Source organism: Enterococcus sp. 2G9_DIV0600 (genome assembly GCF_002140615.1).
GTDB lineage: Bacteria > Bacillota > Bacilli > Lactobacillales > Enterococcaceae > Enterococcus_D > Enterococcus_D innesii.
The window spans coordinates 1,693,312-1,750,140 of record NZ_NGLL01000001.1 but is presented as its reverse complement, the minus strand read 5'-3'; the positions used below and the strand labels follow the sequence as shown (position 1 = coordinate 1,750,140).

65 protein-coding genes and 1 pseudogene (1 of these 66 only partly in view) are annotated in these 56,829 nt (G+C 39.3%); 32 read left to right on the top strand and 34 right to left on the bottom strand.

The genetic code is table 11. The annotated features are described in order from the left end of the window. From aroA to A5870_RS17325, 14 genes are all read left to right on the top strand, one after another. Positions 1-879, top strand: partial view of a 3-phosphoshikimate 1-carboxyvinyltransferase gene (gene aroA, locus A5870_RS08340; RefSeq protein ID WP_086292392.1) — the 3' portion only. 411 nt of this gene lie to the left of the window's left edge; 879 of the gene's 1,290 nt are visible here — the last part of the coding sequence; its start codon lies beyond the left edge, outside the window; its stop codon occupies positions 877-879. Further along, a complete protein-coding gene (locus A5870_RS08335; RefSeq protein WP_086292391.1) occupies positions 876-1,382 on the top strand; it encodes a shikimate kinase in 507 nt (168 codons plus the stop codon). The genes aroA and A5870_RS08335 overlap by 4 nt, the downstream gene beginning before the upstream one ends. A 1-nt stretch (position 1,383) precedes the next feature. Further along, positions 1,384-2,265 (top strand): prephenate dehydratase, encoded by an 882-nt coding sequence (gene pheA, locus A5870_RS08330; protein ID WP_086292390.1) that lies wholly within the window; start codon positions 1,384-1,386, stop codon positions 2,263-2,265. Continuing rightward, positions 2,240-2,710 (top strand): GNAT family N-acetyltransferase, encoded by a 471-nt coding sequence (locus A5870_RS08325; protein ID WP_086292389.1) that lies wholly within the window; start codon positions 2,240-2,242, stop codon positions 2,708-2,710. The genes pheA and A5870_RS08325 overlap by 26 nt, the downstream gene beginning before the upstream one ends. A 117-nt stretch (positions 2,711-2,827) precedes the next feature. Next, positions 2,828-4,102 carry an LCP family protein gene (locus A5870_RS08320; protein ID WP_086292388.1) on the top strand — a complete coding sequence of 425 codons (1,275 nt, stop codon included), beginning with the start codon at positions 2,828-2,830 and terminating at the stop codon, positions 4,100-4,102. Positions 4,103-4,195: 93 nt separating this feature from the next. After that, entirely contained in the window at positions 4,196-5,044 is an 849-nt protein-coding gene (locus A5870_RS08315; RefSeq protein WP_077453370.1) for a DegV family protein, read from the top strand. Positions 5,045-5,224: 180 nt separating this feature from the next. Then, positions 5,225-5,764 (top strand): GNAT family N-acetyltransferase, encoded by a 540-nt coding sequence (locus A5870_RS08310; RefSeq protein WP_170924091.1) that lies wholly within the window; start codon positions 5,225-5,227, stop codon positions 5,762-5,764. After that, positions 5,761-6,021 carry a TfoX/Sxy family DNA transformation protein gene (locus A5870_RS08305; protein WP_086292386.1) on the top strand — a complete coding sequence of 87 codons (261 nt, stop codon included), beginning with the start codon at positions 5,761-5,763 and terminating at the stop codon, positions 6,019-6,021. Before A5870_RS08310 ends, A5870_RS08305 begins: the two co-directional genes overlap by 4 nt. A 197-nt stretch (positions 6,022-6,218) precedes the next feature. Beyond that, positions 6,219-6,698: a DUF6530 family protein gene (locus tag A5870_RS08300; RefSeq protein ID WP_005235941.1), complete on the top strand. Its 480-nt coding sequence runs from the start codon at positions 6,219-6,221 to the stop codon at positions 6,696-6,698. Positions 6,699-6,716: 18 nt separating this feature from the next. Next, a complete protein-coding gene (locus A5870_RS08295) occupies positions 6,717-8,984 on the top strand; it encodes an AAA family ATPase (RefSeq protein WP_086292385.1) in 2,268 nt (755 codons plus the stop codon). Positions 8,985-9,110: 126 nt separating this feature from the next. Further along, positions 9,111-9,746 (top strand): hypothetical protein, encoded by a 636-nt coding sequence (locus tag A5870_RS08290; RefSeq protein WP_086292384.1) that lies wholly within the window; start codon positions 9,111-9,113, stop codon positions 9,744-9,746. An 84-nt stretch (positions 9,747-9,830) separates the two neighbouring features. Next, positions 9,831-10,499, top strand: a complete 669-nt coding sequence (locus tag A5870_RS08285) for a hypothetical protein (protein ID WP_086292383.1) — start codon at positions 9,831-9,833, stop codon at positions 10,497-10,499. A 15-nt stretch (positions 10,500-10,514) separates the two neighbouring features. Further along, a complete protein-coding gene (locus tag A5870_RS08280) occupies positions 10,515-11,363 on the top strand; it encodes a sce7725 family protein (RefSeq protein WP_086292382.1) in 849 nt (282 codons plus the stop codon). 131 nt (positions 11,364-11,494) lie between these two features. After that, positions 11,495-11,647: a hypothetical protein gene (locus tag A5870_RS17325; protein ID WP_170924092.1), complete on the top strand. Its 153-nt coding sequence runs from the start codon at positions 11,495-11,497 to the stop codon at positions 11,645-11,647. A gap of 1,408 nt (positions 11,648-13,055) precedes the next feature. Here the strand turns inward: A5870_RS17325 and A5870_RS08270 are convergent. Beyond that, complete coding sequence (locus A5870_RS08270) at positions 13,056-13,427, bottom strand: hypothetical protein (RefSeq protein WP_086292381.1); 372 nt, start codon at positions 13,425-13,427, stop codon at positions 13,056-13,058. 208 nt (positions 13,428-13,635) lie between these two features. Between A5870_RS08270 and A5870_RS08265 the strand changes: the two genes are divergently transcribed. From A5870_RS08265 to A5870_RS08250, 3 genes are all read left to right on the top strand, one after another. Continuing rightward, the gene (locus tag A5870_RS08265) at positions 13,636-14,004 is read left to right on the top strand and encodes a hypothetical protein (RefSeq protein ID WP_016611785.1); all 369 of its coding nucleotides are present in this window, start codon (positions 13,636-13,638) and stop codon (positions 14,002-14,004) included. Positions 14,005-14,041: 37 nt separating this feature from the next. Beyond that, positions 14,042-14,320 (top strand): hypothetical protein, encoded by a 279-nt coding sequence (locus tag A5870_RS08260; RefSeq protein WP_086292380.1) that lies wholly within the window; start codon positions 14,042-14,044, stop codon positions 14,318-14,320. A gap of 380 nt (positions 14,321-14,700) precedes the next feature. Continuing rightward, positions 14,701-15,054, top strand: coding sequence for a DUF2200 domain-containing protein (locus A5870_RS08250; RefSeq protein WP_086292379.1), 354 nt, complete (start codon positions 14,701-14,703; stop codon positions 15,052-15,054). A 318-nt stretch (positions 15,055-15,372) separates the two neighbouring features. Here the strand turns inward: A5870_RS08250 and rsgA are convergent, their stop codons facing one another. Together rsgA and mgtE are read right to left on the bottom strand one after the other, a co-directional pair. Then, complete coding sequence (gene rsgA / locus A5870_RS08245; RefSeq protein WP_086292378.1) at positions 15,373-16,314, bottom strand: ribosome small subunit-dependent GTPase A; 942 nt, start codon at positions 16,312-16,314, stop codon at positions 15,373-15,375. Between the two features lie 152 nt (positions 16,315-16,466). Beyond that, positions 16,467-17,831, bottom strand: a complete 1,365-nt coding sequence (gene mgtE, locus A5870_RS08240) for a magnesium transporter (RefSeq protein ID WP_086292377.1) — start codon at positions 17,829-17,831, stop codon at positions 16,467-16,469. 407 nt (positions 17,832-18,238) lie between these two features. On the opposite strand from mgtE, the gene A5870_RS08235 reads away from it, so the two are divergent. Beyond that, positions 18,239-19,234 (top strand): DNA/RNA non-specific endonuclease, encoded by a 996-nt coding sequence (locus A5870_RS08235; RefSeq protein WP_086292376.1) that lies wholly within the window; start codon positions 18,239-18,241, stop codon positions 19,232-19,234. Positions 19,235-19,267: 33 nt separating this feature from the next. On the opposite strand, the gene A5870_RS08230 is transcribed toward A5870_RS08235, so the two are convergent. Next, on the bottom strand, positions 19,268-19,522 hold the full coding sequence (locus A5870_RS08230) for a LexA family protein (protein WP_086292375.1): 255 nt from the start codon (positions 19,520-19,522) through the stop codon (positions 19,268-19,270). Between the two features lie 341 nt (positions 19,523-19,863). Here A5870_RS08230 and A5870_RS08225 point away from each other — a divergent pair, with 341 nt between their 5' ends. From A5870_RS08225 to A5870_RS17320, 5 genes are all read left to right on the top strand, one after another. Continuing rightward, complete coding sequence (locus tag A5870_RS08225; protein ID WP_086292374.1) at positions 19,864-20,349, top strand: AmiS/UreI family transporter; 486 nt, start codon at positions 19,864-19,866, stop codon at positions 20,347-20,349. 291 nt (positions 20,350-20,640) lie between these two features. Further along, positions 20,641-21,033, top strand: a complete 393-nt coding sequence (locus tag A5870_RS08215; RefSeq protein ID WP_086292373.1) for a hypothetical protein — start codon at positions 20,641-20,643, stop codon at positions 21,031-21,033. Positions 21,034-21,104: 71 nt separating this feature from the next. Further along, positions 21,105-21,635, top strand: coding sequence for a sigma-70 family RNA polymerase sigma factor (locus A5870_RS08210; protein WP_086292372.1), 531 nt, complete (start codon positions 21,105-21,107; stop codon positions 21,633-21,635). Beyond that, entirely contained in the window at positions 21,625-22,419 is a 795-nt protein-coding gene (locus tag A5870_RS08205) for a hypothetical protein (protein ID WP_086292371.1), read from the top strand. Before A5870_RS08210 ends, A5870_RS08205 begins: the two co-directional genes overlap by 11 nt. 306 nt (positions 22,420-22,725) lie before the next feature. Further along, positions 22,726-22,893: a hypothetical protein gene (locus A5870_RS17320; protein WP_170920176.1), complete on the top strand. Its 168-nt coding sequence runs from the start codon at positions 22,726-22,728 to the stop codon at positions 22,891-22,893. 244 nt (positions 22,894-23,137) lie between these two features. On the opposite strand, the gene A5870_RS08195 is transcribed toward A5870_RS17320, so the two are convergent. Then, positions 23,138-24,463 carry a dihydrolipoyl dehydrogenase family protein gene (locus A5870_RS08195; RefSeq protein ID WP_086292370.1) on the bottom strand — a complete coding sequence of 442 codons (1,326 nt, stop codon included), beginning with the start codon at positions 24,461-24,463 and terminating at the stop codon, positions 23,138-23,140. A 182-nt stretch (positions 24,464-24,645) separates the two neighbouring features. Here A5870_RS08195 and A5870_RS08190 point away from each other — a divergent pair, with 182 nt between their 5' ends. Then, positions 24,646-24,834 (top strand): hypothetical protein, encoded by a 189-nt coding sequence (locus A5870_RS08190; protein WP_005226063.1) that lies wholly within the window; start codon positions 24,646-24,648, stop codon positions 24,832-24,834. Between the two features lie 62 nt (positions 24,835-24,896). Here A5870_RS08190 and A5870_RS08185 read toward each other — a convergent pair whose 3' ends face one another. The 3 genes from A5870_RS08185 to A5870_RS08175 all read right to left on the bottom strand — a co-directional run bounded on the left by A5870_RS08185 (position 24,897) and on the right by A5870_RS08175 (position 27,436). Continuing rightward, a complete protein-coding gene (locus tag A5870_RS08185; RefSeq protein ID WP_086292369.1) occupies positions 24,897-25,874 on the bottom strand; it encodes a Gfo/Idh/MocA family protein in 978 nt (325 codons plus the stop codon). Between the two features lie 23 nt (positions 25,875-25,897). Beyond that, positions 25,898-26,296, bottom strand: a complete 399-nt coding sequence (locus A5870_RS08180) for a heme-binding protein (protein WP_077453334.1) — start codon at positions 26,294-26,296, stop codon at positions 25,898-25,900. A 114-nt stretch (positions 26,297-26,410) separates the two neighbouring features. Beyond that, a complete protein-coding gene (locus A5870_RS08175; protein WP_086292368.1) occupies positions 26,411-27,436 on the bottom strand; it encodes a Gfo/Idh/MocA family oxidoreductase in 1,026 nt (341 codons plus the stop codon). 204 nt (positions 27,437-27,640) lie between these two features. Between A5870_RS08175 and A5870_RS08170 the strand changes: the two genes are divergently transcribed. From A5870_RS08170 to A5870_RS08155, 4 genes are all read left to right on the top strand, one after another. Further along, the gene (locus tag A5870_RS08170; protein ID WP_086292367.1) at positions 27,641-28,534 is read left to right on the top strand and encodes a MurR/RpiR family transcriptional regulator; all 894 of its coding nucleotides are present in this window, start codon (positions 27,641-27,643) and stop codon (positions 28,532-28,534) included. Next, complete coding sequence (locus A5870_RS08165) at positions 28,531-29,496, top strand: Gfo/Idh/MocA family protein (protein WP_086292366.1); 966 nt, start codon at positions 28,531-28,533, stop codon at positions 29,494-29,496. The genes A5870_RS08170 and A5870_RS08165 overlap by 4 nt, the downstream gene beginning before the upstream one ends. Before the next feature lie 160 nt (positions 29,497-29,656). After that, positions 29,657-29,881 (top strand): hypothetical protein, encoded by a 225-nt coding sequence (locus A5870_RS08160; protein ID WP_077453327.1) that lies wholly within the window; start codon positions 29,657-29,659, stop codon positions 29,879-29,881. 177 nt (positions 29,882-30,058) lie between these two features. Then, positions 30,059-30,535, top strand: coding sequence for a GNAT family N-acetyltransferase (locus A5870_RS08155; protein ID WP_086292365.1), 477 nt, complete (start codon positions 30,059-30,061; stop codon positions 30,533-30,535). A 71-nt stretch (positions 30,536-30,606) separates the two neighbouring features. On the opposite strand, the gene A5870_RS08150 is transcribed toward A5870_RS08155, so the two are convergent. After that, complete coding sequence (locus A5870_RS08150) at positions 30,607-31,650, bottom strand: AI-2E family transporter (RefSeq protein ID WP_086292364.1); 1,044 nt, start codon at positions 31,648-31,650, stop codon at positions 30,607-30,609. A gap of 174 nt (positions 31,651-31,824) precedes the next feature. Beyond that, positions 31,825-32,163 (bottom strand): triphosphoribosyl-dephospho-CoA synthase, encoded by a 339-nt coding sequence (locus tag A5870_RS08145; protein ID WP_254907616.1) that lies wholly within the window; start codon positions 32,161-32,163, stop codon positions 31,825-31,827. Here A5870_RS08145 and A5870_RS17795 point away from each other — a divergent pair. After that, positions 32,153-32,332 (top strand): annotated as a pseudogene (locus A5870_RS17795) (LysR family transcriptional regulator); the annotation flags it as partial. The gene A5870_RS08145 and the pseudogene A5870_RS17795 overlap by 11 nt on opposite strands. A 63-nt stretch (positions 32,333-32,395) precedes the next feature. On the opposite strand, the gene A5870_RS08135 reads toward A5870_RS17795, so the two are convergent. From A5870_RS08135 to A5870_RS08080, 12 genes are all read right to left on the bottom strand, one after another. Further along, on the bottom strand, positions 32,396-33,145 hold the full coding sequence (locus A5870_RS08135; RefSeq protein WP_086292363.1) for an SDR family oxidoreductase: 750 nt from the start codon (positions 33,143-33,145) through the stop codon (positions 32,396-32,398). Between the two features lie 14 nt (positions 33,146-33,159). Next, on the bottom strand, positions 33,160-33,579 hold the full coding sequence (locus A5870_RS08130; RefSeq protein ID WP_086292362.1) for a cupin domain-containing protein: 420 nt from the start codon (positions 33,577-33,579) through the stop codon (positions 33,160-33,162). Next, positions 33,580-33,924, bottom strand: a complete 345-nt coding sequence (locus A5870_RS08125) for a carboxymuconolactone decarboxylase family protein (protein WP_086292361.1) — start codon at positions 33,922-33,924, stop codon at positions 33,580-33,582. Next, positions 33,893-34,459, bottom strand: coding sequence for a flavodoxin (locus A5870_RS08120; protein ID WP_077453315.1), 567 nt, complete (start codon positions 34,457-34,459; stop codon positions 33,893-33,895). The genes A5870_RS08125 and A5870_RS08120 overlap by 32 nt, the downstream gene beginning before the upstream one ends. A 164-nt stretch (positions 34,460-34,623) precedes the next feature. Continuing rightward, complete coding sequence (locus tag A5870_RS08115; RefSeq protein ID WP_170924093.1) at positions 34,624-35,505, bottom strand: LysR family transcriptional regulator; 882 nt, start codon at positions 35,503-35,505, stop codon at positions 34,624-34,626. A 266-nt stretch (positions 35,506-35,771) separates the two neighbouring features. Further along, positions 35,772-39,095 (bottom strand): polysaccharide lyase family 8 super-sandwich domain-containing protein, encoded by a 3,324-nt coding sequence (locus A5870_RS08110; protein WP_086292359.1) that lies wholly within the window; start codon positions 39,093-39,095, stop codon positions 35,772-35,774. 127 nt (positions 39,096-39,222) lie between these two features. Further along, entirely contained in the window at positions 39,223-40,035 is an 813-nt protein-coding gene (locus A5870_RS08105) for a PTS system mannose/fructose/sorbose family transporter subunit IID (protein WP_086292358.1), read from the bottom strand. Then, positions 40,025-40,819 (bottom strand): PTS mannose/fructose/sorbose/N-acetylgalactosamine transporter subunit IIC, encoded by a 795-nt coding sequence (locus tag A5870_RS08100; RefSeq protein WP_086292357.1) that lies wholly within the window; start codon positions 40,817-40,819, stop codon positions 40,025-40,027. Before A5870_RS08100 ends, A5870_RS08105 begins: the two co-directional genes overlap by 11 nt. A gap of 11 nt (positions 40,820-40,830) precedes the next feature. Continuing rightward, positions 40,831-41,328: a PTS sugar transporter subunit IIB gene (locus A5870_RS08095; RefSeq protein ID WP_086292356.1), complete on the bottom strand. Its 498-nt coding sequence runs from the start codon at positions 41,326-41,328 to the stop codon at positions 40,831-40,833. Between the two features lie 22 nt (positions 41,329-41,350). Then, complete coding sequence (locus tag A5870_RS08090) at positions 41,351-42,538, bottom strand: glycoside hydrolase family 88 protein (RefSeq protein ID WP_086292355.1); 1,188 nt, start codon at positions 42,536-42,538, stop codon at positions 41,351-41,353. A 158-nt stretch (positions 42,539-42,696) separates the two neighbouring features. Continuing rightward, a complete protein-coding gene (locus A5870_RS08085) occupies positions 42,697-43,458 on the bottom strand; it encodes a GntR family transcriptional regulator (RefSeq protein WP_086292354.1) in 762 nt (253 codons plus the stop codon). A 288-nt stretch (positions 43,459-43,746) separates the two neighbouring features. Beyond that, on the bottom strand, positions 43,747-44,451 hold the full coding sequence (locus A5870_RS08080) for a flavodoxin (RefSeq protein ID WP_170924094.1): 705 nt from the start codon (positions 44,449-44,451) through the stop codon (positions 43,747-43,749). Positions 44,452-44,797: 346 nt separating this feature from the next. Here A5870_RS08080 and A5870_RS08075 point away from each other — a divergent pair, with 346 nt between their 5' ends. Further along, positions 44,798-45,334 carry a GNAT family N-acetyltransferase gene (locus A5870_RS08075; protein WP_086292352.1) on the top strand — a complete coding sequence of 179 codons (537 nt, stop codon included), beginning with the start codon at positions 44,798-44,800 and terminating at the stop codon, positions 45,332-45,334. Between the two features lie 108 nt (positions 45,335-45,442). On the opposite strand, the gene A5870_RS08070 is transcribed toward A5870_RS08075, so the two are convergent. The 11 genes from A5870_RS08070 to A5870_RS08020 all read right to left on the bottom strand — a co-directional run bounded on the left by A5870_RS08070 (position 45,443) and on the right by A5870_RS08020 (position 54,909). Next, on the bottom strand, positions 45,443-45,880 hold the full coding sequence (locus A5870_RS08070; RefSeq protein ID WP_242595924.1) for an ATP-binding cassette domain-containing protein: 438 nt from the start codon (positions 45,878-45,880) through the stop codon (positions 45,443-45,445). Between the two features lie 181 nt (positions 45,881-46,061). Then, positions 46,062-47,096 carry an amidase family protein gene (locus A5870_RS08065; RefSeq protein ID WP_086292351.1) on the bottom strand — a complete coding sequence of 345 codons (1,035 nt, stop codon included), beginning with the start codon at positions 47,094-47,096 and terminating at the stop codon, positions 46,062-46,064. 60 nt (positions 47,097-47,156) lie between these two features. Further along, positions 47,157-48,371: a phosphopentomutase gene (locus A5870_RS08060; RefSeq protein WP_086292350.1), complete on the bottom strand. Its 1,215-nt coding sequence runs from the start codon at positions 48,369-48,371 to the stop codon at positions 47,157-47,159. A 4-nt stretch (positions 48,372-48,375) separates the two neighbouring features. Further along, the gene (locus A5870_RS08055) at positions 48,376-49,530 is read right to left on the bottom strand and encodes a YhfX family PLP-dependent enzyme (protein ID WP_086292349.1); all 1,155 of its coding nucleotides are present in this window, start codon (positions 49,528-49,530) and stop codon (positions 48,376-48,378) included. 1 nt (position 49,531) lies between these two features. Further along, positions 49,532-49,885 carry a PRD domain-containing protein gene (locus tag A5870_RS08050; protein ID WP_010748297.1) on the bottom strand — a complete coding sequence of 118 codons (354 nt, stop codon included), beginning with the start codon at positions 49,883-49,885 and terminating at the stop codon, positions 49,532-49,534. Positions 49,886-49,990: 105 nt separating this feature from the next. Continuing rightward, positions 49,991-50,914, bottom strand: coding sequence for a GntR family transcriptional regulator YhfZ (gene yhfZ / locus A5870_RS08045; protein ID WP_086292348.1), 924 nt, complete (start codon positions 50,912-50,914; stop codon positions 49,991-49,993). A 4-nt stretch (positions 50,915-50,918) separates the two neighbouring features. After that, entirely contained in the window at positions 50,919-52,022 is a 1,104-nt protein-coding gene (locus tag A5870_RS08040; RefSeq protein ID WP_086292347.1) for an aminotransferase class V-fold PLP-dependent enzyme, read from the bottom strand. Positions 52,023-52,032: 10 nt separating this feature from the next. Continuing rightward, on the bottom strand, positions 52,033-52,905 hold the full coding sequence (locus tag A5870_RS08035; RefSeq protein ID WP_074535918.1) for a phosphotriesterase family protein: 873 nt from the start codon (positions 52,903-52,905) through the stop codon (positions 52,033-52,035). 13 nt (positions 52,906-52,918) lie between these two features. Next, positions 52,919-54,235, bottom strand: a complete 1,317-nt coding sequence (locus A5870_RS08030; RefSeq protein ID WP_086292346.1) for a YhfT family protein — start codon at positions 54,233-54,235, stop codon at positions 52,919-52,921. A 24-nt stretch (positions 54,236-54,259) separates the two neighbouring features. Next, positions 54,260-54,622, bottom strand: coding sequence for a DUF2620 domain-containing protein (locus tag A5870_RS08025; RefSeq protein ID WP_074535920.1), 363 nt, complete (start codon positions 54,620-54,622; stop codon positions 54,260-54,262). Between the two features lie 56 nt (positions 54,623-54,678). Continuing rightward, positions 54,679-54,909: a hypothetical protein gene (locus A5870_RS08020; RefSeq protein ID WP_086292345.1), complete on the bottom strand. Its 231-nt coding sequence runs from the start codon at positions 54,907-54,909 to the stop codon at positions 54,679-54,681. A gap of 398 nt (positions 54,910-55,307) precedes the next feature. Here A5870_RS08020 and A5870_RS08015 point away from each other — a divergent pair, with 398 nt between their 5' ends. Together A5870_RS08015 and A5870_RS17315 are read left to right on the top strand one after the other, a co-directional pair. Continuing rightward, positions 55,308-55,709, top strand: coding sequence for a hypothetical protein (locus tag A5870_RS08015; RefSeq protein ID WP_086292344.1), 402 nt, complete (start codon positions 55,308-55,310; stop codon positions 55,707-55,709). Continuing rightward, entirely contained in the window at positions 55,706-55,861 is a 156-nt protein-coding gene (locus tag A5870_RS17315) for a hypothetical protein (protein ID WP_170924095.1), read from the top strand. The genes A5870_RS08015 and A5870_RS17315 overlap by 4 nt, the downstream gene beginning before the upstream one ends. A gap of 519 nt (positions 55,862-56,380) precedes the next feature. Here A5870_RS17315 and A5870_RS08005 read toward each other — a convergent pair. Then, positions 56,381-56,632: a hypothetical protein gene (locus A5870_RS08005; protein WP_015509648.1), complete on the bottom strand. Its 252-nt coding sequence runs from the start codon at positions 56,630-56,632 to the stop codon at positions 56,381-56,383. Between the last annotated feature and the right edge of the window lie 197 nt (positions 56,633-56,829).

The following is a 56,829-nucleotide window of genomic DNA, read 5'->3' as shown; positions in this document are numbered from 1 at the left end:
CATGAACAGACGGAATTCCCACCGATCACCGTTAATGGTACTGCTTCTTTACAGCCCATCAATTATCAGATGCCCGTTGCAAGTGCCCAAGTAAAATCGGCGCTGATTTTTGCGGCATTGCAAGCACAAGGTACCTCGACGATCATTGAAAAAGAGGCGAGCCGTAACCATACTGAAGAAATGATCCGTCAATTCGGTGGTGTGATCACCACCCAAGGCAAAACGATTACCGTAACCGGCCCACAAACACTGTACGGCCAAGAAGTAGTCGTTCCGGGAGATATTTCTTCCGCTGCCTTCTTCCTAACCGCAGGTACGGTTATGCCCGATAGTGAGATCATTTTAGAAAATGTCGGAATCAACCCGACACGTACAGGGATCCTTGATGTGTTAGAAGAAATGGGGGCATCGATTGCTTTTTCTAATCAAGATGATCAAAATCAATCGGCTGACCTCACTGTTCAAAGTTCTACCTTGCAGGCAGTAACCATCGCCGGCGACATTATTCCGCGTCTGATTGATGAATTACCGATCATTGCCTTATTGGCTACACAAGCTCATGGTAAAACGGTCATCAAAGATGCAGAGGAGTTAAAAGTAAAAGAAACCAATAGAATTGATGCAACTGCCGAAGAGCTGAGAAAACTAGGGGCTGATATCACTCCTACCGAGGACGGCTTGATCATCAACGGACCTACTCCTTTGCATGGCGGAAAGGTCTCAAGTCGGGGAGATCATCGTATCGGTATGATGTTGCAGATTGCCGCCTTATTGACAGATGAAGAGGTAGAATTAGAAAAAGCCGAAGCCGTAGCAGTTTCTTATCCTGATTTTTTTGAGGATGTCGCGCGTTTGGCCAAAGGAGGAGACAGCGAGTGAAAAAAATGATATTAATTGGCTTTATGGGTGCCGGAAAGACCACGATTGGTCGTCTTTTGGCTGAAGAAACGAAACAGTCCCATGTGGATTTTGATGACTTGATCGTTGCTGAGATCGGCATGACCATTCAAGAATTTTTTGACCAACACGGTGAGGAAGCCTTTCGCAAAATCGAAACGGATATTTTAGCAAAAACCCTGGCAAAGGAACAAATTATTTCCACAGGTGGGGGCATTGTATTAAAAGAAGAAAATCGTCAACTTTTAAAAGAGATGCCCTTAGTCGTGTATTTAAAAACAGATCCCGAGGAACTGATCCACCGTTTAAAGGCGGATACTGGTAGTATTCGTCCCTTGGTTGTCTCGAAAACACCCGAAGAAATATTGGCTGTTTACCGACCTCGGATCCCTCTTTATGAAGAAACTGCTTCATTGATCGTTGAAACGACAAACAAAGCACCTCAAGAAATCGTTCAGGAAATTTTAACTAAAGCGGGTGCCTAAAATGAAGATTGGTTATTTAGGACCTGAAAGCTCTTTTACGTATTTAGCTGCGCAAGAAGCGTATCCTGAAAATACATTTATGCCCTATGGATCGATTCCACTTTGTATTCAAGCACTAGCTAACGGCGTAATCGATCGAGCGGTCGTTCCCAATGAGAATGCATTAGAAGGGTCTGTTCATGCCACGATTGATACGCTGTTTCGTCAAAATCAGTTGAGCATTGAACAGGAAATTATTTTACCGATCAATCATCAATTGTTAGTTTCTCAGCAAACAGCAAAAGACAACCGTCCCATCACTAAGATAATTTCTCATCCGCAAGCATTGGCGCAATGTGCCGACTTTATCGAAGCCCGATTTGCTGGCGCTACTGTTGAGGCGGTTGCTTCCACAACGACTGCAGCAGCCTACGTAGCAAAACATCCAGAAGAAGCAGTTGCGGCGATTGCTTCCAAAGAAGCAGCTTTCGCTTATCAAGTAACGATCAAAGAAACCAATATCCAAGATGTTGCCTTTAATCAAACCCGCTTTTGGGTTTTGACAAAGAAAACAGCCAACACCGAAGTACCAGAACAAACAGCCGAAAAAGCAACCATTTTTGTGACATTGCCAGCAAATCGTCCGGGGATCTTGCACAAAATCTTAGCAACTTTTGGCTGGCGGGAAATTGATTTAAGCAAAATTGAATCGCGTCCGTCGAAAACTACCTTAGGTGAATACTTTTTTGTCATTGATCTGGTGATGGACAAACCGTGGCAACTGATTATAAATGCCTTTGAAGAGATTCAGTTGTTGGGTGGACACGTCCATCTTCTCGGCGTGTATGCGGTAAATGTTGTTGAGGAAGTGACAAAAAATGACTCAAGTCAAAATAAAAATTAGCCAAGATGAAAAGCTTTTAGCAACGTTTCATAAAGAGATCCAAGCACAGCACCATCAATGGTACCCAACGATTTTTAAGTCCTTTGATCAGTCAAGATTTGAACAAGCAATCACACAACAGCTACAAGAGCCAAGCCACCACTTTTTTATCGCTTGGTTAGCGGAACAGCCTTGTGGCTTTGTGCATCTTCAAGAGGTCTGTTTGCCACAAAATGCGATGATGCATGAACGAAAGTGGCTGGAAATTGCGGCGATTGCCGTTGACACTCGGTACCAAGGGATGCATATTGGAAAACAATTGTTGGCATTTGCTGAAAACATTGCGTTGGAAAAAGGCTTCGATGATCTTTCACTAAATTTTTGGTCGGCAAATCCAGTGAAATCATTTTATGAGCAAGCAGGATTTGTGAGCACACGACAAGGTGCATCAAAGCATCTAAGGTAATAAAATGAAGAAATTTCCTAGAAAAAGGTTAAAATTTCAGAAAATAGCTTTCTTTCTATAAGGTCTAGGGTATCCTTATAGACAGAGAGCTATTTTTTAGTTGGAGGATCAGAAGCAATGAGCAGGATGGAAAAAAATAAAAAACTGCATGAGCGGCTAGAAAAGGAATCCAGTCAGGCAGCCAAAGAAAGTATCTTTGCCCGCAGAGAAGCCAAAAGAAGAAACCAGCGCGTCAGACCGAGCGATTCTACTCCGTTTGCTGATGAGGAAGTAGGAGATATTTCTTATCAAAACACCCAGCAGTCTAGGGCAAGCGACCCTCGTGTGGCCCAAAGTTTCCGAGAACAGACACAAGTAGGATCAAAAAAAACTGAGGGACGAAAAAGCGCAATTCCCCCGCTATCTGCTCAGGGGCCTGCGATACATCAAAGTCAGGAACAAAGCAAAAAAAAAGCGCAAAAGCTTAAGAAGAGCAAGCCACCCAAACAAAAGAAAAAGCGGAAGCACCCAGTTCTGCGTATTGTGATCCGGGTACTATTGGTGCTTTTTGCCTATTCATTGATTGCATTTCTTGTCGGTCAGCAAGTCGCAAGAAGTGACTCTGCTTTTGCTACAACTGATGAGGAGACTTTTAATGGTACGGCAGCTGCAAATGGTGCTCGTAATATATTGCTCATTGGTAGTGATAGTCGTGAAGGAGAAGCTGGACGAGCAGACACCATTATGGTTTTGCAATTAGATGGTCCTAGCAAAAAACCGAAGCTCATTTCCTTTATGCGTGATACCTTGGTGACCATTCCTGGTTATGGCGAAAACAAGATCAATGCGGCGTACGCCTTTGGTGGTGCTGATTTAGTCAGACAAACGTTAGCAGAGAACTTCGGTCTAGAAACCAATTATTATGCAAAAGTTGACTTTCGTTCCTTTGAAAAAGTGATCGACACACTGTTTCCCTCTGGCGTTGCTATCAACGCGGAAAAAGATATGAGTAAAAATCTTGAAGTTGCCATCAAACAAGGGCAACAACAAATGAATGGGCTTGAGCTGTTGCAATACGCACGTTTTCGGATGGACGAAGAAGGTGACTTCGGTCGCGTAAGACGACAGCAGCAAGTAATGGATGCGATCTTTAGCGAAATGAAAAATCCTTTAGCTATTTTAAAATTGCCTTATGCAGCAGGAAAAGTCTTAGGCTATGCTTCCACCAACCTGCCAATGTCTTTCCTATTAAAAAATACCTTCTCGATTGCTCGTGGGGCAGGGGGGATCGACAGCTTGACTGTCCCAGTCGCTGACTCTTGGCAATACGGTTCAAGTGCGAGTGCTGGAAGTGTGTTAGTCGTTAATCTTGAAACCAATCAACAAGCAATCAGGAATTTTCTTAATGAGTAAGCAGAATGAAAAGTTCTGAAAACCATTTGAAAGTAAGTAAATTTATGCTATATTATTAATGACGTTTGAAATTTGTTGAAACGAGGAAAAAGAATGAAATTAGCCGTTGTTACTGACAGTACAGCTTATCTGCCGGAACGGATCAAAAACCATGAAGATTTGTTTATCATACCGATCCCTGTTATTTTAGATGGAAAAGTCTACAATGAGGGCATCGACATTGAAGCTGATGAGTATTACGCTTTGCTGAAAAACAGCAAAGAATTCCCAACCACTTCTCAACCGGTACTAGGTGAAGTGTTAGCCTTATATGAGTCATTGAAAGATCGCGGTTACGACACGATCATTAGTATCCACTTATCAAGCGGTATTTCTGGATTTATCGGAACGCTTTATGGAATCACCGATGAAATCGAAGGCGTTCAAATCATTCCTTACGATTCGAAAATCACAAGTATGCCGATGGGCCACATGGTAGAAACCGCTCTTGATCTGTCAAGTCAAGGCAAAACCGTAGAAGAGATCATTTCCCATCTGGACACTATCAGAGATAATACCTATGCCTATCTGATCGTGGACGACTTGAATAACTTGGTTCGTGGCGGTCGCTTAACCAATGGAGCAGCCTTAATTGGCGGATTATTAAAAATCAAACCGATTTTGACTTTTGATCAAGGAAAAATTGTGCTTTACGAGCGCATTCGTTCCAGTAAAAAAGCATTCAATCGCGCGGAAGATATCATTGGTCAACGGGAGCAAGAAATCGCATTGCCTGTTAAATTTTATGTAATCCATGCCAATAATTTAGAAGTAGCCAAAGAAGAAAAAGCAAAACTACAAGCGAAATACCCAAATGCAGAAATTGAGATTGGTCACTTCGGACCAGTTATCGGCTCGCATTTAGGAGAAAAAGCCATTGGCATCGCTATTTCAGCGCAATAATTTTTATTTATCTGTGTTTACAAAAGCAATTATCTTTATGGAGACAGTAAAGGAAAGAACCAGTTAGACGTTTGTCTAGCTGGTTTTTTTCAACAATCTTTTTTTGAGATTTGCTTGTAAAAAAACACACAAACTCGTACAATAGGATCAAAATGAAGCACTGGCAAAGGAGGCGTTGAAATGAAGTGTTCCTTAAGAAGGTGGCAGATGAGTGATGCAAATGATCTGGCTCGAGCTCTAAATAACCAGACAATTCATGGCAATTTACGAGATGGACTCCCCTTTCCTTACACTGTTGCAGATGCACAAGCCTATATTCAATCTGTCGCAAAGGCAGAATTCGCCTTTGCGATCACTGTGGATGATCGAGCTGTGGGGAGTATTAGCGCCCTTCGCAAAGAAAACATCCATTTTAGAACAGCTGAGATAGGCTATTACATCGCAGAAGAATATTGGGGAAAAGGCTTGATGACCAAAGCTGTTCAGCAACTATGTGACTATGTATTTACTACGTCAAATATTGTTCGTATTTTTGCTGAGCCTTTTGCTAAGAATCATTCCTCTTGTCGCGTGTTGGAAAAAGCAGGCTTTGAGTTGGAAGGAATTTTACGAAAAAATGCGCAAAAAAATCACCAGCTGTTAGATATGAAGCTCTATTCGTTGATTCGTCGAGAGGAAGATGCGCAGGATGACAATAATCAAAAAGGAGATACCCTATGAATGAACTGCAAAAGTTACCAAATGTTGGACAGGTTTTAGCGGAACATTTCGTTAGGATCGGTATCAATACCCCGGAGCAATTACGCGCCAAAAAAGCCGAAGCGGTTTTTCTAACGATCCGCCAACAATGCGATGCAGGTGCTTGCCTGCACATGCTCTATGGCATTGAGGGGGCGATCCAAGGCATTCCCAAAGCCCAGCTCACAAGTCAGAGAAAGCAAGAATTGCGCCTTTTTTTCAATCAATTGAGTGAATAAATCAAGGCGACATAGCAAAGCACTTTTTTAAGAGGCTTCTTTTTTAGAAGCTCCTTATCAAGGTGCTTTTTCTATAGACTTCTGTTTATGTTGTCTATGTATAGTAGAAAAGACCTTTTGCTTGTTCCAGAACCGCTTCCTTATTATACTTACTCTATCTAGTAAATTACTAATTTACTAAACAAGGAGTGAAAATAATGAAAATACCAGAAAACTTGAAGCATAAACCTGTCATTAAAGTAGAAGACTATGATACTGTTGACGGAAAAAATGCGTTACATACAGATGCAAAAGGCCTTTCCCTCGGATTGGCGCAATGGAATGATCGCGGGAAAGTCGATATCTCCGGCAAAGTCTGGCGCCATACTGGTGAAAAGTGGTCTCGACAATCCGAAGAATTGCCGCTTACGAGAATTTTGGATCTAGCGATCTTAGTGGCTCAATCCAGTTTGTATTTTCAAGAGGCCTATCGCCATGAAAAATTTTACGATCCTGAAAATCCTTTGATTGAAATCATTGGCCTACAAGGAAATCGCATGACCGTCGAAGTAGACACCGAAAATCCTAAAATCGATGAAGACATTCTGCTTTTCTATGATTCCTTGCAAAAAGATGGTGAGCTATACGGCGAACGCTTCAAAATCCTGAAACGACTTCTAGATGAGCTAGGTTATTAAGAAAAGGAGCAGATTGCCATGACACAACATCAACCATCTTTTGTCGTAACGAAAGGACGCGCTTTTAGTAAATTAGAACAAACAATGATTTGGAAAAAACCACAAAGTCATCAGACCAGTGATGAGGAACTACGAATTGCATCAGAGATCGCGCTGAATTGGACGGATCCAGAAATGAAAATTTTCAATGTGTTGCTGGAAGGCGATTCTGGGTCTGGTAAAACTCAGTTGGCAAAGGCACTTTCTGCCGACCTGCAACTGCCCTACACCAAAATCACCTGCTTTGCGGATATGGATAAGTCAGATGTGTTTGGTGCTTTATTACCAGTGATCAACACCGACCAAGAAGAAGATAAGGACTTGCTGGATGCGATTTATCAAAGTAATTGTTTTGAAGATGTCTTGGCGTTGATCCAGCGGCATTTTTCCCTGACTCGTGAGCGGGCACGGGCGAAATTTGCGGAACTGATCGAGCGGATCGAAACCAGCGATCAGCAACCAACGATTCAATACAAGTTTTATCCCTCGGAAATCGTACGGGCGCTGGAAAAAGGTTATTTGCTTGAGATTCAAGAGCCAACGGTCATTCGTGATGCTTCGGTACTAGTGGCCTTAAACTCTGCTCTTGAACAAAATGGAATGCTGAATATTCCCACTGGCTTTGTTCGTCGGCACCCTGATTGTGTCGTAGTCATCACCACGAATCGGAATTACCAAGGCAACCGCCCCTTGAACGAATCCTTGCGAGATCGGATGCAGCATGCTGAAAAAATGGATTTACCTGAGCTGGCAGTCATGGTGCAGCGAGGCATTGCCAAAACCAATTATCCAGATAAAGCAACAGCCGAGAAAATGGCTGAGATCATTCGCTTATTGGATGTGACCGCTAAAGCCAATGCCATCAAAGGGGTGGCGGGCATGCGTTCCTATTTTTATTGGCTAAATGCAGTCAAACAAGGACAAGATCCCTTTACAGCAATTGATAGCAAAGTGCTCTACAAAATCACCACCGATCCAAATGAGCTTGCTCTTTTACAACAGGCGCTAGAAGCTTCAGGGTTATTGGCGCAATTGCGGCTTTTGTTTTCTGGACAACCGTTAAATGCCTTTAAAGAACAAATCAAAGGACGCCGAATCAGCAGCGAAGAGGCGGACCAGCGTAATGTAGTGGAAGAAGGCACGACCGTCCTAAAAAATGAACAAGTCCTAGAGACCCCCAATCAAGAAACTGAGGCGGAAACGATGGAAACCAGTGATTCTGACAAACAAGAAGCGAAAGACGCAGCAACTGAGGCGACGTTTTCAGAAGAACTAGAACGCAATAGTCACGATGGCCAAGCAAAAGCTGGGAGTGAGACACAAGAGACCGCTCCTACTGCTCATTCTTTGTCGATCGAAGCGTATGAAACCCAGGAAAAAGAAAAGAAAACCACGGCATCAAAGGCGGCTCGACAAGCATTAAAAGAATCGATCCATGCCAAAGAAGGGCTGATCGTTCATCGACCACCCGTCGATTTAGAAAAAGCGGCTGAAGCCCAGCAGCGTTTGCAGCCGTTGTTGCCGATCGTAGAGTCATTGATCAAGCAAACCCAAGAAGTTTTGGAAAACGAACAAGCTTCGGCATACAGTAAAGGTAAGTACAGTGGCACACGCTTTGATGCCAGTAAGGTCGCGTATCAAGATTTTCGGACCTTTGACAAGAAGAATCCACCTCACGAACAGCCTTCCTTAGCTCTCGCTTTGCGCATTGATGAATCAGGTTCGATGATTAGAGATGATCGGATACAGTATGCGCAACAGGCGGTCTTAGCGGTGAATGCGTTCGCGGAGCGTTTATCTTTGCCATTGATGATTTATGGCGATACAGCAGATGTGACCGCTCGTGAAAAGACCTCGCTTTTTGCTTACAAAGAATTTAACGAAGGTTTTGAATTTGTGCCAGAGAAACTCATGACAATGAAGCCTCGGCAAAATAACCGTGATGGGGCAGTCTTGCGCGTACTAGCTGAAAAGCTCGCTCATCAGCCGGCAACTACTAAATTACTCTTGAATATCAGTGATGGCCAGCCAAAAGCTCTTCCTGATTATACAGGGGTAAAAGCCAAAGAAGATATTCAGCAGGTGATCGCTGACTACGAACGACAAGGGGTGCTGTTTCTGGCAGCTGCCATTGGCCAAGACAAAGAAGTGATCAAAGCGATTTATGGGGAAGAACGCTTCATTGATCTTTCCAATCTAACAGAATTTCCGCAGCGTTTGTTGCAGCTACTGACTAGGTATTTGTAATAGACAAAAAAGAGTGTAGGCCGAGTGCTGCATTCTTTTTTTGTCTATAATTATATTATGTAAACAAGATGGTGTTTGTCTAAATTCGGAAAATTCTGTAAAATAGATGCCAAAAGGAGGAGTACTATGGACAAATGGCGTTATTTCTATCCTTACCAGTTTGGCTGGCACGCAGCTTTTCGCAGGCGCAGTTTACTAATGAGTGGTTTATTGACTGTTTTCTTGCTGATTCTTACCATCTTTGCAGAAAATTGGCTGTTGTTTTTTCATGACTGGTTGCAGTATGAATCAAATAACAGCGAAATCCAGACGGATCTCACCTATGCCAGTTGGATTTTCTTCTTGCAATTGTTGCGCGTTGCGTTAGGAATGTTAACATTGGGCTTGATCAGTGCTTTTTTGTGGCAGTGTAACCACATGTATCATTATCACTTAATCGGTGAGGAAGAGCAATCCCTGCATATACGTTTATTATTAGGACAAACACCTTTACTGGTCACGTTGGAAGAACTTGTCTTTATCACCATACAAAGCACTGTCATTCATTTAATAGGATTTGTCAGTGGTTTGTGGCTTTGTAAAAAAGCACTGCATGATTTTTTCGGGTTCTTTCATCTTCCCGCAGGCTTTACATTTGAGCTTCCTTTTAAACGTCTATTCCTAGTTCAACTTAGTGTGCTCTTGTTGCTTTTCGTGTTACGATTCCGCGGTACAAAGAGGACGGTTGAAGAGATTCTCGTTAACGGATGCCCGAATGGGTGAGGGAATAGGCTACCTTAATTTCCCTCTTTCAAAATGCGAACATATGTTTTATAATAGGTGAAACAAGACAAAGGTCGTGAAATTGTGAAGACATCCTTAACTTTAGAAATGGAAGAGGCACTTTATTATTATTGTCGTGAAAACAGTGATATTGTGGTAGAAGAGGTAGTCATGCCCGACGATCACGGCATCGTGGATACCTTAAGTTGTCGCTTGACGGCAGAAAACACCTTTGAATGGCGTTGCTATGAACTAAAAGTCAGTTTGGCAGATTTTCGCTCAAAAGCAAAACTATCTTTTATTGGGAATTATAATTATTTTGTCTTACCCAAGGCATTGTATGAAAAAGTCAAAGATCAGATTGCTCCTACAATTGGTGTCTTGGTCTATCATGCGTTTCTTGAAAAAGAAACGGGCAGCAAAGGGTATTTCAGTGTCGAAAAGAAACCCCAACGGCAAGAGCTGCAGGTTCCAGAAAATGCCTTATTGTTTCGGTTGATTTCGGCACAAGCAAGAGAAGTCGGCAAAGCAAAACAGACTGCTCGAGGATTGCGGGTATTTTCAACAGAACGTTTGTACCAAGAACTGAAGAAACGTCAGCCTGAGTATGACTTGTTCGGTGGTGGAGTGAATTACTACGATCGATTTATCGAAGACACTCAGCTACAAGCGATCGAAGCGTTGAAGGAAGAATTGGACGCTACCAGAGCAGCCTATGAAGCGCTGGAAAAACGTTTTTTATCAGGCGAGTAAGAAGGAGAGAAGCAGATGTACTTCCCATATATTCGTGGCAAACAATTTGATTTGTTGGCATTAAAAGCTTTATTGGAACAAGATCGCTTATCAGAAGCGATCCAGCCGATCATTGAACCAGTCAAGCAATCAAAAACGTTCTGGACAACCATCGAATTATTTCAAAAGAAACAACATCCTTTTTATTTGATTCGCAATCCCCAGGCAGGGGCTTTTCTGACGGCAGAAGGGTTATCAGAGTTACAAAATGTTGCTGCCCCTAAAGCAATGATCGTGGATCGTCCCATTGAAACAGTGGAAGAAAAGCCTGACCTTTGGATTGTTCATCAAGCGGATCAAGCACTCGCTAGTGATTGGCGGGAAAATACGCTGCCGGTGTTGGTAGGTAAAGAATTTCGATTGTTAAATAAAATCAACGGTCCCAAGCTACTGATGGAAGATCCTTTCACACGTTTACCCAAAAATAGTTTCTATACAGAATGTTTGGACGAAGGATTTTCAAATGCCCATCACAGTTATCAAAAATTGGGCTATGCGGGTTTTAGTGATTTTTCTGTCGATAGCAAAATTTATTATGAGCACAGTTATCCTTCAAAGCGGTTGGTTTTGCATTGGATTTATCCAACAACTGAGCAAGTATTGCGTATCGTTCACTTATTTTCTGAGGAAGAATTACCAAACCAGAAAGAAAAGTTTTTCCAAGTCATGGAGGCATTATTGCAGCACGAAGAGCAACATCCTACCCAAACCGCTGGACTGCAACTGTTAGTTGCTGCTTATCAGCAAGGCTCATTTCCAGGCATGGGGGTTATCCGAAAAGCTGCCGTTATGAATCACTTGGAGCTCGTCAGTCGTCTTATTTAGTCGCTATACGCAGACGACTGTGGGTCTTCAATCAATAAGATCCTGCCACTTTAGTCAATCGTACAAATTGCCTTGATTGCACCATATGATTTTAGAATAGCGATAAAATCAGGGAAAAGGAGTTGGCACTTATGGGAACAAAAGATAGAGAATATTATCGAAACGAAGTAAAAAAATCTGAAAAAAACAAGAAAAACCTGCTTATTCAACGCTTAAATCAACTAACGTTTGTTTTGGTCGTTTCGATCATTGTTCTTTTGGCGATCCTGTATTACATAGTTTGAAACTTTTCGTAGCTGTCATTACATTATCGGCGGCAATAGGAAGAAATTGTACTTAAATAACTGTGATCCCTTGATTCGGACTCGCTATGGGAATCTGATTCGTTTAGGTGAAAACTAAAAGCAGCGAAACGTTTCTTGTTTATCGTTGCTGGTTTATCTGTGATCAAGATTCCCATTAGGCTATTTAGTTAGAACAAATTTGCTGGGTTATGTACGAATCATTACGAGTCATTACTGATAAGATCGTTAACAACGATTCATTGAATGATCCATTGAGATTGGCCAGCAGCTGCAAACAAAGTTTGAATTCGAAGATTCAAGGATCAACAAGATTAAATATAAACGTTTCATTTCGTTTCACTCGTAGAAGAAACAAAAATCAAAAAAACTATCGCTCAAATGAGCATTTATTTTTATTATGCTGCCAATTAGCTGAATTTGAAGGAAATACTCATGAATAAGAGGGAGGAGAGTCGTAAAATTACTAGCTAAATACGGTGTTCGAAAAATTTTCTATTTTAGTTTACATAATATATATTATACAAAGATGTATTCGAAAAAGAGTTCGTGCCATTCTAGACAGTTCATATCAATTCTGCATCATTTTACCTCCCTCCGAATGACTTTTATCAGTAAATTGTCATTAATTCACCTAATATTCAACTAAAACCAAGAATTTCTTATTATACAAGTTTTTTAGATTCTTTTTTGATTTGCTGATCAACAGATTGTTAACTGTCTTGTAGCAAGTTACTTGCGGATTCGTCTTTTTTATCTCAGCAAATACAGATTCAAGCTATCAGCCTTGATTCACGAACCAATCGGTTTGATTGTATGCTATAATCATTTTGAAAATCTTTAAGTTTTTTTCTATAACTTTATTCATATATAGCCAATCCGTTTCAAAGTTCTTATACAGGTGCTTAGACGTTGCAACTGCTAACAAATATCCGTTACATGATTCTATAAACAAACTTAAAATCGCGCAGATAACTTAGGGCATTTCGTTATTTCATATAATTGTAATGTTCATAGGTCATCATAAAAGCCCATATTTTGCTAAAGAGCCTGAATAAAGCGCCGTTGATCATTCCTTGGAAAAATAGAATCATTTGCCAATAAGATCAAACCTGCTGCTGTCCACTAGCTTTTCGACGGCTAGTGAATGGATTTTGCTTTAAAGTGCCGCTAGTTAGGATAAAATACATAAGGTTCGGATTGATCCAAAAGCAATTATTCTAACGATTCAACGCCCCTTCTCCTTTCTAAACCTCTTTATCAGCTGATACAAATTCAAAATTAAAAACAGAAAACCAATTGTTGCTGCCCATTAGCTGCAACAAGTACGGAACAGAATGTATCCTATTACGTATTGAATTTGCTTTGTGTTTGATTGACCAATTGATAGCTAATACAATGGACGTAGCTGTAGATTTTCCCAATACGGGTTGTGAAACCCTATCAAATAGTGCAGAGCTAAATACCCGAAAATCATAAAGCCAAATGACAAAGTCACGATCCGTCCCCACCGTGGGATTTCTTTGATAAATAATCCTAGCATACATATCAATAAGGGGAACGAATAATTAAGCAGTAAATTGCTGCTGATATTTTGGTTCCGAGGATCCTTCATTATTTTGTCATTTAAGCCCCAACTTATGCCGACGATCACAAACATAAGCGCCAGAATAGTCAATCGCTTGCGATCAAAAAGCCACTGTTCTTTATCCTGTCTACTTGCAAGGTATATTGTAAGTATGACCACCACTAATCCAGACATCATATTCCCTTCTCCCCAGCTGCTTTTCTTAAAAGTTGATTGTTGCATTCGAGTGAATTATAGCAGATATAGTATAAAAACGACCTACCTTTACTTCCTTATCTGCTGGGCTTTGCAAGGGTTCCATAGAAGAATTGGAAATTTAAAAATCTGTTCGCTTTACAAAAGAGAACGTATGTTTGTATTATATAGATAAGAGGTGATTGCTATGGGTATGCTGCAACCATATGAAGATCGAAAAAAGCTAAAGTGGCAAGGATTCTTTTTATCTGAGCATACAACTGAAATTGAAGAGGAACCGACACGTAAGTTTGATTGTCCACCTAAGCCGTCACTCACAACGGAAGAAATCAATCAGTGTTTATTTGAAGCCATGAAAAAGAACCTAACTGTGGCGATCCAACGAGAAGAAGTCAATGAAGAAGGCGGCTATCCTCCAGATATTATCGGGAAAATCAGTGGTTATGATCCATTAGGTATTTACTTGACGGGAGAAACAACAGAAAAAATCCATTATGATGAGATTCGTCATGTTGCTTTTTATGAAGAGAAAAAATGGTTTGATCTCAACGAATGATGCCGCTTTTTACTACTTACTAAAGGAGGAACACCTGATGCAAACACAAAAAGGCACTGTCTCAAAAATAAGGATCGTTTCCTTTGCCCCCTCCCCTTTGGTCCGCTTTACACTAGGTACCACCAACTGTTTGATTGCGAAACACAGTTTGAACTTTTTAGGGGATGTTGATGACGGCATGTTTCTAACCGTGGGCGGCTATTGGAATAAGCGCCGTCAATTCGTGGTGCAAAAGTATATGGTGTACGGCAAAACAAAAATCATGTTGGATATCGATGCCTATCGACAAAAAACAGTAAAGGCGGGTTCATTATGAGAGCAAGAGACCTCTTGACAGCACTGACAACGTCATCGAGTGCAGCGGATTACCAAGGAATTTATTTAACGTACAAATAAAACCTGATTCCTTTTACGACGATCGCTCAAGATAGCCATAACCAATTGATTTTATTTTTCGAACCCAAAAAGCCTGCTCTGACGCTGAAAGAATTATATACACAGCTAATGCTGCATAAGAATTTGGACTTGCTCTATTGGGATGGCGAGTCACGTCAAAAAGTACTAGGGTTTCGTGAACAAGAAGAAAAGATCATTCTTTAGTCCCCTGGCCTATTTTTGGCACACAACAAGTGTCGAAAATCTCGGCAAAACGAAGAAAATAAAGTATACTTTGTGTAAAGACTAAAGGAGCGTATCATGAAAAATCAAAAGATCACCCAAATGAGTTTCGCGAAAGTCTATCCCCTATATATTGCCAAAGCAGAGCGGAAAAATCGAACAAAAGAAGAAGTGGATCAGATTATTACGTGGCTAACTGGTTATGACCAAGAAACGCTGCAACAGATGAATGAGGAGCTTTCTTTTGAAACCTTTTTTAGTCAAGCCCCACAGCTCAATCCAGCGCGAAAACAGATCACTGGTGTCATTTGTGGGATTCGGGTAGAAGAGATCGAAGAGCCAATGGTTCAAGAAATTCGTTATCTAGATAAACTAATTGATGAACTGGCGAAAGGAAAAGCCATGACGAAAATTTTGCGCTCTGTCGAATGACCCCCTCTTTTTTCAAGTTGTCATTTGCAGATCAACCCTTTATACTGGAAAGTACCTTGGCAGGGGCAAATCATTGCTCAGAACACAGTGGGAAATCACCCCACTGTGTTTTTTATGCTGCGCTTCTTGACGACAGCTTGTAACCAGCTAGGTAATCTTAGCTTAGTTCAACCACTTAGCATGTAGTGCCCCCTTTGGAATTGGCCGACTTTTTCGTGAAAAGATAAGGACATTGTCTATGGCTCTCCTCTTCTCCACTTAACCAGACTCTTTGGAAACGCACAAAAAAGCACTCCTAAATGAAAGGAGTGCTCATTGTTACTTTTTCAATTCTTTGATCTGTTCTTTTCGCTTCAAATACGCCAGCTCTTTTTCCATTTTACGATAGCGGGCGAAGGCGTCTTCTGAAAGCTCACCGGCAGCAATGGCTGCTTTGACCGCACACTTCGGTTCTGTTTCATGACGACAGTCTCGGAAGAAACAACCTTCAGCATACTGGCTGATCGCTTCAAAGGATTGGTCGATCGAAGCTGACCGGACGGTACTGATGCCAACTTCCCGCATACCAGGAGTATCGATGATCATTGCGCCAGAGGGCATAGTGAATAACTGACGACTCGTCGTCGTGTGTCGTCCTCGACTATCCTCTCGTATGTCATTGGTTTTTTGAACGTCTTGCGCCATAAGCTGATTTAATAAGCTGGACTTCCCGACCCCAGATGAACCGATAAATGCGCTGATCTGTCCATCAGAAAAATACGTTTCCATCAGCAATTCGTTTGGTTTAAAAATGGACGTAGCAAATGTTTTCACACCAAATGCATCGTTTAATGCTTGCAGTAGCTCTGCTTTTTCATCAGCTGTGACTTGATCGGCTTTGGTCAAGAGAATCACCGGATTAGCCCCGCTGTCCCAAGCGATCGTGACAAAGCGCTCTAACCGAGCGAAATTGAATTCTTCATTGGCGCTGGTTGCAATAAAAACCGTGTCGATATTCGCCGCGATCCCTTGTTCATCCGTCCGATTTCCGGCTACTTTTCGTTGTAAAAAACTCTTTCGTGGGAGCAAAGCATCAATCAAGAAATGATCTTGATCATACACCTGCCCTTGTACAAAATCACCAACAATAGGATAATCCTTGGGTGCTAGTGCCTGCTGGCGAAATTTTCCTGTAACTGTTGCTAAACATTCTTCTCCTGTAGTCAAGCGGACTTTTGCGATATCTTTGGCCTGAAAGACCACAATTCCTTGTTTTTCCATGATTTCCCTCCAGTTAGTTAGGAGGCCGCACTTAAAAAGAGAAACCTCCGAGTTGATGTTGCTTCATTTGATTTGTCATAAGACATTTCCCCTTTCTATTTTGTGCTCATCATGTGATGTCGCTTTATTATACCATCGGAACGGACGGATGGCTAAAGTAAATGTCCCAAGAGAGCATTTACAGAAATAAAGTAGATAAACAAGCCGGCAATATCTTTGATTGAGGTAATAATGGGTGCCGAACCGGCTGCTTGGTCGATGTTCAGTTTAATAAGTACAAACGGAACTAAGAAACCAAGTGCTGCGGCTAAGGTCATGGCAAAAACTAACGAAACACCAACAGCCACACCTAACATGGGGATCCCTTGCCATAGTGAAGCGGCGGTGCCGGAGATGATCCCTACGATCAAACCTAAACTCAAGCCAATCCAAACCTCTTTAAAGAAATGGCGGGTGAAGGTCGAAAGATCAATATGCCCTAATGACATCCCGCGAACAAAAACAGTTGAGGACTGTGTTCCAACGTTCCCCCCCATATCCATGATCAAAGGAATAAAGATTGCAACAGCTGCCACCGATTCCAATGTTTGTTCAAATTCATCAATGACTACCCCAGCTAAAAGACCAGCAACCAAAGTGATCACTAAAAACGGCAATCGGACTTTCCAAATTTGCCAAAGGCTGCCGTTGATCAGAACATTACTACGGTCTGCTTCATTAGAAGCAACATCGACTAAACCTGCGGCATTAAACATGTCTTCCGTCGTTTCTTGCTCGATGACATCGACGGCGTCATCGACAGTGATGATCCCAACGATTCGTGATTCCTTGTCTACGACTGGTAGCGCAATGATATCTAGTTCATTTAGCAAACGTGCCGCTTCTTCTTGGTCCGTGTCAGTAGTCACATAGATTACTTTTCGTGACATGATTTCACTGATGAGTTGCTCCCCTTGTGCCATCAAGAGATCTTTCAATGACAAGACCCCTTCTAAGGTTTTCGTTTGGTCGGTCACATAGAGCGTATAAATCGTTTCTTTTTCTTTGGCTTGCATCCGCACTTTTTCTAACGCTTGATTGACTGTCATGTCTTTTTTCAGTGTGATGAATTCCGGTGTCATTAAACGGCCAGCAGTCTCAGCTTCATATCCTAATAAGAGGTTTGTCGCGGCTCGTTCATCGGGGGCCAACGATTGTAAAAGTTTTTGCGTGACGGTGGCTGGCAGCTCATCCAAGAGCCTTACACGGACATCGGGGGCCATTTCGTTTACAAATTCGGTTGCCCGCTCATCGGTGAAAGAGCGTAACAAGTGTTGTTGTGTGGCTGGTGTCAAATCTTCAAATAGGATAAGGGCTTTATCTTTCGGTAATAGTCGGAAAACGATCACTTTTTCATCCGCGGATAAATTACTGAATAATTGTAACAGCGGCAGCTCTTCCATTCCTGATACGAGTTTTTTTAATTTTTCAGAGTCTTTCTTATTTAAATAATGTAAGATAGTTTCTTGCTGGTTCATGGGATACACTCCTTCTCCTATAATTTTGCCCAAAGAAAGAAAGGAAATCGTTCAGAAAATTGTCCGGATTTCTTTCGTTTGAAGGTTGTCTGCTAGACAGCTGAAATTTCGTTCCGCAGCTGGAGATACCTGTTATTAAAACAAGCACCAAAGGGATAGAGCAGCAACTTTACTCATTATATCACATAGTTTTTTTAAAACATGAAAAATATGGCTTGCAGACGAAAAATTTTATTCTAATATATTCCCTTTGTAAGGAGCGTTGATTGGAAACAATCAAGAGTAAAAACAAAAGCAGCAGGAAAGCTCTGTCAAACGCTCCATGCAAATGGTATGATGAATGAGTTGCAGTTTTTTTACACCCCGTTTATGCTAACTATACATCAATGAAAAGAGAGGCAAAAAAGATGGCAAAGAAAAAAACATTTATCGGATCGGTCACTGCGCTTCTCACACTCGCAGCAGTTGGCTTTGGATTCCTACAAAATAATGAGCTATTCCCAAACCATAACACACCATCATCAGAGGTGACTGCCACTTCTGCTAAGGATATTCGTGCAGATGAACTGGCACAGTTAACGTACCAAGGCACCCAAACGATTGAAGTCAATCAGAACATTCCTGAGTTTTCAGAAGATGATCTTTCACTTGAAAATGGTGCCTGGGAAGCATACGGCGACCTTGACCACCTCAATCGTGCGACCTCTGCTGAAGCAATGTTGAATCAATCCTTGATGCCAACGGAAAAGCGTGGCGATATCTCTAGTGTGAAACCAACGGGCTGGCGTAATAAGCAACTCCCCAATGGTAAATATTTATATAATCGGACCCATTTGATTGGGTTTGCTTTAGCTGGCGAAAATGCAAACTGGAAGAATTTGATCACAGGAACTAGTCAGTTGAACAATCCCGAGATGTTGCGCTTAGAAATGGATATCAACTATTATCTCAAGCAAGATAAAAAGCATTATGTCCGATATTCCGTCACTCCGATCTATCGCGGAGACGAACTGGTTGCTCGTGGTGTCCAGATGCAAGCAAAATCCATTGGTGATGACACGATCCAATTTAACTGCTATATCTTTAACATCCAAGATGGCGTCACGATCAACTATGCGGATGGTACCAGCGAGATTTCAAGCGAAGAAATGCCACAATCGGAGAAGGATGCTTCAAGTAGTGAAAAAACCACAGCTTCGACTTCTGCCGGCAATAAAAGCAATGAAGCGGATGAGAAACAGAAACAATATGTCGATGAACAAGGCAACGGTTTAATTAAAGGGTCAAAAACTGGCATCTATCATTTGCCAGGATCTAAATACTACGAGGATACTACCAACCCGAAAGAATGGTTCAAAACGATCGCTGAAGCGGAAGCTGCCGGCTACCGTGCACCAAAATAAAAATGCCTTAGGCTTTTTTATTTTGGTGTTTATTTATTCTTCATTGCCTTGCGCATGCCGCAACGCTTTGACATAGGCCTTCCCTTCATCTGTAAAACGTACCGAGCGTGACTTATAACGGTAAGCTCGGTAAATCAGGCCTCTTTTTTCAAGACGCAATAAATGACGATAAACCAAAGAAGTTGTTTTTATCTCTTCATTGGCACAGATTTCCCGTATGGTAGGTGCACAACCCTGTTCTTGCATATAGTCGTCAATAAAAAGTAAAATTCGGTCTTTTCTCGGCATAATTCCTCCTTTCCACGAAGCAGTCCTCGCTGCTGCAAATTTGTAAAAACTGATAAACTACTGCTTCGTCTGCTTTTTGTCCGATCAATACACTGAAAATCTATTGATGCTGTCTCTTTTCCCATTCTTTCAACGAGTAAAAGTTCTTATTATACGCTGAAATTTTCCCCTTATCGAGAAAAGCATCGGCAAGCAACACTCTTTGCTATTGATTTTATCAAATTTAACAGCAAATAATAGCAGATTTACCGATTATTTTTATTTTTATTGACACAAAAGCAAATAGAGCTATTCTTTTTTCTTAGAATTTGTTATTCTAAATTTAATTAAAGGAGGATTTTATGTTAGGAATTGGCTTATTTTTCGTAGGAATCACCTTGATAATCAATGGTTGGGGCAGCTTACTTCACATTGACTATCGCTCACTTGCTTTAATCAATCTTTTTACAGGTTCGTTATCTTTTATTATCAACCTAGTTTATATGCTTCAAGGCGCTTATTATGAAGCAGGCACTGGCTTTCTCTTTGCATTCACGTATTTGTTGGTAGGGATCATTTACCTCTTTGATTTAGATCTACGTATTTATGGGATTTTTGCGCTATTCGTAGCCATCAATACCTTGCCTTTTGCCTGGGTTTCTTGGCAATGGGAGCAAGATCCCCTCTTTGCATTGATTTGGTTAACATGGGGAGCGTTATGGTTTTGCGGCTTTTTAGATACAATCGTGAAGGTAAACTTTGGTCGTAAGATTCATTATTTTGCGATCGCTTGTGGTATCTTTACTACGTGGGTCCCGGGTTTGCTGATGCTATTAGATCTCTATTAAAAAAAAGTGATTATCTCAATGATAATCGCTTTTTTTTTAGTAGGAAAACTGTTTTTTTCTAAAAAGTGTTCAATCTCCTGCATCGCTTTCTGAGGACCATTTGGCAGGTGCAAAAAGAATCATTGGCATGAAATCCTCCTTATGTATCGAGTCCATCCACTCGTTTCTTTCAAGTATACTAAAAGTAGGCACATGTAGGAGAAGTTTTTTTGCAGACTTTCTCGTTCATCTTTTTACATTATTTAACTAAAAATTTGCTATAATAAAGAAAACCTTTCAAGGAGCAAACCAATGCGAAAAAAAATATCTTCCTTGCGGCTTAGTATATTCTCACGCGGGCTGATTCTCTTTGCCTTCTTTTTCTTGATTCAACAATTTTGGGAAATGGTTGTTTCTGGCTTTGCACTTCTGCCTTCGCTGGCATTCATCCAAATTCTCTTAATGATCCTTTCAACCTTTATCATTAGCAAGTTTGTTAATAAACGCTCGTGGCGGCAAGTGCTTTTTGGCAGCTACCTATTGATCATCGGCTCGCTGTTTTCTTTCTGGCTAGCAAATAATCCAATGGAGCTGCAAGCAGTCACTCTTTATATGATTGGTGCTTTTTTTGGCGGCATTCTTTGGGAGTATTTAGCACAGCGCTTGGCAACAGATCTTCTGGCCAAAGAACATAAACCTCGTTAACAGAGGTTTTTTTCTTTTTCCGATAGAAAAGGCAAAAATTCTTCGTATATAGTGTGAAGGGGTGAAAAAAGGTGCAGGATGAAGAAATCATTGAACGAATCAAAAAGAAAGACTATGCCGGCTTAGAAGAACTGTTAGCGGTTTATGGTGATAGCATGCTGAGGACGATTCATAGTGTCCTCTCGCAACCGCATGAAGTGAGCGAGCGACAAGATGTAGCGAACGAAGTTTTTTACGAGGTTTGGCAAAAGATTGCTGCGTACCAACCAGAAAGAAGTCGTTTGATTACGTGGCTGCTTTTGATTAGTCGCAGTCGTGCGATTGACCACAAGCGGAAGCTGAACAAACGCTCGCTGGAAGAAAAGCTGGTTGATGAGCAGGAACTAGCGATCGAAGATTCACCTTTGACAAAGGAAAACTTTTTGGGCTTTATTGAAGACCTTGAAGCCCTCGATCAAAGGATCTTTCTGCTCTACTATTTTTATCAGGAATCACCCGAAACCATCGCAGAACAGACGGACTTAAATATCTCAGCAATTTACAATCGTCTTTCCCGTGGCCGCAAACGCTTAAAAGAAAGGATGACTATCGATGGATTTTAAACAGTTAGTTTTAAATGAAAATAAACCACTGACAAAAGTATCTGAACAAGAAAAAGCAACAACCTTCGAGCTGTCCAAACAATATGTTTTCTTGCAAGATCTATTAGAGGAGCTTCGGACGCTTTTAGCAAAAGACGAAACGATTCTTGGCTATCTGCCCTTGACGCCAGATGGAAACCTCGCCTTCGCCAATCAAGGGCTTGGCGCCTATGCCTATGCAACAACCGAAAAAGCAAAAGCATACCGTGACATCTTTCATGACACCCGTGGCAATCGTTTGTTGGTTTTCACAGAGACCCGAATGCTTTTTTTGGTCATCATCGACTATCTAGAAAGCAACACCTATTTCAGTTACCCCTATGAGACCATCAAAGCCTTCACCATCAAGCCAAGAAAGCTGATGAAGCATGAATCGCCAGATGATAAAGAGCAATTCCATTGGGGCTATTTCGACTTTCAAGCGGGGACGAACATATTCTCAGAAGTGCTGACAAAAAAAGACTACGAGTTATTTACGTCCTATCATGAATCCATTCCTGCACTCAAGAAAATTCCGATTCAAAACAAAATTTGCCGAGCAGCGAAATATCAGTATTTCTTGAGTAATTGGCATTTCAGTTTTCGCTTAATGACCATTTTCAACCTGCTCTTCCTGCTGCTGTTTGTATTAATGATTCTCGGATTTTTCTTACACTTTGGGCCACTGAAAGGATTTTATTATAAGGATCTATTGGACATAGGTATGGTCATTTCCTTTTTTTATAGTAAGAACATCTTGCCATAAAAAAAGACTGCCGTTCCTTCCTAATCATTTCTTTGCTATCAATTGAATAAAGCACCAGATTTTCTACGAAAAAGCACCTCTTGCAGGATTCATTTTCACTTGAATCCTGCAAGAGGTGCTTTTTTCTCGGACTATTGGGACATTCCTAACCGCTCGTTTTTTCATTTCCTTTTGAAATTCTCAGATTTCTTGTGAACTTTTCAGAAGACTCCACTCATAATTTCATACATGCCTAATGGGATTATTTTTTCATTCACGCTTGCTTTTTAGGAAGAAACGTTATGATGATTTTACTTGCTAGGAGGTGTGAAAAATCGAACTTATCGGACATCTGATCTTCTGGGTCCCATTTTGTCTTTTTCTAGTGATTGGATCGTTTTTCATACAATGGCGGAAACGTTTCGTTTCAACCCTTATTGCAGCGATCCCGTTTCTCTTTTTTATGATAAAAATATTCAATTATCGGCATTATGAGCCGGATTTTATTTTCATCATCTATTTGATCGGACTCTTCTTGTCATCGATCGTACTAATCATTGCGGTACGCCGCCTTTCAAAGAGAGCCTGAAAATCTACTTTTACTAGGAAACAAACCCGTTTCTTAAATAATCCTCACACCAACTTTAAGGTTCATTTAAGGTTGGCAGACTATAGTCAATTCGGACATAATAATTTAGAGCCTGTGCTAGCGGAAACTAGCGCAGGCTTGTTTGGTTATCTATAGAAAATAAGGCAAATCACTGGCAGGTGTTGGATACGCGAAAATCATCTTGGCAATCGCTTCTTTCGATAGCTGATTTTCTAATACAAAAACAAAGTAGTTGATCAACTCATCGGCCAATGCAGAAAAAATCGTGACAGCAACGATGGTATCAGATGTGTCATAAACCAATTTGATTTTTGCCTCTTGATCATTGATTCGTCGATAGGTGTACCAAGAAGATAGATCCATCACCTCGCTATGATATTCTGAGGCATTATCGGCAATTTCTTGCTCACTGATCCCGATTCTTGCCAGTTTTTCCGCACCAAAAACCAGTGTAGGGATCAGCGGATAACGGATAGGCATTTTCTGGTCATCTATATGCTCGACAAGATAGGCGGCTTCAAAGCTGGCAACAGGGGTCAGTTTGGGCTGCTTTTTCGCTAGCACATCCCCGATGGCATAGATGTGTCTTTGACTAGTCTGCAAAAACTCATTTACTACGATCCCTTGTTTTGACGTTTCTACCCCTGCCTTTTCCAGTTGCAGCTGATCGCTATTGGGTCTGCGTCCCGTGGCACCAATCACTGCTTCTACGTTGAGAGACAATGCTTGTGTCTGGATCGTATAGCGGTTTTGTTCTTTCGTGATTCGCTGCGTATTCTGATTAAAGTGAAACGAAACGCCTTGGTCCTGCATTGAGCGAACCATTTTTGTGGTTAATTCTGCATCAAATCCTTTTAGCGGCTGGTCATTATGATGGATCACATGAACTTCAGCACCTGCTGCTTGAGCGATCATCGCCAATTCGAAGGTAATATACCCAGCACCTATGAAAGCAATCGTTGCTGGCATCTTTTCAAAGGAAAGAAAATCACTACTGCTTTGTAAATGCTCCTTGCCGACGATTGGCAGTACGGCTGGACGCTGTCCTGTCGCAATAATTATTTTTACTGCTTGAATCTCTTCTGCGTCCACGACAACCGTATGGGCATCACGAAAAGCGGCTTGTCCGTAATAAGTAGTGATTCCTTCTGCTAGTAACCCTTGTTTGGTTGACTCCGGCACCCGATCGGTATACGAGCGCTTAAACGCCATCAGTGCCGGCCAATCAATAAATACCTGCCCTTGAATACCATTGCCATGCATACGTTTCGCCTCTGTTTTGACTTCTACGCCTCGCATCAGTAGTTTTTTCGGATCACACCCGCGATTGGGACAAGTGCCACCCCATAAATCGGCTTCAACGATCGCCACGGTCTTTCCTTTGGCTTTTAACCCGTAGGCAGCAGCCGTTCCAGCTGGACCCGCTCCGATAATCAGTACATCCACCTTTTTCATCTGTCTCCTCCTTCTCCTAAAAAAAATTCCTACGCTTTCTCTTCCCTTCAAGTATAGCGAATCCCGGTCAGCCGACAAAACAATTCGCCTTTTGCGGCTCCTACGAATGTTCACAATCATCCCTTGAAGTTGCGTTTGATATGGTATACTTTTCTAGTCAGTTTAACAACAAAGGAGAATGAATGACTGTGAGTTTTAAACGCTTTTTTCAGCTCTTTCTTTTTTATTTTCTCTCGATTCTGGTGGCCTATGGTCTGATTGCGTTTCTAGCAGTAGATAACTTTTGGCTGGTCGTCTGTTTGATGACGATTGTCGGCTATCTCACCCTGGGTATCCCACTAACCTTATTGAGTTTAAAGAAGAAAAAATAAGAAAACAAACAAAGACACCAGCAACTTTTTTAAGAAGCTGGTGTCTTTCCTCATTGATGCGATCATCCTAATACGATCTGGGCATCTGCCAATGCTTTTTCCACTACTTCCATCACCAGCTTGCTATGGGCAAGGCGTTCCTTGACAAAGGCCTGATCATTTTCGTGAATGGCTTGTGCAAAACGGGCAAATTCTTCAAACATACGATGTCCGTGAACACTTTGATCCTGATGGCTTTTTGCCCCGTTGATCGGTTCAACGTCATAGCTGGCAAGCATATTCGTTGGCCCATTGACGATGATCGATCCCTTCGTCCCTTGAATCGTTGAGCGAAACGTCGCTGTCGAATCTTTGGCGCCAATACAAACGACTTTTGTTTGTTCATAGTCTAAAAACAGCATGCCAGAAGTATCGATCCCCTGTTCGACATTAGCAAAATAGCGGACACTTTTGGGTTTTCCTAAAAGCCCGACGACAAAATGAATATTATAGATATTGATATCCATCAATGCCCCACCACCCATTTTCGGGTTAAATGCAGGTAAAACGGTTCCCTCTTTGAATAAATCATAACGAGAAGAATATTGCGAATAGTTGCATTCAATCACTTTCAGCTCTCCCAATGTTTCAAGCTGCGCTTTGATTCCTTGATAGTTGGCTAAGTACTGATTCGTGATTGCTTCCATCAAAAGCACCTCATGGGCAGCTGCCAATTCTGTTAATTCTACTAATTCTCGAATCTGCAACGTAAATGGCTTTTCACAAATGACGTGTTTGCCAGCGAGGATCGCTTCTTTGGCAAAGGAATAATGCAAATGATTGGGTAATGCGACATACACGGTGTCAACGGATGGATCCGCCAAACATGCCCCTAACTCTGTGTAGACGGTTTGAATCCCGTATTGCTGTTTTAAGTGATTCATTTTCTCTAGATCACTTTCTGTCCCAAAAATAGCGGCCAGTTCAAGCTGCGGGACATCCCCCGCCACCGTCAAAAAATCATGGACAATCATGCCTGCGCCTAAAATCGCTAAGTTCATCTTGCTTCCCCTTTTCTATCTTCTTAGATCATTTGTTTCAATACCTCGGTGATCACTTTATGATCCTCTAAATGAGCCAAACCTGACACACAGATAGCACCAGTGACTTTTCTGTCTTCGATAATTGGAAAACCACCGCCACAAATTGCATAGTGTTCGTCTTCTGCCCATTTAGCGAATTGTGTCTCTCTATCTTTTTGGGTATAGACGTATAGTGAACTATGACCGCTTTCTAGTACCGTTCGTTCTTTTCTTTCAAGCCAAGGGCTTTCTTTTCGCCCTGCCATTAAAAATCGAATGATCGGCAAGCCATGATGAATAACTTTGATCCCTACCGGTTTCGGATAGTTCCTTTTAACGTACTGATCAATGGCAATTACCAACCGCAATGCGAGGTCATTGTCAAAATGAGCAAACTGCAGTTGCTGTTCTTCTTGCAGGATTTCTGAAGGTTAGATTCGTATCTCCTCCTTTACGTTGAGTCAGTTGATGCCTTCAGGCGCTTTGTTTGTCAAAAGCCCCGTAATCACTCTGCCTTATGACTCAGTGATCACTTGATTGATGCCTGTTTCTAGCATTTCGATTTGCAAAATTGTTTCTTCGTCTTTTACGATTTTCTCTTTGCCATGGATGATCGTTTCATAGACGCCCTCATACACACGGCTATAATCACCAATTTCAGAGATGACTTTTTCTTCATGGTAGTCACCGTTAGCATCCATATAAGTTAGTGTGCCATAGTGCTCTGGCAAATCGATCCCAAAATCTGCATGATCTGGGAGATAAAACTGTTTTAGATGCTCTTCTTGTCGATCCTTCGTTTGTTTTACAAAAACGCCGTTTTCGCCATAAACGACAAAACTAGGCCGCTCTTTTAATCGGAAGTAACTAGATTTGACTGAGACTTTCATTCGACCATAAAACAGATCCAAATCGAAGTAATCGTTCATGCGATTTTTCCCAAGCAATTGCCGAACCTCATAATGGACATCGTCAGGTTGCCCAAAATAGGAGATCACTTGATCCAGTGTATGACAAGCGTGTCCGTATAAGTAGCTAGTATTCAGTGAAAATTCGGTCACTGACCGTGGAACCTCTGGACGAAAATAATCATAATGCATCTCTACTTCTAAGAGATCTCCGAGCACGCCGCTTTCGATCACTTTTTGCGTGGTCAAAAAATCAGAATCAAAGCGGCGATTTTGATAGCATTGCACAAACAAGCCTTTCTCCTGCGCCAGTGCGAACAATTCCTTTGCTTGTGCCGAAGTTTCCGTAAAAGGTTTTTCGATCAAGACATTTTTCCCATGAAGCAAGACATCTCTGCCTAATTCATAATGCAAATGACTGGGGGTCGTGACCACAACTAATTGAATTTCAGGATCACGGTAAATATCCTCTAAGTCAGAGGTGTAATGAACGCCTTCCAGTGTTGGCCAGGTCAGCTTGCCGCTTGGTGAATAGATCGTCTTCACTTTGATCTTATCCTGCAGCTTGGTTGAAAAAGGCAGATGGTAGCGGTTGGTGCTTTTCCCGTTTCCGAGATATGCGATAGTTAACATTGTGACGCCTCCTATGAATTGATAGCTTGATTATTGATGAAATTCTTCAAAATGGGAAGTCTTTTGCCAAAAACAGGTGCTTTTGACCAGACTTTTTCGCAAACTGCTGAGTGCTTCTGAACATTTTTACCAAATTACCAAAAAGGCACAGTTTTTGCTTTTGGTTTTCTTTGTCCTAGGCTATGATTAGAAAGAGGTGGTTTGATGTTATTAGGAGATAAATTACGGCTTCAAGATGGATTGACCAATACGGAGAAACGGATTGCCGATTATATTTTGCAAAATATCAATGATGTGCCTTCGTTGACGATTGAAGTCATCGCCAAGCATACGTATACATCCCACTCTTCCGTCATTCGTCTAGCCAAAAAGATGGGTTATGAAGGATTTAAAAGTTTTCGCTTAGGTCTGGCTGAAATTGCCCATAATCAGATGTTCAATCCAACCTTTGTTGACGCGAATTTCCCCTTTTCGCCCAAGGATCAAACACCTGACATTTTGAAAAAAATGGCCGATCTAACGATCAACTCGATCCACAAAACCCATGCTCAGGTCGCCCCAGAAACGATGGAAGCAGTGGTGCAATCGTTGGAAGCTGCGCAGCGGATTTTCTTATTTGCTCGCGGCGATTCTCAGATCCGGGCAAGAAGTTTTCAAAATAAGTTGGTCAAGATCAATAAGTATCTGATCGTTGCTGATGAGTATGGAGATGATGCGTGGAATGCGTCGAACGTCACGAAAAAAGATTGTGCCGTGTTTATTACCTATCGTGGGAAAAATACGCAATACGAAAAAATCATGCAACACTTTCGTGATGTTGGGGTACCAGTGATCGTGATCTCTGGCAACGCCCATGCAAAAATCATCCCATTAGCGACCCATGCGATCATCGCTTCTCATGATGAACGTGATTTCCTCAAAGTCGGTACCTTTTCTTCGCAGGTCGCCTTTGAGTATATTTTAGATTCACTGTTCGCATTGATGTATGCCAAAGAATACCAAAAAAATATTGCTGAACTAAGAAAAAAACAAACTGTTTTGGAATCAGGGATTCTCTCAGAATACCCGTCAACTGAAGAAAAGAGGGAAATGAAATGATCAATTGGGGAATTATTGGTGCCGGAAATATCGCCAATCGCTTTGCTGCAAGCTTAGAAAATTTTCAAGATGCCCAACTTTATGGGGTTGCTTGTCGTACGATGGAAAAAGCGCAAGCGTTTCAAGCAAAATTTCCGTGTGATGCTGTCTTTGATGACTACCAAAACCTATTAGATGATCCAGCTATCGATGTCGTTTATATTGCTTTGCCGCATTTGTATCACTATGAATGGATCATCAAAGCCTTTCAAGCGAAAAAAGCTGTTTTATGTGAAAAACCAGCAACCTTGACTGCACAAGAGATACGCAACGTACAAAAACAAGCCCAAGCATACGAAGTCTTCTTTATGGAAGCTATGAAACCGCGCTTCACTCCGGCATATCGCAAACTAAAAGAACTTGTGGATGGTGGTCATATCGGTGAGCTAACAAGTGTCACGACTACTTTTCGCCGCCATTTACCAGTCGAAGGCAGTTCTTATCATTATCTGCCAAAACAAGGGGGTGCTTTACTGGATATGGGGATCTATAACTTAGCCTTTATTCAAGATTTTTCACCAGAAAATTTAACTGCCGAATTGATCGATTACAGCCTTTATGAAACTGGGGTCGATACCTACGTTGAAGCACGCTTTGTCAGTGAAGACTTTGTTGCAGTGATTGAGACCGGATTTGACCAAACAAAAGAGACGGTGGCGGAATTACAAGGAACAAAAGGGAAAATCACGGTCCCAAACTTCCATCGCCCCGCTTCTTTTACCGTAACGATTGACCAAGAAGACACGATCTATGATATTGAGTACGAGATCGATGATTTCCATTCAGAGATTCAAGCAGTTCACACCGCACTTGCACAAGGACAACTCGAAAATCCCTTGATGTCCTTAACAGATAGTATTGCCTGTATCGCTTTAGCTGATGAACTAAGAAGCTTACTAGAGGCAGAAAAAAAAGACAATTAAGATCATACCCGATCGTTTTTGAATAGAACTGACCAATGGCTACCATTCGGTCAGTTTTTATGTGTCAAAAATTGAGCGCTTTCTTTGACGGTATCGAAATGGTTATATTATATTTATTGAGTATATTTTTATACAAATAGAAAAAGAAAGGAAAACGCCCATGACACCAGAAATTATTACGTATCTTATTTGTTTATTGACCTTCGCTTATCTAGCTGTGACGATTTTTACTTTTGTAAAAAATCGCCGGACAGGTGACGGTTATCGCCTCCGAATTTTTTACGTGCTGGCAGCAGCCCTCGTCTTTTTGCTTTCCGTTTATGCAATCACTACCGGTCAAACCTATGACGACTTGGTTACATCGATAAATGATCTTTTTCAATAAAACACCGTTGGCACGAAGCCCTGCGGATCTCTTCGTTTTTGAACCTCTGGTTGAGGGAAGGATCAAAACGGAAACGAGCCAATGAAAGACTGCTATTCGATGGCTTTTTCATCAGGACCTTCTATACCGAATCAATGTCTTTCAACAAATGATGTCTGACTTTTTATGGAGGTATGCATGCTCATTCAGCTTAAAGAAGCGAAGCTTTCCGATGTACTTTCTATCTACTTGATACAAAAAGCTGCCTTCAAATCCCTCTTTCTCCTTTATCAAGACGGAGAAACTTCTCCCTATTTACAAAGTTTCGAGAAGCTAAACGCAAAGTTTTCTGCGTCGAATACAACTTATTATTTAATCATGACCTCTCAGAAAATCGTGGGCTTCCTAAAACTGACGGTTGAGCAGGAACATACGACGAAGCTATCCTCCATCGCCCTTCTTCCCTCCTACGAGAACCGCGGGATCGGTAGACAAGCAATGACCTTGATTGAAAGGAACGTACAAACAGATACGATTCGTTTACATACGATCCTGCAAGAACCCAAGCTGGTTCACTTTTATCATTCTTTGGGGTATTCAGCAACAAGCGTATTTCAAAGCCCCTCTTCAGCAATCTGCTTTGTCTCCTTTACGAAAAAAATTGCTGCGAAATAAAAAATCCATCTCGCCTTTCATCGGCAGAGATGGTTTTTTCTATCAATTGCCATCCTTTACAGCAATCATTTTTATTGGTCCTGCAAGGTGTCATCGGATTTTTTACGCAATCGCGGAATCTCTTTCACATTCATTAAATCTAAAAAGAAAGTGAACAATGGGATCCCGATGATCAAGCCCCACAAGCCAAAGAGATGTTCGCTAAGATACAGGAGAATAAACGTGTAAAACATCGGGATCTCTGTTTTATTGGCCATCAAGCGGGGATTTAAGATATAGGATTCCAACGCATGAACAAACACAATGATCAGTAAAATGTAGATCACATCATTAAATCCGCCGATAGAATAGGCAATAAACGTTAATGGAATACACGAGATGATCACACCAGCAACAGGAATCAAGCTGAGAAAGAAAATCATCAACGCCAAACTCAATAGTTGCGGAAAGCCCATCACCGCTAAGGCGAAGACAGTGATTGCTGTATTAACTAAGGCGATCACCAACTGCGTCTCAATCACATTTCCGAAAGCCCGCGTAAACTTAGCTCCTAAATAGTAAACATCTTCAAAGAACCACGCCCCTCGTCCTTGCAAAAACAGCTGAGAAAACGCAACGGTTTTTTTGTTATCGATCATAAAGAAGAAACTAAGCAGAAATGAGATCAGCACCGTCAATGCCAGTTCACCGAAATTATACAGATAATTGATCACGACTAAAACGCCGCTTTGTAATTTCTGAATATATTCACTGGTTTGCAATAAATTTAAGACATATTCGATCAATTCATTATTGGAGTCTGTCCGTTGGTAGAAATCAGCAACGGAATTGACTAATTGGACGGATTGTTTGATGATGATGGGAACATAATTTGTTGCTACTAAATAAAGAATAAAAACAATCAAGCTGTAGGTCAGGATGCTCGTAAGCTTGATGGGCAGTCGGCTTTTTCGATGGAGCAAAAGAACCAGCCGATAAATCAAATACGTAAAGATAAAGGTCAGCAAAAGAATGGTCATCATACTGCGAAACAAAAAAAGAATGCCCGCAAGCATAAACAAGACCGTCCAGCGCCGCAACACAAGATTTTGAAGAAAAGCATTATAATATTTCATCTGTAACTCCTTTTTTTCGTTGCAATGAAGCAACGAAGCATTTCAGTAGTGCCTAAGAATTATCTAATCATTAAACTATGCAAATAGCAAGAGGTTTTATTTTTCTTAAACGAGTAAAAAAATGAAACAAAAAAATCCTTAGAAGAATCGTTGCCTTTCTTCTAAGGAAAAGAGTTATTGATAAACGGTCTCCCCTTCTTTTATGGGTAAAATCGAGTTGATGGACAATAAAAAGAAGCTGGCAGCCAACAGATCCGCACTGCCTCCGGGAGATACATTTTCTGACTGGCAGAAGGCTGCTAGTGCCAGAAATGCTGGATTCGGCAACGCTTGTTGATTGGCTTTTTGTGCGAGTTGCTGAACCAGTGTCAGTACCTCTTGATTGCTGCGGTAAAAAATGCACGTATCGTCCAGCGTAGCGATGATCGTCAACAGCATGTGGAGCCTTTTTTCAGTCTCATTGGTACAATTCCGAGAAAAATAATCCGCTAGAGCGAAAGAACTAGCAATCACGTTCTTTCCTAAAATTACTTGGGGTTATGAAGATGAGGCACCTTTTGTTCTGCATTCACTAACGGACATTCCCTTATCGCGGACGATTTATTTAGCTTCAAGCTTTACTAAAGGTCATTCCATGACGAAACTAATTGCAAAAACGTTGATTGAATTTTATCTTGGCTAAATAAAAATAAGCTCCCACTCGCGTATTGGTTATGCAAGCGGAAGCTTATTTTCTCCTACGTATTTACCAAGGTTGGGAGGTTGGCCCGACGGTAAATTCATTCACATTGACATCTTCTGGCTGGTTGATTGCAAAAGCCACGATATTGGCTACTCGATCGGGTGATATTCCATGTTCTTTGTATAATGCGTTCATACCTTTGGCTGCTGTTTCATCTGTGATCGTGTCTAATAATTCAGTATTGATCGCTGCTGGATAGATGGTGGCAGTTCGAATGTTTGTTCCTTCTTGTGCCGACTCCATCCGCAGAACTTCCATTAGATTACGCACAGCCCATTTTGTAGCCCCATAAACTGCTGCGTTCGGATATGCTTTTAATCCGGCTACGGAAGAGGTTGCGATCACCTGTCCAGATTTTTGGGAAATAAAATCTGGCAGAACAGCAGCTAGACCATGCAATACCCCTTTGATATTGATATCGATCATTTGATCCCACTCCTCTGTTTTTAAAGCAGACAAAGGAGAACTAGGCATAATGCCCGCATTTAAGAAAATCACATCGATTTTCCCATAGATCTCTTTTGCATAGTCGATCAGCGCTTGATTATCCGCTGGTTTGGTCACATCGGTTTCCTTATAGACAGCCTCTCCATTTTTCTCACGTATTGTTGTAAGAATCTCCGCTAGTTTCTCTTTCCGCCGAGCAGCTAAAACCAATTTGGCACCTTTTTCTGCTAAAAGTAACGCTGTTGCTTCACCAATTCCGCTTGATGCACCCGTAATGATCACGACTTTTCCTTTGATTCGATTCATCCCTTTTTCCTCCTTTATGCGTCAGGCAACTGATCATATTCTTCATCACTGACTGCTTCTAACCATTCTGAAGCACCAGCAGTAATCGCTACATGGGCAAACCAACTATTTTTCGCTGCACCATGCCAATGTTTGATCCCTTCCTTGATGACTACAACATCACCAACAGTAAGTTTTTGCGGTTTCTTCCCTGCTTCTTGGTACCAGCCTTCTCCTGAAGTCACCAACAACAATTGATACCCACCATCGATATGCCGATGCCAATTGTTGCGGCAACCTGGTTCAAAGGTCACATTGCCAACGTTGACTGGAATCGCTGGATCAGCTACTAAAGGATTTAAGTAACTCTGACCGCTAAAATATTGTGCATAGGCGTCATTTGTGTTGCCCAGTGAAAAGATTCCAGATTCTTTTGCTGCATCGAGTTCTGACATTTATTTTTCCCCCAATTCAGCTAGCTCTTCTTGATAAACCGTTTTGGCGATGTTAAAAGCAGACCAAGCTTTAGGCCAGCCAACATAGAAAGCCAGATGAGTGATTACTTCTGCAATTTCCTCTACAGTGATCCCGTTCTCCTTGCCAATCGTTAAATGGGCGGGCAACTGTTCAAAATTGCCACCGGAAATCAAGGCAGATATCGTCAATAAACTTCTCGTATGAGGAGCCAATTCTACCTCACGTGACCAAACTTCACCAAATAATACATCATCATTCAGTTGCGCAAATTTCGGCGCAAATTTGCCTAAGTTATCTCTTCCTGCTGTTTGTTTCTTTACCATATCGATCGACTCCTTCATCTATTTTAATAAAATGCTGATTTAACCAATTTCGAATAGCTATATCCGCTTTAGCTACTCTTGAACCACGAACAGCTAATCCAGGATAAACAGTTGCTTCAGGACAAGTCTTTTTAAAGTCTTCTAGGCTGTTGCCAAATCCTGAGCCTTCATGAGTACAAAACGGAAAAATACTCTTCCCTTCCAATCGATGATCTTTTAAAAAACTCGCTAGGATCATCGGGTATGTGCCCCACCAATTTGGAAAACCGATAAACAAAACCCGTTCTTTAAAAAACGCTGCCGATACCTCTTGATAGAGGGGGAAATCATTAGCCGCTTTTTCTTTTTTTGCTAGCTCGACCATTGCTTGGTAGCTTTGAGGGTAAGGATAAGCCGGTTCAAGAGAATAAAGCGGACATTGTAATTTATCTGCTATTTTCTCTGCTAGAACCCGAGTATTTCCCACTATCAGCTTTTTTCGCTGCCCTTCAATAAGATTCTCTCCTGCTCGTGAATACACAAGTATTGCCGGCATTTTGTCACCTCCTTGGTTTCTTTTCTTGGTATATTTAATAGTAAGGCAAAGCGGAGCCTTTGAATAATGCTTTCTATAAAAAGTCCCTATGCTTATGAAGCATAGGGAGAGGTGGAAGAAAAAAGAAGCGGATTACTCCACTTCTTTTGGCTTTTAGGATGCAATTATTCAAAAGCTTCACGAAAACGGGCAATGAACGCCGTCACAACCGGCGACATCACACGATTTCTTTTCCACACCAGGACACAGCTGGTTTCGATTTGAGGGACTAAAGGCAAAAATTTGATCGTTTCATCCCTCCGTTCTCCGACTGCTCCGCTGATGGTCAACGCCGATCCAACATGGTTTTCTACTAAGGAAAAGACATTGAAAATCAAGTTATATGTTCCAACGATCGGTAATTCTTCTATTGGTATTTTTGACCATTGGCTGAACATTTGCTGCACTTCCGGACGCCTTGACACTAGCAATGGCACCCCTTTGATATCTTCTGGTGTAATCTCTTCTTTATGGGCGAGAAAAGAATCAGCCGATGTTAGTATGCCCCAAGTTTCTTTTCTTGGTAGAACGATTTTTTCGTATTTCTCGATTTCGATGGGTTCGATCAAAATCGCCAAATCCAATAAGCCTTTCTCCAAACGCTCGTTGATATCATCTCCTGTGCCACTGTGGATATGAAAGCGGACATCTGGAAAGTCACTGATAAATTCTTCCAACATCAAGGAAAGCGTGTCGGAATTATCTGCTTCGACACAGCCAATTGTGAAATGACCACTAAACAACTGTTTCTTACGATCTTCAAACTCTTGCATGGTTTGATCCGTTAGACTCAATATCTCCTCGGCACGGCTTTTTAAAAAACGACCGGCTTCCGTTAAGAGCATTGTACGATTATCACGAATGAAAAGAGCCGTTCCTAATTCATCTTCTAATTCTTTTAATTGGCGGCTCAATGTCGGTTGGGTGATGTGGAGCACTTCTGCGGCTTGTGAGATCGTTCCCTCCTCTGCAATCGTGAAGAAATATTTTAATAAACGAAATTCCACTAAATCGCCTCCTCTTTTTTGCAACATTTTAACTCTTAGCAATGAAAAGAATCATCCTTCTTTTTGGTCTATTCATTTCTAATAATAACAAAGAATCGCTATTCCAGCGAATCATACTAATAAAAAAGAATAAAACTGCAGAATTTTAAGAGGATCGTTTTATGAAATGACATGAAAAAATTGTTCGCACATTAATAATAGAGGGACAAAAAGACTTGCCTCACTATTATGATAGCCAATCAAGTTAAGCTATTATTTGGTTTTCTTTACTTTTTGTTAAATAGAATCTGGCTGTTTTGACCATTCGAACCTGTTGGGTCAATTTCGATTTCCCAGTAATCGAGACCATCTAAAGAAGTGACTTTTTTCGCTGAAATATTACTATCTGCTTCTTTAATACGATAACCATCGTCTTTTAGATGAATCAAATCCTTTTGAGCACGCTTCATTGTAGGATCTGAATGTGAAAGTATAATCGTTTCATCGCTGTCCACTCGTGTAAGTGACATCGGGGTTTGAAATTTCATATCAAGGATTTCGACTTCGGTTTCATTATAGACATTAATACCAATTACATTATTTGACTGCACTGCATGAATGTTTTTATCATTGCGCAATATTTTAGCGGGTTCAATTTTTTCGAACTCATTTCGTTCCCTACTAGGATATATAGCATAGTTGTACTCATCTTCTTGATGGATATGCGTTTTCCACATTGTAAAGTAGCTTCTCGTAATCGGGTCTGTGCTCCCTGATCCATTTATCCGATTCCAACTATCTGTACGTTCTTCAATCATCAAAGTTAAATCTTGAGGGTTGATAAATTTATATCCGATAGATTGTTGCGGATCAGATGCCTCGAAATAAACACTTTCAACATTAGAAAAGCTTTGTTGTCCATTTGATAAATCAATCTGTTCATTATTCACAAAAAATCTGTAATTAATCGTCTCATTCAGCTTTCTATTCTCTATAACTGTTTCAATGATACGGTCATTCTGAAAGTTTATATTACTTCCAATAGCAACAAGCTCGTCACCAAGGATGAACCATGACTTTTGAGCTGTCAACGTTCTTTCATAATTGATAAAATCCATGACAAAACTACCATAACGATCATCAACGGTGGAACCTCCTACGAAGTCTGTTTCCGCTACACTGTAACCGCTTTGATCAAGTCGAGCTTGCTTATCCACAGTAATACCTGGCAATCTATAGGGATCAACTGTCGCCCAAAAATCTTGATTAAATTGATTTAGATCATCATTATATAGATAAAGCATTCCATCGCCCGTATGCCATCCTTGAAGGTTTTCATTATTCATTGTTTCGTATCGTTTGATTCTACTAGAGGACATACTTAACCCAAAAATAAAATCAAAATCTTTATTAAAATAGGTCATTCGATCCATATTCGCAAAATTTGTAAGTTTTGTTGTGTAAGGACTATCGGACGCTATATCAGGATTAGATAATATTGTTTTTGCTAGTGCAATATCTCTAAAGCTTGATAAACTATTTAAGTAGTCAAAATTCGCACTATTTGCCTTTATCCAATGCTTCGCAAATTGAAAATAACTATTGCTGTTTGTTAGTTCTGAAATACTTGCAAAACGAATCATTGCTTTTGTCATTTCAGCTCCAGCAACATTACTCTCCATTTGACTTCTTGAGATAGCTCTTCCTCTGACCATATCCATCATATTTCCTTTATGCACAAACGGAACGATCGATTCTTGAATCCAGAAATCAATCACCTTAACTATATTATCATCTGGAAAATAGTCTGTTGACTGAGTCATTGTGAATATCTGTGAGATACCATCAAGAAGAACATTTCCATATGAACCAATATAAGGAACGTTGTCATGTTGTAAAAACGAACCATCAGTATAAAAGCCATCACCCTCGTTTACGAAAGGATAAACTTTTTCTAATGCGCTTATCGCTTCACTAACACCAGAATCCTTTTCTTCTAAGATGCTTTTAATTAGTATTATTCGGGTGTTATCCACTTGATTAGCTCCAGTTGCTTCAAGTGCAAGTTCTGGATTTACACTATACCTATTATAATTGACGTCTGGCAAAAAACGGTCAATCGGTCTTAAAAAATCCCCAATTTGTTCTTGTGATAAAAAAGGATGTAAAGTAGTAACCAAGTCATTGATAGCTCGAGGAACACCGATTTCCCAATCCCACCAGTTTCCGTGCGTTTGGACAGAGAGATTATACTTATAAGAGTACATCCAATCTAATCCTGAAAAAATATCCTCTAATAATTTTCTGTTGAGGTAGTTTTCCGAATGTGGATTTGTTGCTGACAGGGCTAAAGTAGTTAAATTTCTAAAACTTCTTGTCAAATTAGCTGATGATGTCAATTCAGATTGTTCATCCCACAAATCCTCTTTATCTTCATCTTTATTCAATGTTTCCCATAATAGGTTGGCTGTTCTATCCATTGATCTTTGCTTATCAATCATTAACGAATCATCTGAATCAAAATAGTTAGCTCCAAGAATCATTTCGTGCCACTTTGTTCTCATGTCATCAAATTTGTTGTGGTCACTTTTATCAATCGATACATCAACGAGAACGATCAGTTCATCACTTTTATTGGTTATTTTTATTCGTGTTGTTCCCTCTTTTTTAGGTAGAATAATCCCATCAAAAACCTCTAATAAATCTTGGTTTTCCACAAAAAAATTTAATTCTTCAAGTGGTTGGAAAAGAGGTATGATATGCATTTGATCTAATGTAAGATGTACATTATCATGTCTATCTTTTGTAACAAAAATGGGGATACTTACTTGAATAGTTTCATTTTTATCGCTAATAATGATCTCGCTGGTCCCTGATGCTACACCAGTAACATACCCCCGTTCATTTACTTGAGCTACCTTTGGATCACTTGAAGAAAAAGTTAGGTTTTTCCGAGGAAAATCTTCGGGATAAGTTTCAAGCTCGATTAACTGGCGTTCACCAATTTGCAAACGCAACTCTTCTTGAGAAATGATAATCTCTTGTATTTCTTCATATATGCGATCATACAAACGTGCATTTCTGTATTCAATCAATCCCGAGGTATTATCAAAAAAAAGCTCCAATTTCACTTGTTCCGTATCTGCTCCAGTCGTAAAAGTAACTGCAAGGCTTTCCCATCCCGAAGTTCCTGAAACAGCTTCACTTGAGTAAAGAGATATTTGAGTTCCATTTTTCATGTACTGAACCCTTATTCTTCCACCAAGTACATTAGAAATATCTGTTGTTTTCACCTCGACAATTGCGCGATATTCTGTATTTGGAAGAACAGGTATACCTTCTTGAAAAACTGCTGCACGACTGACTTGATTGGAAGAAATTTCAATGCTATTTTCTTCTGTTACTCTTGCTTTTGGACGGATATCTGAAGGGAACCAAAGGCGCCAGTGATCTGCTCCAATTGAATCATGCCATCCATTCGTATTCTCAGATTGTTGTGAAAAGTCCCCGTTCAATAATAAATTATGTTCAATCGTTGTGCTGTGAACATTGATTGGTAGTATAAGCAAATGTGACAGAAACGAGGCAAGAAATAAAGCAAGTATTTTCATATTTTTCCTTTCTGCATTAGGCGGAGGCTTCTTGTCATCATATACATAAAGAAACTGTCATTGAATTGAATAAAAACCGAATAACGATAAAATTGATAGAACTATGGTCTAATAACTACATGAACAGTCATCCAAGGATACCTGACAGCGACCCTAAAATACCCAAAACAAACAACAAAATGAGTAACTTATAAACATTCCAATTTTTCTTTTTAATTAGATAGTAAACCATGATCGTTACTAATCCAGGTAAGAGCCGAGGTAAAATCTGGTCAAAAACTGTTTGGAGCGCTACTACTTGTTGTTCGCCTTCGATCGTCGTTGCATACTCTATAGCCATTTCAGCTTTTACAAAGCTGACCGCTAAACCAGAGATAACTGTGACACCAACAATATTCGCTGCCCGAGAGATTTGGTTGATTTTTTGGCTGAGCATTTCAATTGCACTTGTGCCCATTCGATAACCCAACCAGCCTAAAAGACACTTAAGAAACAGATTAAAGCCAATCATACAAACCAAAAACATGATTGGGCTAGCAGTAATACCCGCAATCGCCATGCTAGCAAAAATCGTTGAAAATAACGGAGCTACACCAAATTGAGATATCGCATCCCCAATTCCTGCCAAGGGACCCATTAATGCCATTTTTATACTTCTAATTTTTGATACATCTTCCCCGTGATCAAGCATTGCTAATTGTAAGCTAGTAACAAAGGGGACTGTCTGAGGATTGACATTATAAAATTCCAAGTTATCAATAGTGGCTTTTTTTAATGCTTCCTGATCATCTTTATAGATCTTTTTTAATCCCGGAAAAATAATATTTGCATAACCCGTTCCTTGATACGTGTTATAGTTGAAGCCATTTTGGAGAAAGTATGAGCGCATAGTTGCTATAAAATAATCGTTTTTCGTTAGTTTTTGTTCTTTAGATTCCATCTTCTTCGATTCCTCCTTGTTGAGCGAAAGTCATTGAAAGTTCTTGTCTTTTTTCTTGATTATAGTAATCGATCATTGCAAATACTGCTCCTACTAATGCAATCGCCATAACAGGTAAATCTAAATACGCAATACAAATATATCCTAAGATCACGTAAGGAATAACGTCTTTGGAAACCATGACAGATAGAATCATCGCAAAACCGATTGCGGGTAGTAAGCCTCCAGCAACAGTCAGTGCTTGAACCAGTTCATTCGGAATCATTTCGACAAATCTTCTAAGAGGCTCCATACTTAAAGCAGAAAGTAATGCAATAAAGAATCCTACAAAGAAAAAACTAATGAATGTTGTATGTGCAAACCATTTAAAGCGTTTGAAACGACCATTTTCCACTGCAATTCTAGCAGCTTCGGATGAACCAGCACATACTGTATAAATGAGTGTCTGGCAAATTTGAAATAATACTGCAAATGGATAAGATAATGCCAAGGCACTTTCAGGAGTGACCCCTTGATCTTTCAAAGTTATCGCCATTATGGTCCCCACCACTCCTGGCCCTAAAGGATTAGGCGGGACCGTTCCCCCAGCGCCAACGCCAAATCCCATAAAAGCAAGTTCACCAATGGCACCCATCATTAATCCAGTTTGAACATCACCGAGAATCAACCCTACAAAAAAGGAAAGGACAATGCAACGATTTGTAAAAATGCCTAGCAATAGACCCGAATAACAAACACCTGCCATAAGTGCCAGTAAAAAAGCTTGCATAATTGATATATTCATTTTATTCTCTCCTATTCGTTTTCAAGATGAGACATGAGTTGTTTTAATGAATCAACGTCTGGAGCCATCGGTGAGGTACGAGTATCAAACTTGATGTGGAATGTATCCTTTAATTCTTTTAACGCTCTTTTATCTTCTTCACCGATAAAAATATAGTTGGATATTTTCGTTTTTCCTACCGCATTGTGAATGTTCCCCACATTGATTAGCTTAATCGGTACCCCACCTTTGACAAGTGCTAATGCATCCTGAGGATTAGCCACAACGATAAAAATCATTTGCTTAGGCGAGGCTTTATGAATGATTTCGCATGTTTGTTGAATCGTGAAAAAGCGCATACTCACATTTTGTGCCACTGCTTTCATCAATTGTTGTTGAAATGGATCATTTGCGGCTTGATCGTTAGCTACGATACATAAGTTGACACCCAATGATTTGATCCACATTTGACCTTGACCATGTATCAAGCGTTCATCAATTCGTGTCATTTTAATATTTGGTTGTGCCATTTGATTCCCTCCTTTAGTATTTTTACCAAAATAATTGCCAGTTTTTTTTATGTCTTACCAGTGCTTCCATATAGAAGTAATCCCCCCAGATATTCCCTTCATTCACACCCTTTCCGGAATGCCAGGAATAGACCCCTTCATTGATGAGCGCTACAGCGCCTGTGCCCTTTTTTTCTGTGTAACGGTTTATTAGATTTCTTAGCATAACTTGTTGGATGTTGTGATACATCTCTTTCATAGGATGGTTGTCCGCTAAATATTTTTCCATTTCATTCATACCACAAAGGGCTATTGCACTAGCAGAGGTATCCCGAGGTTGGTCAGATCCCTCTTCAAAAATCAAATCCCAAAAACAGATTAAATCACTAGGCAAACGATTTAAAAAGTAATTCGTTACAGCTTCATAAAGTTTTATATTTTCCTCCTTTCTACAATAATGCTGATTTAATGCTATTCCATAAATCAACCAACTTTGACCGCGTGCCCAACTGGAGTCGTCAGAAAATCCTTGCTTCGTTTTACCATATAGGGGCTGACCTGTTGTGGGATCGAAATAATAAGTATGAAATGCTGAAGCATTTTCTCGAATCGCATATTTAATGGTAGTCTTATAATGTTTCTCGGCCACAGATTTATAGATAGCGTCACCAGTCTCCTCATATGACCAATGCAATAATGGTAAATTTAAGAGACAGTCAACAATTAAACGATATTCCTTAGAGTCATCCAAATCTCCCCAAGCTTGTATAAATTTCCCTTTATTTTGAAATCGCTCAACGAGTTTGTCAGCTGCGCTAATGGAAAGTTCTCTAGCTTGGGAATTGCCTGTGATTTTGTAACAACTAACACAAGAAAGAGTATAAAGAAAACCTAGATCATGATGATTGATTTCTATATTTTGAGACAATCTTCTGGTAAAGCTTTCCATATGTTTTTCTGCTAAATCCTTATACTTATTTTCCTTGGTAATATCATATGCAAGCCATAAAATGCCTGTCCAAAAAGCCGTCGTCCATTCTGTGTTATCAATAACTTGGTAATTTTGGTTTTTAGTGGTAGGTGCAGGAAATTTCTCTCCAAATAGAGCCATATTTTGATCAATTTTTTGTAAACACTGATTAATCGCTTGATCAATTTCTTTCGCACTTAATTCTAATACTTCTAGTTTTTGATAATTCTCCTTTAAAGGTTCAATTCTTTTAGAAAGCATGTTTTTCCTCCATTCGCAACTTATAGCGTTAACGTGTTATCTGGTTGCAGTATACAATATTCTCGCTTTTGATGCAAGCGTTTACAATTATTTTTGCTTTAATGGAATTAAAAAAGGCACATAACGTCAGTTATATGCTTTTGAAATATAGTTGTTAACTAATTAATAATATCAATACTATAGTAATCAGGATGAATAAATGCCTGGTCATATTCAATAGCATTTTCAAAACGATCATAAACAATTCGATTCCTCACAAACAAAGCTGCTGGTCGATTATTCTTAAAATAGCTTTTCATTATTTTCTGATCTTTCTCTGATAAATTATCTATGATCGATTCAAAGTCAGATACAGAGATTGTCATTTTCTCTGATTCTGGTATTTGGTTTAAATCTTCTAGCACTTTAGTAAATGACAACCCCTTTTTCAGCTGAGCGATTGGAATATCTGTCGGTCCAGTGATATGTGCATATCTAAATTGAAGTTTCCACGGCTTATTATTAATAAATGCAACTTGACTTAGTTTTAAAAACGGTACTTTTGTCTCTTCAAACGAAGGAGCATGTAAAATCTTTGCTATATCTGAATTCGTTATTTGTTGAATGAGATCTACCGCTTCCACGACAGTCTTTTCAGATATTGGTTCTTTTTTATCATTAGTCAAAGGGCGTGTATTTTCGCTAAAGAAAACACGTTTATTTAGAATGTTTTTTCGTACAAATGTTCCTTCGCCTTGTCTCCGAATGAGATAACCTTGTGCAACCAGATCATTCATCACTTTGATGACGGTTGTATTACTTACCCCATATTTTGCTTTCAAGTCTCCCTCTGAATAGATACGGTCCCCCGGTTTAAATTTACCAGCTTCAATATCTCGAAGAATATCTTGTTTGATTTTTTCATATTTTAATACAGCCACTTTTAGTCCCCCTAAAACAATCTTTATGTACGCAATTTTAGCTAAATGGAATAATATTTAATTTCCCTAAGTTAAGACGGCAATTTAATAAAAAATTTTATTGAATCGACGAGTATTATAGCTGAAAATAAGATTCTTTGCTTTTACGCTAAATCATTAGATTAATCATATCATATATCTCAAATAGACGTCTAACAGTCTCATAGAAAAATAAAACAAAGAAGAAGCCTTTAAACAAGGCTCCCTCTATAATTAAAGAAATTCTTTTATTCTTTATTGTTGCTCTTTTTATAATCCCATATGATCTAGCCACTCTAATACTTCAGGTTCAGCGTCTTCAACACTTCCCGCTCTTGCTGCAAAGCCTTCAAGAAAGTCATACGCTGGATACAACGTTTGAAGTTCATTTTGACTATTGGTCAGTCCACTTCCCCCATGGGTTGCAAAAGGAATAATTTGTTTATCCGTAAGATCATAGGCTTCAAGAAATGTTAACACGGCTCTTGGGGCACGGTTCCACCAAACGGGAAAGCCGATAAAGAGAACATCCACTTCAGTCATTTGGGCAACGTCAGTCATCAATGTTGGTCGGGCATCTTCTTCCACCTCTCTAGTGGCAAAAGCTGTATGTTGATCGTAAACGTTAGGGTAACCTACTTCTGTTTGAATCGAAAATAACTCACCTCCTGTTTGTTCAGCGATCATCTCTGCTATGACTTGGACATCTCCTACTAAAGTGTTATCGATCACATTAAAACTACTTCCAGAAACTGCTTCGACTGCTGGTTCATGCTCTAAATTTTCTGGTCTTGTGAAGTAGGCGATCAAAATATCGGCCTCCCCATCAATCCCTGCTTCTCTCATTTGTTGCGTAACGGTGTCACTAGTACTTGTTTCCGTTGTACCAATGTCTGGCTCGTCATTCATTGAATCACTGCTGCATCCTGCTAGAAAAATCATTGTCAGAAAAAGTCCTTTTGTCCATTTGTTCATTGAATTGCTCCTTTCATCTTCCATAAGTAATGGTAGTTTCAGTATATTTCTTGAAGTGGACTTTAAGGCAAGGCATTCAGATATATCTTGTCTTAATTTTTACACTTTTTTCACAACTCCCTCACAAAAAGTCATTTCTGCAAAAGCACTTAAAAAGCCGTAAACAGTATTTTGTCTAACAACTTTTCCATTTATCTTTCGGGCTTTCTCAAATATGCGGCGAAAAAGTCAACGCATTTATGGTAAAAAACGTTAGAAAAGCAAAAATAAAATAGAAGCGCGTAAGACGGATTTTAAAAGGATCATTATATGATAAACTAATCCTAAATAGGATAGGAGTGATTGAATGAACGTTTTCTTTAGACCACCAAAAGAAGAGGATATTGATCAAATCATGCAGATAGAAAATGCAGGATTTACAGCGAATGAAGCAGCATCTAGACCAGCGATGATGGATCGAATACATACAATTAGTGACAGTTTTATTGTGGCAGTAAATGAAAAGGATTGTCCGATCGGCTACGTTGTAGGGCCCATTATTTCTAAACGTTATCTCTATGACGATCTCTTTGAAAGTACTTGTCCTAATCAACTTTTTGGTGGCTACCAAAGTATTCTTAGCTTGGCTGTCGCTCCTGATTATAAAAACTGCCAGATTGGTAATAAGCTACTGTCAGCCCTTGAACAACAATGTCGTCTTCAAAATAGAAAAGGAATCACATTAACTTGTTTAGAATCATTGATTCCATATTACGAAAAGCACGGCTATCAACTAGAAGGACTGTCAGAATCACAACATGCAGGTGTTGCTTGGTATAATATGGTACTAGAGTTGGACGATATGCCTAATGAACGCCAAATAAAGGAGCCTACTTTCCAGTAAGCTCCATACATTACCTTGATTAAGTTTCCGAAATTCAGTGCTTTATCTCAATTTCCACATAATATCAAATAGCAAAAGTAAAGGATCAATGACCAATACTTTTTCCCTTCACATAAATCTCCTGATTTTTTCCATCAATGATTTTTTAGGATCATTGTATTTAAACATAACCCCATCTTTCAGAAATAAGATCTGCTGAGAGATCTCCTCCAAATTATACAAAATATGAGAAGAAACCATGATCGCTTTTCCTTCTGCAGCCAGCTGCTGCAAAATAGTCGAAACCAATAAAACATTGGTAGGATCCAGTCCGTTCATCACTTCGTCCATGAACATATATGACGTATCCCCAATTACTTGCATCGCAAAACAAAGCCGCTGACGCATGCCTAATGAATAGGTCGCTACGCGGTTTTTTGCATAGTCTTCCAATTGTAGTAGAGCAACGATGGTTTCAAACTTCTTTGATGACTTCCAAATAATTTTGTATAGCTCAAGATGTTCAATACCGGTAAATTCGTCAAATAATTCGTTCTGATCTGGCAACAAAGAGAAGTTTTCTATAATCCGATTTTTCTTTTCAAGTGACAAAAAACATTTGACCTTTATGTTTATGAGGAATCCGTCAACATTTTTTAAACGAAAAACCCAAAGACAAAGAAATGTCGATGGTTTGATGAAAACTTATTGACTAGAACTCGTTGAGAAAACACCAGCGAAAGCTCTTTTATAAATTGTATCCTTGTTCAAAATAAGAATGATGATCGAGAAAATAATTCTTCAGCAATCTATCTTCTTTGGCGATAAGTTTATTTGCTAAATGAAACATTTGTTGCTCAATTCCTGATTGAGGCTTTCCGATTATTAAGTACCCAGTAGCTAGACTTGTAGTTGGAACGATCAACCCGATAGCATTACACATATTGACAACTCTAATAAATCCTTTTTTACCAGCAATTTGATTTTCTCGCGTCTGATCATCAAAATGTCCGATGAGTGTTTCACCAATACCGTAAATGTCAATTGGTCCTTCTTTCGAAATAATTATATCTACATCTAAAAACAATCGTTCTACTTCATCAATTAATTTTTTACGACTTTCTTGATACTTATAGGAAAAATCCTTCGTAATTATTTTCATAGTCTCCATGTCTACTGATAAAAGATCCATATTTATTTCTGAGTCTACAGCAACAATTACTGTCTTTTCTTGGTTCTTATGATCAGTAAAGATTTGTGCTAATTGCTTTATGAGATCTATCTCACGACTAATAAGTCCGATGGATGGTGTGAAGGATATGCCATCTGTTGAAGATTTTACCATTTTTTCTAAACTGAGCATTTTCTTTCCCACTTCCGGGTGGATATAACCAACTAAGTTTAAAGCTGCTGCTGGAGCTAAAACTGAACCACCTCCGTCCGTGCCGATTCCAACATCATTAATACCTAAAAAAACGTTCACAGCTGTTCCACTCGATGAACCAGTCATTACACCACCAGTAATTGGATTTCTTAAATCTATATCTATCCCTCTTCCTTTATGACTTGCTTTGTCAATCGTGTGAAGATGGAAGCCATTTTTCTCCAAAAAATCTATAAAGAAAGATGTGAAAACAATAGAATCTTTCAGTCCAATATAATATCCAGAAGAGGAACTGATTTTCTCTATGCAATTGGGAAATACTTTAATGACGGAGTTGTAAAAATTTGCCATTGCTAAACTTGTTCGCTTGGAATACTCTTGAACTTTATTCTGCTCCATGTTATAAACTCCTTAAAAGGCTCGATTTTGGTTCTACTACCATTAATCGAGCCATTACATTTAATTAATAAATAATTCTGGCAAAAATGACTGACCATTTTGAGGAGGCGAAACGTTAAAGTAATCTGCTACAGTCGCGCCAACATCTGCAAGGGTTTGTCTGTTTCCTAAATATTTATTATGGATACCTGGACTATAAAGCAATAAGGGAACCTTTTCTCGAGTGTGATTGCTGTGCCCTATCGTGGGATCGTTCCCATGGTCTGCCATAACAATTAGGATATCCCCCCTTTTTAAGGATGGAAGCAATTCTTTGATTCGTTTATCACTAATTTCTAAACGATTAGAATAACGATTTACATCTTCCGCATGACCAGCCAAATCAGTTTCTTGAATATTCAGCGCAAAAAAACCATGATCAAGCGTTTTCACTTCATTGATCAAATCATCAAAAAGACGATTTGTATCAACTCCTGGAAATAAGCGTTTACTATCCGTCTGTATAATATCAGCGACTTTGCCCAAAAAAGAAACTGGGATATTTGCATGATCTAAGATTGTGGGAGTTTGAACATTTTTATTAATACCATATCCAAGATGAACGACTTGATAACCAGTATTATATACGCCAGATTGTGGGGCATCTACTCCTGCAATTTCTCCATTCCTTGTTTTTCTTGCTCCGAGTAAGTCTTTTAATGTTATGTTTTCACCACCAAAAGTAATGACTCTAGAAACCTCAACTACTTCCCTTACAACATGCCCAATTTTTGCCAAGTCATTAAAGGAGATCAAATCCAGACAAGCGGAAACATTATAAACTTGTCCATAATCTGTTTCCAAGTTATCACCGACCGTTGCAAGTTCATCTACAACTAAAATCTGTGTCCCGCTTTCACCCACTCTTCGAACTTGATGACCATACTTTATCAGATTAGCTTCGACTTCATCGATTTTTTGATTGAACGGTTGAATCAATGGAATCTTAGGTGTTGTGCCCATAATTTCTTGATGTCCTAAGAATGAGTCGGCTCCATAGTGTGCTAGCTCAGCTGTGCCATAATTTGCTGTCGGTGAAAATTTATGATTTTTTATCTCAAAACCAAGAGCATTCATCAAACCTAAGCTTTCCAACGTTGGTATATTAATTGACGGATTGGAGGCAATGATATGTGCAGCAGTGTTGCTTCCTAGATCTCTAGGTCGAACCTCCTTAACATCATCCATTGCGCCAACGCCAAAACTATCTAAAACGATAACAACAAATTTCCCCATTTTTTCACCTTCTAACTATATTTCCAAGGCTATCATATATACCTTCGACTTTTGGCGAGCCACTTTGAATACCTGAAACAACTGCTACATCACTTCTAGTAACAAAAATTTGTGTTCGAAATGCAGCGATAACGGTAGCTCCCACAGGGTGGGTGGATTCTGTTGAAAGATAATAATCAATATTTTCATTGCTAAAAGGTCGAACTCGGTCTTTTTTAACTGATTCCGAACTTACAATCAGGGCCGAGTCAAGATGTCCACGTCGATAATATCCACCACCATAAAAATAAGCATGATTATCTAAGTTATGCGATATTTCGCTCACATAAACCATAGCTGGATGTTCCGGTAACATCATCTTTGAATGTAATGGTGTAGTTCCAGTAAGTGCATGTCCGGGTTCGCCTTGTGTTCCCCCAATTTTTTTAATGAAAGGAATAGTTTCGTGACAAGTTGCTGACGGAATATTCACTTCTTTTATTACGATCCCTAACTCTTCAAAAAATTTTTTCGCTTGCTGGATCGTTTTCACATTATTGGTAGGTAATAACTTCGATTCGCCATCAAATAAGAAACAAGGAAAAGAGGTCACACCTTCAATGGTCACATGGTCTGTTTGTCTAACTAATTCAACAATTGAAGATAACTCGTTTAAATGAAATCCACCAAATTGACCCTCGTAAATCTGATCATCAGATTCAATGATTTTTACTAGAATCTTTTGTTTTATAGTAAGCTCTTCAGCTGCTTGAATGATTTGTTGTAACGCCTCCAAAGAATAAACCGTGATATAATCAGTTCCGTAATTCATGATTCTAGTTAAAAGATTCCGTGGTATTTGAACTAAATGACCCACATTTCCTAATGGTAGATTTTGTTCCATAAGAATCAATGCTTCTTTATAATCCACGACCACCGCTTTTTTGATTCCCGAATCATGGATCTTTTGTGCAACTAATGGGTTGCGACCAAATTGCTTGGTCATATAAAACAAGTTTATTCCATGTGTCTTGGCATCTTCTGCTAAGCTTGCAGCATTTTTTTCAATCATATCAAGGTCCAAGACATAGGTATCTGGAAGTATTTTTCCTTCTTTATGGAGAGAGATTGCAGCGTCAACCAATTTTTGATTTCTTTGGATGGTAACATTCAAAAACATGTTATTCCTCCCTCAACATATTGATGATATGAAGATAAAAGTAATCAAGCTCAGCTTCAGCAAATTGCTTTCCTTTTGTCATTCTTTGAAGATCCTGCCATAATTCTTTCGAGTGAAGAAATTTTGGATCAGATTGGATTTCCTGACTGATAAAAGATTCGAGGTCATTTATCGTCTCATTTTGCTTTCGTCGTTGGTCTGCCATCGCTAGATGAGTCAAAAAGACATCCGCTTTTTTATCATTATCAATAATTTTTTGCTGTAATAAATAATCTAATACGCGCAAAACATACTCATAAGTATTTTCATCGATTACTTTTGAACTTAGTAATATTGCTAATTTTTCTCTAATCATCTAATCCCCCTATTTCACTCAAAACACAAAAACATATTCTATCAAGCAATGGATAAGAAACTAGGTTTCCTGATTGCCTGCCCTGGTATAAAACTATAAATGAAATCAATACTGAGGAATTAAACGCCCTTCACAAACCTCTTTTTGAATAGTAAGAATTTTTTCTTTATCTACGCTTTTTTGGAAGAATGCTTTCATAGACGTTTCTTCCGTATGGGTAATGATAACGGAAGTACTCATTTCTTGCTCCATTTCACTTCCTTCTAATGGAACAGCATAGAGCCCTTGATGGTTTTTATCTCTAATTTCATCAAAATTCCAGATCCCAGCATCAATACTACCATTTTGTAAAGAAGATACGATTTGATGCCCTTGCATTTCAACAAATTCAACTTGTGTCTCATTAACGACTGCTTTCGTTAATAATTGTTGGTCAATTGAACTATAGTCAATAGCAATCTTCATCCCTTTTTCAATTGACTTTTTTTTCTTGTCCCTAAATAGCAACACATGCTCACTAAGATAAGTATGTTGTCCAAAGTCCAATGTGATTTCAATCGGCTCTCCATTTTTTATTACTTGATTTGCCGCAAATTTTGAAACAATTGCAAAACGATACGTTTTATTCAAGATCGATCGAACACGCTCTTTTGATCCTCGAATATATGCAAGATTTAATTTAATTTTATTTTCTTTGAAGGCTTCATATATTCCTGTTGCTAATCCCTCATATAGACGTGAATATGGTAAGGTCATTGTACCGAGAATCGTATCTGATAACGCATATTCTTGCAAAATATTATAATTAATTTCTTCTATAAATGTACCCATATGACCGTGACTTTTAACTTTTATTGCATCAATCTCTTTTAAAAAACTCCAAGCATTTTGAACAGTCCCTCTGGCTACTTTATATTTATTTTGATATTCCGTAACACTTTGAACTCGATCGCCCTTTTTCTTTTGTAAAAGATCAGATGCTAAGTAGTTAACAATGATTCCTTTTTTCTTTAAAAATTCTTCTCCCATAGACTCACACCTCTTTTTCAACAACATCCATTGCCTGTTTTAAAATACGCAAGATCGTGTCTGCACCTGATCGATTGGGATTTATACGAATCATGAATTGTTCAGCATCCGGATCAGCTGCTCTAAATGTGCCAGAAACCCGATAGACAAGTGGAGAGAACTCATATTTTGATTCTGCTCCTACTGGATTGGGTAAGGCACCAAAACTTGTTGCTTGTTCAATGACTTTTTTTGCAATTGGCTTTTTTAATTTGACGACAATTACCTTCGACTGAGCATTGATTAGAAATGCTTTTTCAATCCCTCCAATTTCTTGTTGATTGATTCGACCACAAACCTCTTCACTTACTTTTGCTGATATAGCCAATGAGACCGGTGCATAGATCAATCCTTTTAAAACGTCTATTGCTTCATGACCTTGAACCTGCCCGCCACCAGAATAGTTGTCATTTTTCAGGCGTTGAATCGCTTTTTTCTCACCAACAATACAACCAATACCTTCAGGACCAAGCAATTTGAACGTAGAGAAACAAGATAGATTGGCACCGAATTCGGAACCTAACCCCTTAGTTTTTAGAGCCGAATAATTATCATCAGTAATGATCTGGATAGTTTTATCAAATGATCGGATAAAGGCAATCAATGATTTTAAATCATAGGAATCATCAAATTTTTGTCTTGTTACTTGAATCAATATTCCGTCTACTTTATTATTTAAAAGTTTTTCTTTGACTTCCTCGAGATGATTATAATCAGCAAAAATTGTTTTTAATCCTAACATCTCAATCGATACTTTTGACGTAGGATAGATTGGTGCATCATGAACCATTAAAGTCTTGTTAGTTCCTAAAAGAGAATATAATGCTAACCTGATGGCATTCGTACCAGAACCGCGTACAAGCATCGCAGCCTCAGCATTAAAAAAATCTGCCAAAACCTTTTCAACTTTTTGAGTAGTCCTCGGCTGATTTAACCCTTTTACAACACCAAGATCCCCTCGTGTTAGAATTTCTTCACCTGAGAAGTTTCTGGTTATAGCATCTACAAAGCGAAACTGCATTTGAGTCGCTTCTTCTATCGACAAACTTTCTAAAGGGAATGTCTCCATAATTTCGCTCCTAATTCATAAATATTCTTGGATTATCTCGTAGCATTTTATCGATAAAATTCTCAGATAAACCATTTTCAAGTGCAAGTGGAACAAATGTATCCAATAAATAAGAATACCCTATTCCACCTCGATATGCTAAATTTGACTTTCGAGTAATATCCATTGAAAGAAATACTTTGTCTTGATAACCACGTTTTTCAATCTCTTTTAGCATCTCTATTCTTAGCAGATCTGGTTGATAGTTCTCTTTTCCAATCGTGTCAAATTCTACATATACCCCTTGATCTAACATTCTTAAAATATAATCACTATTACCGGTCAAATCCACGTGTCCAATCACCACTTTATTTAAATCAGCCCCATGCTCTTTAAAAAAGTTTACTTGTTCATGGCCAAAGGTTCCCAATGTTGTGTGAGTCGATATAGGAACATTACAATGTTTTTGAGTGAGGACAGCAGCGATAAATATTTTTCTTTCTCGTTCAGTCATATGGTTTTTACTTGTCCCTATTTCACCGATAAGTTGTGCTTTGATACTGGTTTCCGCTATTCCATTTTCTATCTCATTTACCATAAAATCAGTCAACTCTTCAATCGTAGCTGACGTCACAAATTCGGGTAAGAATTTATCTTGGTAAAATCCTGTTGCTTGGACAATATTGATTTTAGATAGCTCAGATACTTGCTGAACATATTCGGGATTTCTTCTCATGTCCATATTTGTCAGGTCTACTATATTACGAACTCCCTTAGAATACAATTTTTTGTATTCTGAAACAGTCTCATCAAAACAATTTAAGTTCGTATCATCATCTTTCTTCAAACGTGAAAGATCGATCGTAGTATGTTCATGCATATAAGTTATACCGTCTAACAACATCACTTCAATCCTCCTAGTTTGCAACTATTGGTGCGAATAATCCCAATAAATACAAAATGTTGACAATAACGCCTAAACTGATTGCAGCAATAGGACCCACGGCTAATTCTACGACTGGTTTTTTCGCTTTTCTATTCAAAAGCATCAAACCGATGACCCAGAAAAAACCTATTCCTGGTGCAATTTGCTCAGATGCCATCGCTCCCCCAATTAAAAGAGCAACTTCTAATACTTTATTCATAGCTGTACGAATATGTTCACCCATTTCGCGTATGCCTGGAAATTTGTCAAGGGCTTTTGCCATTAAGGTCAACAATTGTACTTCAACAAACATTAGCAGTGCGCCCACTAGAAAAGCAACAAGAGGATTACCATTCAATAAGATTCCTGCGACAAATACAAAAGTCGTGCCAGCTGGGCTATACACACCTGTAACGATTGCAGTTGAAAAAACTAAGGGAATGAAGCCAATTCCACGAGCAAAAGCAGCTAATGCAGCTTCACTCATTTTTCCTTCTGAAAGCAAATTTAATGAAATAGGATCACCTGCAATAATCATCAAACTTGTTGATGCCGCCACTAAGCCCCCTGTAACGGATAACCATAACCAGTTCTTCTTAATACGATTCACACGTTCTAAAAATACACTTACAAGGCTCTCATTTGAGTTACTACCATCGCTTTTCACTTGAATGGCATAAACAATCATGAAGAGCATCCCAACAAGTAAGGACATTCCTTCTGCACTAAGTGTTAATGTTGCGCCATTTCCTAAATCAAATGTACCAAAACGTTTTACAACAAACAATGTTAAAAGCGTAGCGCTGAATGAAATCGCACCTTTTTTGAATCCATGTTGACTAGCGATTGCAATCGCTGGAAAAATACTAAAACCAATAACTACAGGAGCACCTACTTGCGAAAGTGAGTCCATAAAGTTCACCGGCATCATTGCAAAGAGGTCAACAACCGCTTGGAGCCCAATAACTAATCCAACACCATAAATAGCTCCTACACTAGCAGCAACAATAACTCCGATTTTGCCTTCCGGTGCCCAAGATCCGATAATATCTGTCATTAATAATACACTATGGACTAATAGAATAGATGCACCTATTGAAACAGGAATGCCAAATCCAATGACTAATCCAAAACTTAAAGCAAAACTTGTCGCTGCAATTTCTTTCTTACCAATTTTTCCTTCTAAAAATTCCGGAATGATTGGCCTTAATCCGTCATTAAAAACAGCGATTCCTTTATTTGCTAACACTGCACAAAGTCCCCCTAAAAGTGCAATAGCAATTAATTCAACAATTTTCGATGATTCCATCTCTTTTCCCCCAAATTAAATAATCTATTGTTTTTTTAGTTCGTCCATAATGATAGGTACTACTGCTTCTTTATGCTGAGCGGTAAATCCAAAAGCTTTTTTTCCTGAACTGACATGTTCTCTTATTTCAGATTCCGGCATCACTTTTCCAGGCATAGAAACAGTTACACAGTTATCATGGCCTAATAAAGCTAATGCCATTGCCAGAGCACCCCCACCACCAGTATTACATGCCCCGATGTAGTAGTCAGCTTGTTTATTTTTGACTGCCATCGCAGCATCTAAATCACTTTTGATAACAATCTCGAACTGATCATCACCAAACGTTTCGACTAATGCTTTCACCTCGTCCTTATCGATTTGACCGCCGATAACTATTTTTTTCATCACAATTTCCTCCTTATGAATGTACATTTTTTTGTATATTGATAAATAATCAATAATTACAAATTGATTGTAACCGGAGACAGAATCAATTGCAAGCCCTTTCTAAAAATCAATTCAATTTCATTTGTTTTCCTCGTGTCTGTCACAACGGTTAAAATATCACGCTGTAATATCTCGCAAGCACATCCAATCACTTCATTTTCCAGCTGTTTTGATGTGACAGAAGTATTTTTAGAAATGAAAAATGTTGTTTCCATGTAATCACCCGTTTCATCTATTTCTTTCATTATTTTAACTCTACAGAAAATCCAACTACTGCACCGTATCTAACAATCTATCCATAGCTTCACAGTCAATCTACTTTTCTCTTAGAATAAACAGAAACTTATTCAAATAATTCTCATTTGAACACTCTGATATCGTTTACAAATATAGAATAAATGAAAACCTTAACCAAAAAAATAGAGAAAATCGATGAAAAAATAAAAAAAACAGACTTTTTTCGTATTATGGTTTTAATCGTCTTCTTTTAAGCAAACCCGTCTCTCATAGACAGATTACTTTAACTCGATTAATAATTTCGTCCTTCTCATTACCAGATTGGCGATACAAGTTATCTAAAATTTCCTCGCTTAGCACCTTCATCCTGATATAATAAAGTAAATAAACGACAAGGAGCCATAGCATGTCAAAAATAATTATTTCCGGAAGTATCACTTTTCAAAAGGATTTTGAAGAACTAACAAATACACTTACTGAAAATGGGCATCAGGTGATCAATTATCCAAGAGCCACGGACAATCTTTCTACTCAGTTTTCAACCTTATTCGTAGACTTTTATAAAGACATAGAAAAAGCCGAGATTTTTTATTTATATAACAAAGAAAAAAATGGCATCTGCGGTTATATCGGTGCAGCTGGCTTTGCGGAAGCAACCTTTGCTTTGACTCGAAAACTACTGTACGGACAGAAAATCCAATTGTTTTTGCATGAGGAACCGAGTGAAAAAGTAGCTTGTTCTGAAGAGATTGAGCTGTGGAAAGAGAATGGTTGGATCACTGTTAAAAATCTGGACACGTTATTTTGATTGAGAAAAACAAAACTCCTTATATGAAAGCTGGCGGTAGTCTGATGAAAAAGCTTATATTAATCAGCGGTACCATGGGAATTGGTAAATCAACTATAACTGAAGAATTATCCAAACAAACAAAGCAGTCTATTTACCTTGACGGAGATTGATGCTGGATGATGAATCCGTTTATCCTCAATGAATAAAATAAGGATATGGCGATCAACAATAGCCATTTTCTGTTAAACCCGTTTATAAATAACTCTATGATCAACGTCATTTATTTTTGCTGGGTTATGGATGAGCAAAAAATTGTGGCTCGAGTCTTGAACGGCATCGCATTGGAAAATATTGACGTGCAGCACTTCTCATTAATTGCCTCGTCAGAAAAATTACAGGAAAACTTTGAAGGAGATATAACCACCGGGAAACGAACACTATCTGATTTACAGCGTTCACTGAATAGGTTACCAAATTATTCTGAATTGCGTTCAAGAAAATTGATATTTCCCATCACTCTGTTGCGGAGACCGTTTCAAAAATAATTTTGGCATCTTCTTAAATATTCCTTCAATTAGTAAATTTTTGCACATGTTTTTAACGTAACTATTATCCGAGGGCTACTTATTGCGACTAACACAAATAAGCCCACACTCATAAGAGCACGGGCTTATTAATGTCATCTTTCATTACATATACTTCTCAACTTCATCAATTTCTTTTTGTAGTGCTTTTTCATCGTACTTTTCATACTTACCGGCTTCGTGTGCGATCTTTTTGATTTCATGAATCGCTTTTTTCTCAACGATCCATTTCTTCATACTATGTTTTTTTGCGTCTGCATCTAGTGTGTCTAATTCAGCTAAATTCTCATCTAACTTATCAAGAACCTCTGCAATCTTTACCAATGCTTTTGCTTCCTTTTCTTCATAGTTTGTCATAGATATCACTCCTTAAGTATTTGATATATTTATCTTACTGCTGTAATTAAATGTTTTCAAATTAAATGTACTGTTTATCACAAAGTTTTATCTTATTCTCACTGAAGAAATAGAAAACATTAGATTCTTGCAATATTCTATTCATTTTACATTTATTTTTATCCTTAAAGATTTATCCTAAGAGAAGTATCGATTAT

Coding starts and splice junctions, on each gene's coding strand:
- pheA (WP_086292390.1), top strand. CDS start 1,384: ATGAAGATTGGTTATTTAGGACCTGAAAGCTCTTTTACGTATTTAGCT.
- A5870_RS08325 (WP_086292389.1), top strand. CDS start 2,240: ATGACTCAAGTCAAAATAAAAATTAGCCAAGATGAAAAGCTTTTAGCA.
- A5870_RS08320 (WP_086292388.1), top strand. CDS start 2,828: ATGAGCAGGATGGAAAAAAATAAAAAACTGCATGAGCGGCTAGAAAAG.
- A5870_RS08315 (WP_077453370.1), top strand. CDS start 4,196: ATGAAATTAGCCGTTGTTACTGACAGTACAGCTTATCTGCCGGAACGG.
- A5870_RS08310 (WP_170924091.1), top strand. CDS start 5,225: ATGAAGTGTTCCTTAAGAAGGTGGCAGATGAGTGATGCAAATGATCTG.
- A5870_RS08305 (WP_086292386.1), top strand. CDS start 5,761: ATGAATGAACTGCAAAAGTTACCAAATGTTGGACAGGTTTTAGCGGAA.
- A5870_RS08300 (WP_005235941.1), top strand. CDS start 6,219: ATGAAAATACCAGAAAACTTGAAGCATAAACCTGTCATTAAAGTAGAA.
- A5870_RS08295 (WP_086292385.1), top strand. CDS start 6,717: ATGACACAACATCAACCATCTTTTGTCGTAACGAAAGGACGCGCTTTT.
- A5870_RS08290 (WP_086292384.1), top strand. CDS start 9,111: ATGGACAAATGGCGTTATTTCTATCCTTACCAGTTTGGCTGGCACGCA.
- A5870_RS08280 (WP_086292382.1), top strand. CDS start 10,515: ATGTACTTCCCATATATTCGTGGCAAACAATTTGATTTGTTGGCATTA.
- A5870_RS17325 (WP_170924092.1), top strand. CDS start 11,495: ATGGGAACAAAAGATAGAGAATATTATCGAAACGAAGTAAAAAAATCT.
- A5870_RS08270 (WP_086292381.1), bottom strand. CDS start 13,427: ATGTCTGGATTAGTGGTGGTCATACTTACAATATACCTTGCAAGTAGA.
- A5870_RS08265 (WP_016611785.1), top strand. CDS start 13,636: ATGGGTATGCTGCAACCATATGAAGATCGAAAAAAGCTAAAGTGGCAA.
- A5870_RS08260 (WP_086292380.1), top strand. CDS start 14,042: ATGCAAACACAAAAAGGCACTGTCTCAAAAATAAGGATCGTTTCCTTT.
- A5870_RS08250 (WP_086292379.1), top strand. CDS start 14,701: ATGAAAAATCAAAAGATCACCCAAATGAGTTTCGCGAAAGTCTATCCC.
- rsgA (WP_086292378.1), bottom strand. CDS start 16,314: ATGGAAAAACAAGGAATTGTGGTCTTTCAGGCCAAAGATATCGCAAAA.
- mgtE (WP_086292377.1), bottom strand. CDS start 17,831: ATGAACCAGCAAGAAACTATCTTACATTATTTAAATAAGAAAGACTCT.
- A5870_RS08235 (WP_086292376.1), top strand. CDS start 18,239: ATGGCAAAGAAAAAAACATTTATCGGATCGGTCACTGCGCTTCTCACA.
- A5870_RS08230 (WP_086292375.1), bottom strand. CDS start 19,522: ATGCCGAGAAAAGACCGAATTTTACTTTTTATTGACGACTATATGCAA.
- A5870_RS08225 (WP_086292374.1), top strand. CDS start 19,864: ATGTTAGGAATTGGCTTATTTTTCGTAGGAATCACCTTGATAATCAAT.
- A5870_RS08215 (WP_086292373.1), top strand. CDS start 20,641: ATGCGAAAAAAAATATCTTCCTTGCGGCTTAGTATATTCTCACGCGGG.
- A5870_RS08205 (WP_086292371.1), top strand. CDS start 21,625: ATGGATTTTAAACAGTTAGTTTTAAATGAAAATAAACCACTGACAAAA.
- A5870_RS08195 (WP_086292370.1), bottom strand. CDS start 24,463: ATGAAAAAGGTGGATGTACTGATTATCGGAGCGGGTCCAGCTGGAACG.
- A5870_RS08190 (WP_005226063.1), top strand. CDS start 24,646: ATGACTGTGAGTTTTAAACGCTTTTTTCAGCTCTTTCTTTTTTATTTT.
- A5870_RS08185 (WP_086292369.1), bottom strand. CDS start 25,874: ATGAACTTAGCGATTTTAGGCGCAGGCATGATTGTCCATGATTTTTTG.
- A5870_RS08175 (WP_086292368.1), bottom strand. CDS start 27,436: ATGTTAACTATCGCATATCTCGGAAACGGGAAAAGCACCAACCGCTAC.
- A5870_RS08170 (WP_086292367.1), top strand. CDS start 27,641: ATGTTATTAGGAGATAAATTACGGCTTCAAGATGGATTGACCAATACG.
- A5870_RS08165 (WP_086292366.1), top strand. CDS start 28,531: ATGATCAATTGGGGAATTATTGGTGCCGGAAATATCGCCAATCGCTTT.
- A5870_RS08160 (WP_077453327.1), top strand. CDS start 29,657: ATGACACCAGAAATTATTACGTATCTTATTTGTTTATTGACCTTCGCT.
- A5870_RS08155 (WP_086292365.1), top strand. CDS start 30,059: ATGCTCATTCAGCTTAAAGAAGCGAAGCTTTCCGATGTACTTTCTATC.
- A5870_RS08150 (WP_086292364.1), bottom strand. CDS start 31,650: ATGAAATATTATAATGCTTTTCTTCAAAATCTTGTGTTGCGGCGCTGG.
- A5870_RS08135 (WP_086292363.1), bottom strand. CDS start 33,145: ATGAATCGAATCAAAGGAAAAGTCGTGATCATTACGGGTGCATCAAGC.
- A5870_RS08130 (WP_086292362.1), bottom strand. CDS start 33,579: ATGTCAGAACTCGATGCAGCAAAAGAATCTGGAATCTTTTCACTGGGC.
- A5870_RS08125 (WP_086292361.1), bottom strand. CDS start 33,924: ATGGTAAAGAAACAAACAGCAGGAAGAGATAACTTAGGCAAATTTGCG.
- A5870_RS08120 (WP_077453315.1), bottom strand. CDS start 34,459: ATGCCGGCAATACTTGTGTATTCACGAGCAGGAGAGAATCTTATTGAA.
- A5870_RS08110 (WP_086292359.1), bottom strand. CDS start 39,095: ATGAAAATACTTGCTTTATTTCTTGCCTCGTTTCTGTCACATTTGCTT.
- A5870_RS08105 (WP_086292358.1), bottom strand. CDS start 40,035: ATGGAATCTAAAGAACAAAAACTAACGAAAAACGATTATTTTATAGCA.
- A5870_RS08100 (WP_086292357.1), bottom strand. CDS start 40,819: ATGAATATATCAATTATGCAAGCTTTTTTACTGGCACTTATGGCAGGT.
- A5870_RS08095 (WP_086292356.1), bottom strand. CDS start 41,328: ATGGCACAACCAAATATTAAAATGACACGAATTGATGAACGCTTGATA.
- A5870_RS08090 (WP_086292355.1), bottom strand. CDS start 42,538: ATGCTTTCTAAAAGAATTGAACCTTTAAAGGAGAATTATCAAAAACTA.
- A5870_RS08080 (WP_170924094.1), bottom strand. CDS start 44,451: ATGAACAAATGGACAAAAGGACTTTTTCTGACAATGATTTTTCTAGCA.
- A5870_RS08075 (WP_086292352.1), top strand. CDS start 44,798: ATGAACGTTTTCTTTAGACCACCAAAAGAAGAGGATATTGATCAAATC.
- A5870_RS08065 (WP_086292351.1), bottom strand. CDS start 47,096: ATGGAGCAGAATAAAGTTCAAGAGTATTCCAAGCGAACAAGTTTAGCA.
- A5870_RS08060 (WP_086292350.1), bottom strand. CDS start 48,371: ATGGGGAAATTTGTTGTTATCGTTTTAGATAGTTTTGGCGTTGGCGCA.
- A5870_RS08055 (WP_086292349.1), bottom strand. CDS start 49,530: ATGTTTTTGAATGTTACCATCCAAAGAAATCAAAAATTGGTTGACGCT.
- A5870_RS08050 (WP_010748297.1), bottom strand. CDS start 49,885: ATGATTAGAGAAAAATTAGCAATATTACTAAGTTCAAAAGTAATCGAT.
- yhfZ (WP_086292348.1), bottom strand. CDS start 50,914: ATGGGAGAAGAATTTTTAAAGAAAAAAGGAATCATTGTTAACTACTTA.
- A5870_RS08040 (WP_086292347.1), bottom strand. CDS start 52,022: ATGGAGACATTCCCTTTAGAAAGTTTGTCGATAGAAGAAGCGACTCAA.
- A5870_RS08035 (WP_074535918.1), bottom strand. CDS start 52,905: ATGTTGTTAGACGGTATAACTTATATGCATGAACATACTACGATCGAT.
- A5870_RS08030 (WP_086292346.1), bottom strand. CDS start 54,235: ATGGAATCATCGAAAATTGTTGAATTAATTGCTATTGCACTTTTAGGG.
- A5870_RS08025 (WP_074535920.1), bottom strand. CDS start 54,622: ATGAAAAAAATAGTTATCGGCGGTCAAATCGATAAGGACGAGGTGAAA.
- A5870_RS08020 (WP_086292345.1), bottom strand. CDS start 54,909: ATGAAAGAAATAGATGAAACGGGTGATTACATGGAAACAACATTTTTC.
- A5870_RS08015 (WP_086292344.1), top strand. CDS start 55,308: ATGTCAAAAATAATTATTTCCGGAAGTATCACTTTTCAAAAGGATTTT.
- A5870_RS08005 (WP_015509648.1), bottom strand. CDS start 56,632: ATGACAAACTATGAAGAAAAGGAAGCAAAAGCATTGGTAAAGATTGCA.